Origin of the sequence: Granulicella rosea, from assembly GCF_900188085.1 — a bacterium.
Classification (GTDB): Bacteria; Acidobacteriota; Terriglobia; order Terriglobales; family Acidobacteriaceae; genus Edaphobacter; species Edaphobacter rosea.
On the sequence record NZ_FZOU01000008.1, the window covers coordinates 57,672 to 115,342 of the forward strand.

At 65.4% G+C, this 57,671-nt stretch carries 28 protein-coding genes (2 of these 28 cut by a window edge); 15 read left to right on the forward strand and 13 right to left on the reverse strand.

Translation table 11 applies throughout. The features are described 5' to 3' along the window. A protein-coding gene (locus tag CHB87_RS18435; protein WP_089409922.1) for a hypothetical protein crosses the window boundary here: on the forward strand, nucleotides 1-1,181 show its 3' portion. 181 nt of this gene lie to the left of the window's left edge; 1,181 of the gene's 1,362 nt are visible here — the last part of the coding sequence; its start codon lies off the left edge, out of view; the stop codon is at nucleotides 1,179-1,181. A gap of 22 nt (nucleotides 1,182-1,203) precedes the next feature. Here the strand turns inward: CHB87_RS18435 and CHB87_RS18440 are convergent, their stop codons facing one another. Further along, nucleotides 1,204-4,803 carry a glycosyl hydrolase 2 galactose-binding domain-containing protein gene (locus CHB87_RS18440; protein ID WP_089409923.1) on the reverse strand — a complete coding sequence of 1,200 codons (3,600 nt, stop codon included), beginning with the start codon at nucleotides 4,801-4,803 and terminating at the stop codon, nucleotides 1,204-1,206. Between the two features lie 248 nt (nucleotides 4,804-5,051). Between CHB87_RS18440 and CHB87_RS18445 the strand changes: the two genes are divergently transcribed. Beyond that, the gene (locus CHB87_RS18445; protein ID WP_089409924.1) at nucleotides 5,052-7,226 is read left to right on the forward strand and encodes a beta-glucosidase family protein; all 2,175 of its coding nucleotides are present in this window, start codon (nucleotides 5,052-5,054) and stop codon (nucleotides 7,224-7,226) included. A 259-nt stretch (nucleotides 7,227-7,485) separates the two neighbouring features. Here the strand turns inward: CHB87_RS18445 and CHB87_RS18450 are convergent, their stop codons facing one another. Next, nucleotides 7,486-9,180, reverse strand: coding sequence for a glycoside hydrolase family 28 protein (locus CHB87_RS18450; RefSeq protein WP_089409925.1), 1,695 nt, complete (start codon nucleotides 9,178-9,180; stop codon nucleotides 7,486-7,488). A 135-nt stretch (nucleotides 9,181-9,315) separates the two neighbouring features. Then, entirely contained in the window at nucleotides 9,316-11,004 is a 1,689-nt protein-coding gene (locus CHB87_RS18455) for a glycoside hydrolase family 28 protein (RefSeq protein ID WP_217897073.1), read from the reverse strand. A gap of 443 nt (nucleotides 11,005-11,447) precedes the next feature. Between CHB87_RS18455 and CHB87_RS18460 the strand changes: the two genes are divergently transcribed. The 3 genes from CHB87_RS18460 (at nucleotide 11,448) to CHB87_RS18470 (ending at nucleotide 18,522) form a co-directional block, all read left to right on the forward strand. Beyond that, nucleotides 11,448-15,404 (forward strand): carboxypeptidase-like regulatory domain-containing protein, encoded by a 3,957-nt coding sequence (locus CHB87_RS18460; protein WP_089409927.1) that lies wholly within the window; start codon nucleotides 11,448-11,450, stop codon nucleotides 15,402-15,404. Nucleotides 15,405-15,547: 143 nt separating this feature from the next. Then, nucleotides 15,548-17,110 carry a glycoside hydrolase family 27 protein gene (locus CHB87_RS18465; protein ID WP_089409928.1) on the forward strand — a complete coding sequence of 521 codons (1,563 nt, stop codon included), beginning with the start codon at nucleotides 15,548-15,550 and terminating at the stop codon, nucleotides 17,108-17,110. A gap of 158 nt (nucleotides 17,111-17,268) precedes the next feature. Then, entirely contained in the window at nucleotides 17,269-18,522 is a 1,254-nt protein-coding gene (locus CHB87_RS18470) for a ComEC/Rec2 family competence protein (RefSeq protein WP_142988425.1), read from the forward strand. A gap of 236 nt (nucleotides 18,523-18,758) precedes the next feature. Here CHB87_RS18470 and CHB87_RS18475 read toward each other — a convergent pair whose 3' ends face one another. Next, nucleotides 18,759-20,024, reverse strand: coding sequence for an MFS transporter (locus tag CHB87_RS18475; RefSeq protein ID WP_176441853.1), 1,266 nt, complete (start codon nucleotides 20,022-20,024; stop codon nucleotides 18,759-18,761). A gap of 86 nt (nucleotides 20,025-20,110) precedes the next feature. Here CHB87_RS18475 and CHB87_RS18480 point away from each other — a divergent pair, with 86 nt between their 5' ends. The 5 genes from CHB87_RS18480 to CHB87_RS18500 all read left to right on the forward strand — a co-directional run bounded on the left by CHB87_RS18480 (nucleotide 20,111) and on the right by CHB87_RS18500 (nucleotide 34,869). Then, nucleotides 20,111-20,947, forward strand: coding sequence for an AraC family transcriptional regulator (locus tag CHB87_RS18480; RefSeq protein ID WP_245818082.1), 837 nt, complete (start codon nucleotides 20,111-20,113; stop codon nucleotides 20,945-20,947). A gap of 170 nt (nucleotides 20,948-21,117) precedes the next feature. Beyond that, nucleotides 21,118-25,485, forward strand: a complete 4,368-nt coding sequence (locus CHB87_RS18485) for a choice-of-anchor D domain-containing protein (protein WP_176441854.1) — start codon at nucleotides 21,118-21,120, stop codon at nucleotides 25,483-25,485. A gap of 35 nt (nucleotides 25,486-25,520) precedes the next feature. Next, the gene (locus tag CHB87_RS18490; protein WP_089409933.1) at nucleotides 25,521-26,105 is read left to right on the forward strand and encodes a hypothetical protein; all 585 of its coding nucleotides are present in this window, start codon (nucleotides 25,521-25,523) and stop codon (nucleotides 26,103-26,105) included. Between the two features lie 341 nt (nucleotides 26,106-26,446). Beyond that, nucleotides 26,447-33,433 (forward strand): Ig-like domain repeat protein, encoded by a 6,987-nt coding sequence (locus CHB87_RS18495; RefSeq protein ID WP_142988426.1) that lies wholly within the window; start codon nucleotides 26,447-26,449, stop codon nucleotides 33,431-33,433. A 122-nt stretch (nucleotides 33,434-33,555) separates the two neighbouring features. Next, nucleotides 33,556-34,869, forward strand: a complete 1,314-nt coding sequence (locus tag CHB87_RS18500; protein ID WP_089409935.1) for an NHL repeat-containing protein — start codon at nucleotides 33,556-33,558, stop codon at nucleotides 34,867-34,869. A gap of 277 nt (nucleotides 34,870-35,146) precedes the next feature. Here the strand turns inward: CHB87_RS18500 and CHB87_RS18505 are convergent, their stop codons facing one another. The 3 genes from CHB87_RS18505 to CHB87_RS18515 form a co-directional block, all read right to left on the reverse strand. Continuing rightward, entirely contained in the window at nucleotides 35,147-35,626 is a 480-nt protein-coding gene (locus CHB87_RS18505; RefSeq protein WP_142988427.1) for a hypothetical protein, read from the reverse strand. A gap of 59 nt (nucleotides 35,627-35,685) precedes the next feature. Continuing rightward, on the reverse strand, nucleotides 35,686-40,608 hold the full coding sequence (locus CHB87_RS18510; RefSeq protein ID WP_089409937.1) for an Ig-like domain repeat protein: 4,923 nt from the start codon (nucleotides 40,606-40,608) through the stop codon (nucleotides 35,686-35,688). A gap of 116 nt (nucleotides 40,609-40,724) precedes the next feature. Beyond that, nucleotides 40,725-41,573 carry an EAL domain-containing protein gene (locus tag CHB87_RS18515; RefSeq protein ID WP_089409938.1) on the reverse strand — a complete coding sequence of 283 codons (849 nt, stop codon included), beginning with the start codon at nucleotides 41,571-41,573 and terminating at the stop codon, nucleotides 40,725-40,727. Between the two features lie 422 nt (nucleotides 41,574-41,995). Between CHB87_RS18515 and CHB87_RS18520 the strand changes: the two genes are divergently transcribed. The 4 genes from CHB87_RS18520 to CHB87_RS18535 all read left to right on the forward strand — a co-directional run bounded on the left by CHB87_RS18520 (nucleotide 41,996) and on the right by CHB87_RS18535 (nucleotide 47,660). After that, nucleotides 41,996-42,565: a sigma-70 family RNA polymerase sigma factor gene (locus CHB87_RS18520; RefSeq protein WP_089409939.1), complete on the forward strand. Its 570-nt coding sequence runs from the start codon at nucleotides 41,996-41,998 to the stop codon at nucleotides 42,563-42,565. A gap of 202 nt (nucleotides 42,566-42,767) precedes the next feature. Further along, nucleotides 42,768-45,875 carry a protein kinase domain-containing protein gene (locus CHB87_RS18525; RefSeq protein ID WP_089409940.1) on the forward strand — a complete coding sequence of 1,036 codons (3,108 nt, stop codon included), beginning with the start codon at nucleotides 42,768-42,770 and terminating at the stop codon, nucleotides 45,873-45,875. Between the two features lie 66 nt (nucleotides 45,876-45,941). Continuing rightward, nucleotides 45,942-46,382 carry a hypothetical protein gene (locus tag CHB87_RS18530; protein WP_089409941.1) on the forward strand — a complete coding sequence of 147 codons (441 nt, stop codon included), beginning with the start codon at nucleotides 45,942-45,944 and terminating at the stop codon, nucleotides 46,380-46,382. 225 nt (nucleotides 46,383-46,607) lie between these two features. Next, nucleotides 46,608-47,660: a helix-turn-helix transcriptional regulator gene (locus tag CHB87_RS18535; protein WP_089409942.1), complete on the forward strand. Its 1,053-nt coding sequence runs from the start codon at nucleotides 46,608-46,610 to the stop codon at nucleotides 47,658-47,660. A gap of 338 nt (nucleotides 47,661-47,998) precedes the next feature. On the opposite strand, the gene CHB87_RS18540 is transcribed toward CHB87_RS18535, so the two are convergent. Both CHB87_RS18540 and CHB87_RS18545 read right to left on the reverse strand, forming a co-directional pair. Continuing rightward, nucleotides 47,999-49,912 carry an alpha-L-arabinofuranosidase C-terminal domain-containing protein gene (locus tag CHB87_RS18540; protein WP_089409943.1) on the reverse strand — a complete coding sequence of 638 codons (1,914 nt, stop codon included), beginning with the start codon at nucleotides 49,910-49,912 and terminating at the stop codon, nucleotides 47,999-48,001. An 89-nt stretch (nucleotides 49,913-50,001) separates the two neighbouring features. Next, on the reverse strand, nucleotides 50,002-51,399 hold the full coding sequence (locus CHB87_RS18545; RefSeq protein WP_089409944.1) for a glycoside hydrolase family 28 protein: 1,398 nt from the start codon (nucleotides 51,397-51,399) through the stop codon (nucleotides 50,002-50,004). Between the two features lie 339 nt (nucleotides 51,400-51,738). On the opposite strand from CHB87_RS18545, the gene CHB87_RS18550 reads away from it, so the two are divergent. Further along, nucleotides 51,739-54,357, forward strand: a complete 2,619-nt coding sequence (locus tag CHB87_RS18550; RefSeq protein ID WP_089409945.1) for a glycosyl hydrolase 115 family protein — start codon at nucleotides 51,739-51,741, stop codon at nucleotides 54,355-54,357. A gap of 6 nt (nucleotides 54,358-54,363) precedes the next feature. Here CHB87_RS18550 and CHB87_RS18555 read toward each other — a convergent pair whose 3' ends face one another. From CHB87_RS18555 to CHB87_RS18570, 4 genes are all read right to left on the reverse strand, one after another. Then, a complete protein-coding gene (locus tag CHB87_RS18555; protein WP_217897074.1) occupies nucleotides 54,364-55,731 on the reverse strand; it encodes a glycoside hydrolase family 27 protein in 1,368 nt (455 codons plus the stop codon). Between the two features lie 80 nt (nucleotides 55,732-55,811). After that, the gene (locus CHB87_RS18560) at nucleotides 55,812-56,372 is read right to left on the reverse strand and encodes a DUF6036 family nucleotidyltransferase (protein ID WP_142988428.1); all 561 of its coding nucleotides are present in this window, start codon (nucleotides 56,370-56,372) and stop codon (nucleotides 55,812-55,814) included. Next, complete coding sequence (locus CHB87_RS18565) at nucleotides 56,353-57,039, reverse strand: helix-turn-helix domain-containing protein (protein ID WP_089409947.1); 687 nt, start codon at nucleotides 57,037-57,039, stop codon at nucleotides 56,353-56,355. The genes CHB87_RS18560 and CHB87_RS18565 overlap by 20 nt, the downstream gene beginning before the upstream one ends. Nucleotides 57,040-57,065: 26 nt before the next feature. Beyond that, on the reverse strand, nucleotides 57,066-57,671 hold the 3' portion of the coding sequence (locus tag CHB87_RS18570; protein ID WP_176441855.1) for a LacI family DNA-binding transcriptional regulator. Its footprint extends 414 nt past the window's final position; only the last 606 of its 1,020 coding nucleotides appear in the window; its start codon lies off the right edge, out of view; the stop codon is at nucleotides 57,066-57,068.

A 57,671-nucleotide genomic window follows, 5' to 3' on the forward strand; every position in this document is an offset into this window, starting at 1 on the left:
TTAAGGAGCGCGACATCGCCTGCGAGGTGCTCAAGCGGCCGCCCAACTTTGACGGCACACTGGACAACATCGTGCGAGTCCAGGTCGGCCACCTGCGGCGCAAACTCGACCAGTACTTCGCGACCGAGGGCAAGGACGAGCCGCTGCTGATCGTCATCCCGCGCGGCAGCTACATTCCGCGGTTCGAGCTCCGCGACCGCCCCGTCGACAAGGTCAAGGAAGAACCCGTCGAGCCGGAGGCCGTTGCGCCGCTCGCGCCGGCGCATGAAGAAGAGATCGCACACGCGCCGGCGAGGCTGCGTCCGTGGTGGATCGCCATCGCCGCGGGCATCGCCATCGTCGTTGGGTTGTCGGTCCTCGCGATGCGCACCCATGCGACGTCGGCCGTTGCGGCCGCCGGCATGCCGCTGGCCGCGCCGCGCAACAGCAACCTCATCACGCAGTACATCTTCCGCAGCAACAACTCCGTCTCGGTGGTCGCGGCCGATACCAACCTGCTGCTGATCGAAGCGATCCTTCACCGCGACGTCAGCATCAGCGAATACTCCGCGCCCAACTTCCCCAACAACGTCATGTCGGGCGCGGTCTCGCCGGAGGTGCAGGAGATGGTTCGCCTGATCGCCGTCAGACGCTACACCAGCTTTGGCGACACCTCCGTCATGCTGCTTTCGTCGAAGGTGGCCGCGAGCTTCGGCAAGGAGATCTCTCCACGCTACTCGCGCATGATCAACATGCAGGATCTGCAGCGCGGCAACTTCATCTTCATCGGCAAGAGTCCGTGGCTGAGCCTCTTCGACCCGAAGCTCAACTTCATCCAGCAGGAAGACCCCGCGACTCACACGCACGCCTTCCTCAACCGGAATCCGCTGCCGGGCGAGCCTGGCTCCTACGCCGTGATCGGCAACTGGTCCACCGAGAGCACCAGCTACGCGTCGATCGCGCTGCTGCCGAACCTCGCGCATACCGGCTACGTCCTCATTCTGGATGGGACCGGCATGGAGGCCACCGAGGCGGCGATGGAGTTCCTCAGCAGCCCGGAGTCGGGCGAAAAGCTCAAGCAGATGCTCAAGGGGCGCGAACTGGACGACAGCGCGCCACTCGAGGTCCTGCTCCGCGTCTACTCCGTCCAGGGCATCGCGCACGACTTCGAGATCGCCGCGGTGCGGAGCCAGACGAAGTAGAATCCGCGGCCTGTGTAACGCCCTAACGAAACCACTCGACCACCACCCTCGGCCTCTCGCCGCGCGTATCGGCATGCGCGACCTCGCAGCCCACCGTGCGGCTCTCGCCCGGCATCAGCGTCAGGTAGTTGTCGCTATAGATTGCCGGCAGAATCCGGTCGCCCGACCTCTCCCGCACCACCTTCACCCGCACCATGAGCGAGGGCCACTGGGAGGTATTGCGCAGCGTGGAGGTCAACCGCCAGGCATCGCCGTCGCGTTGCATGGTCGTGCTTTCCGTGACCCGCGACCGCCCCCAGGCCCGGATCGCGCGATAGTTCCCCGCCTCGCGACCGCGCAGATAGGTGTTCGTCGAGAGCTCCGAGCCGCCCTGCCGCAACGTCAGCCGAAGCACGTGAACCTCGGGCGAATCCTTCGGGTAGCGCAGCGCGATCGGCGTGGCGACGCTGTCTTCGGCGGAGTCGAGCGTCGCCTCCTGCATCCCCAGGCTGATTCCATGCGGGTCGAGGATCTCGGCCCGCGCGGCGAGGCCCCGGTGGGCGCCGGCGCTCGCATTCACCACCTCCACCTGCTCGGTCGCCGGATTCCATTGGATGTGCAGCGGTTCGGCGGCTTTCCTGCAGCCGAAGTACGCCGAGGTCGGCTCCAGATAGTAGTCGTAGGTCTGCCAGACGAACGACGGCCAGCAGGGATGGCTCATCCAAAGCAGCACGCCCATCCGATGCCGGCCCTGCGCCTCGAACATCGCGCGATAGGTGTCGTAGTTGACGAACTGCGCCAGCTCGACCCACTCCTTTGCGCCGCTCGCGCCGCCGTAGGCGCTTTCGATCAGGGCGAGAAAGGCCTGTCCGCCCTGCGCGCCGTGCAGGCAGAGGTCATGGATACCCCAGTCCAGCCCCTGAGGCCAGAGGGACGAGGCCGACATCATCGCCTGCACGCTGTCATAGGACGGGATGGCCGGCGCGCCGATCTCGCTGTGGAACTTCGTGTCTTCGCCGCGGAAGTAGCTCTCGGGCGAGAGCGCATGATAGGGCCCGCGTCCGCTGACGACGCCATCGGCCGAACTGGGGATGTAGTGGATATCCGGATGGAGCTCGGCCAGCAGGCTGCGAAGCCCGTGCTCGAGCGTCGGCGGCGGATAGCCCTCGTTGCGCCCGCAGTAGAGTCCCACGCAGGCATGGCGACGGATGCGCCGGACGACATCGCGTGCGTTGGCGAGGAAGAGCGCGTCGTCCGAGGGTTCGGGGCCGTCGCTGGTATTGGCGAGCCAGAAGTCCTGCCACACGAGCAGACCGTGGCGGTCGCAGGCCTCGTAGAAGGCATCGTCGCCGATCTGTCCGACCCAGTTGCGCACGATGTTGAAGTTCATCTCGCGGTGATAGCGCACCGCCGCGTCGTACTCGCGCGCGCGGTAGCGCAGCATCGACTCGCTGAAGCCCCAGTTGCCGCCCTTGGGAACGAGCCGCCGGCCGTTCACGTAGATCCGCAGCGCGCCGCCCTCTTCGCTGTAGGTGATCTGCCGCACGCCGGCCTGAAAGCGCAAAGCGGGCCCTGATTTTCGCCCAGACTGCTCGAAGCGCAGCTCCACTGTATACAGATGCGGCTCGCCGTAGCCGGCGGGCTGCCAGAGTTTGGGATGCTCCAGCTTCAGATCGAACTGGACGCGATGGGACGCTCCAGCTTCGAGAGAGACCGTTTGTTGAACCGGCAGATCGCCAAATCTTCCGCGCACCACGCCCTGATGCGCCGTATGGCCGTGGTTGAACACGTCGACGGAGATTGCAACCGATGCTTGCCCGCCGTCGGCCAGCACGGTCGAGACCAGCGGATCGTTCAGCGTCACATCGCCCGTGACCGCGACAGCGACCTCGCCCCAGATGCCGGTGTTTCTTCCCCGGATCGTCGGAATCCAGTCCCATCCGGCCGACGCGTGGTAGGTCGGGTTGTCGAGGCCGAGGGCGCCGCCGTTCTTGCCGACATCCTCGTAGGACTTGACCCGCGCGCTTCCCGGCGTGGCGTTCTTTTGGACCTTCACGGCCAGCGCGTTCGGGGCGCCGGGGAGAAATCTGCCGGTGATGTCGAAGCGTCCACGCTGAAAGCCGCCCTCGATCCGGCCCAGCCGCTCGCCATTGAGCCAGACCTCGGCACGCCAGTTGACGCCTGCGAACTCCAGCCAGAGGCGCTCGCCGGGCTGGGGCTGGGTTTGGGTTTGGGGCGCATGGAACTCCGTCGTGTACCAGAAGTCGGCGTAGAAGTACGAATCGGAGATGTAGAGCTGGTTGTGGCCGAAGTTCGGGTCGGGGATCGCGCCGGCGTTGAGGTACGAGGTCAGCACCGTGCCCGGTACGGTCGCGACGACGCCGGCGCTCGGGTCGCGGCCGACGCGAGAGAGCGCCTCGCCGCCGGGCATTCCGGCTTCGGCCCGCTGTAGCCGCCACCCGCCGCCCGAGAGCGCGAGCCTGCCGTCGCGGTCCATCGAAGAGGCGGCTTGCGGAGACGCGCGCAGACCGCCGCGACCAAAGACCTCGAACTCGCTGAGCACATAGCCTTCCGCGGTCGCCGGCTGCGTCAACAGAGCCCGGATGTAGCGGGCGAGCGCCGGATGCGTCAGCCGTATCTCGTCCGGCTGGGCAGTGGCGGGCAAGGCGGCCACGGGCAGCGCCTGCAGGTCGCGCCACATCTCCCCGTCGTCCGAGACCTGCAACCGGCCCTCGGCCGGGGGGGCGATCCAGTGCAGCACGACCCGGTCGAAGGTGCATGCGACGCCCAGGTCGATCGAGATCCACTCCGTCCCGAGTCCGGCGCTCTTCCAGGCGCTGGTGAACCGGTAGGGTCCGCCCAGCTCCACCTGCCTCTGGCCTTCGTACAGCTCCATCTGCGCCACCCGCCACTGCACCGGCGTCCCCGGAGCGCACTCCAGCTCCAGCCGGTAAAACCTTGCGCGCAACGGTTTGGGCAGAGCGAACTCCAGCCATAGCGGATGCGCGCCACGGGCAAAGTCCGGTCCGTATCTCGGCGGCACATGCGGCGCCGGAGCGCCGATGGCGCCGGCTGCCTGCCAGTCGTGTCCGTCGGCCGAGCTCCAGAGACGAAAGCTCAGCGCCGTGAGCTTGACCCCGTCGGGCACGGTCACGAAGGCACGCAAGCGATCCACCTGCGGCGCGTCCGCTCCGCCGCCGAGATGCAGTTCGATCGCGTGTTGCAGGCCCGGAAGAAGCAGCGACGTGGCGAGAAAGTGGTCGAAGAGGACCTCGCGCTCGTCCATTTCGAGGACGCGGCCATCGACCGAGACCGCCGTCCACTCGGGCGGCGCCGTCGCATGGAGGCCGTCGGTCACAAGCTGCGCCGTCAGGTTCAGGTCATAGCTGCTGGAGTGATAGGCCGGACGGTGTAGCGCCAGATTCCGGTACGCCGTGCCGGCGGGGATCAGCGACGGACCGGCGTACTCAGCCGCGGCGCCGGGGTAGACGCCAATGCCGCGCGTCCCGGTCGCGGCGTGCGAGACGGGCTCCGCAGGCGCGCCTGCCGCACCGGTCCAACCTTCGGCCATCGCCACCGGCGCCGCCAGCCCCGCACCCGCCGCCACGGCGGTCTTGATGAACTCTCGTCTGCTTGCCCGCATCGTTCGGCTTTCTCCGTATCCAAGTGCAGACTACAAGAGCGCCACGCGCGCGGGAAGGAAGCGGCGGGCTTATTACAGTAACCCGCGCTCGACGCCCGGCTGCCCGAAGACGCTGTGAACCTGCGCCGCACCCGTGCTTTACGGTAAGCGGAATAAAGACCGCGCGCCTTTCCTTCTTCTAGACGCCGCCGCTCTGCTACACCAGAGTGAGCCGCAGGAATTATCCTCGCTGGAAGGTTGACGCATTGATGAAACGGAACGCGAAGCACAAGCCCCTGTCTCCCGGCGCCATTCTGGCCTTTGGCCTGCTTGGATCGTCGTTGCTGCCGGCGCAGGAGAAGCCCCTGTCTTCTCAAGCATGGATGAACTCCAGCCTGACGCCCGAGGCCCGCACCGCGCTGCTGCTGCCCCAGATGACGCTCGACGAGAAGATCGCCGTCGTCCACGGGCTCGACGATGTGGATCACGGTACCGCCGTCGCGCCGGCGGGTCATGCGAAGATCGCGAGCGGCGCGGTGGGCTACGTGCCGGACATTCCGCGGCTGGGCATTCCGGCGCTGCAGATTGCGGATGCGGCGGTCGGCGTCACCAAGGGCGCGTGGTCGGCGCGCTACTCGACGCCACTGCCCTCGGCGCTGTGCGAAGCCTCGGCCTGGGACAACGACCTGAGCTTCGAAAAAGGCGCGCTGCTGGGTCGCGAGTTGAAGGACGCCGGCTTCAACATGTCGCTTGCCGGAGGAACCAACATCGCGCGCGACCCGCGCAACGGCCGCAACTTCGAGTATCTCGGCGAAGACCCCGTGCTCGCCGGCACGCTCGTCGGCCAGGCCGGACGCGGCGTGCAGTCGCAAGGGGTCATCGGCGACATCAAACACTTCGCCGTCAACGACCAGGAGACGGACCGGACAACGCTGAACGTCGTGATGGACCGCCGCACGCTGCGCGAGACGGACATGCTCGCCTTCGAGATCGGCATCAAGAGCTCGGGCGTCGACTCCGTCATGTGCGCCTACAACAAGTACAACGGCGACTATGCCTGCGAGAGCCCCGAGCTGTTGCGCGATGTGCTGAAGCGCGACCTCGGCTTCAAGGGCTTCGTCATCTCCGACTGGGGCGCGACGCACACCGCCGTGAAGGCCGCGAACGCGGGACTCGACATGCAGATGCCTGGCAACAAGTGGTTCGGCGAGCCGCTGAAGCAGGCCGTGCTGCATGGCGAGGTCTCGCAGGCGCGGTTGGACGACATGGTCAGCCGCATCCTGCGCGCGGAGTTCGCGGCGGGTCTCTTCGATCGCAAGCCCACGACGCAGGTCTCGGATATCGAGGCGGGCATGGCGACCGCGCAGAGGATCGCCGAGGAGGGCGCGGTGCTGCTGAAGAACGACCATGCGCAGCTTCCGCTCACGGCGAAGGCGCGCACGATCCTGCTGGTCGGCGGCCATGCGGATGTGGGCGTGCTGACCGGCGGCGGCTCGTCCCGCGTCGATGGTCCCGGAGGCAACGCCATCCCCGCGACCGGCGACCGCGCCATCACATACCTCCGCTCTTCGCCCTTGAAGGAGCTGCAGGCGAGGATGCCGGACACGACGATCCGCTTCGACTCCGGCGACGACCCGGCGAAGGCCGCCGAGCTGGCAAAGACCGTCGATGTCGCCATCGTCTTCGCCACGCAGTACTCGCGCGAGGACCGCGACCTGGTCGACCTCTCGCTGCCGGACCGGCAGGACGCGCTCATTGCAGCGGTTGCCACGGCGAATCCGCACACGGTCGTCGTGCTCGAGACCGGCGACCCGGTCACGATGCCGTGGCTTGGCAAAGTCCCTGCGGTGCTCGAGGCATGGTACCCTGGCATCCACGGCGCGCAGGCCATCGCCAACCTGCTGACCGGCGCGGTGTCGCCTTCGGGCAAGCTCGCGATCAGCTTCCCGGCTGCCGAGGCCGATCTGCCGCATGCAAAGCTCTTCGACACGCCCAAGGGCGCGCCCGAGGTTCACTACACCGAGGGCCTGAAGGTCGGCTACAAGTGGTACGACGCCGAAGGCAAGCATCCACTCTTCGCCTTCGGCCACGGTCTCTCGTACAGCAGCTTTGCCTACTCCGGTTTGAAGACGGCCATGTCCGACAAGCTGCATGTGAGCTTCACGCTGACGAACACCGGCAACGTCGCCGCGACCGAGATCGCCGAGGTCTACGCCACGCTGCCCGACGGCACAGGCGAACCGCCCAGGAGGCTGATCGGGTGGCGGCGCGTGAAGCTCGCGCCGAAGCAGAGCCAGGAGGTCGAGATCATGGTCGACCCGATGCTGCTCTCCGTCTTCGATGCGGCAAAGAATGGCTGGAGCCTGACGCCGGGCAGGTATGTCATTCATGCGGGCGGCTCCTCGCAGAGCCTTCCGCTCGAAGCCGAGCTCAAGGTGAAGTAGCGGAGCTTTGCGGACCGCAGACAAATGCCCGTCGATGCGAACAGCATCGGCGGGCATCTCCTTCTTTGGAGGTAAGAACAAGCAACAGCAAAGGCCAAGCAGATCCTCCGCTGCGCGAAGGGATGACAAGCACTAGAGCGCATTGCCTTTAGGTCTGGAGCACCCACCTAAGATGCTCGTCATCCTGAGCGTAGCGAAGGACCCCCGTATTGGCTCTTGCCGTTGTCTGTTCTTGCTTGGGACCATCGCGTAATCTGTTCTAGTGACGCGCCGTAAACGGTTGTCCGTCGACGTAGATGGCGCCCGCCGGCACTTCGGCGCTCACCTGCAACGGGGTCTTTGCGCGGTGCAGGTCGTTGGCGAAGAGAGCGATCTCCGCGCACTTCTCCCCTTGCACCTTCACGAACAAATGATTCCTGCCGGTCGGATAGTTCCCGCTGATACTCACATCGGTGACGTTCTTCAGCAGAATGGACTCCGCACCCTGCGAAGGCGGAGTGCCCGTGATGGTGCGCAGCGACAGGCCGTCTACATCCTCGCACTGGATCATGCGGCGCGGATCGTTCCTGGTGGAGACAAGATCGATCTCGCTCATGTGCAGATTCTTCGCGTGTCGCACATAGAAGCCGAAGGCCGGCATACGTCCGAAGAGCGGCGCTTCGGGATACCCCGTCTCGCGTTCCTGCGGCACGTTGTCCAGCCACTTCGCTTCGCCGGGCTCATCGGTCTGGATGCGAATGTTGCGCAGCGTGATGTCCTCCATGGGATAGCCGGGAATACCCATGATCGAACAGGAGATGTGCGCGCCAAAGGCCTGGACATCGGAGATCATGACCGACTTCAGCCACGCCTTCATCGGCTTCACCTCGTGTCCGACGTTGCGCTGGAGTCGAATCCAGATAGGGACGCGCGCGTTCCGCATGGTGATGTTCGAGATGGTGACGCCCTCGATGGAGCCGCCGTCAGGCATGAGGATGTTGATGCCCTCGATGATGCGGTAGTCGTCGCGCCGCTGCTCCGGGCTATAGATGACGGAGTTGGAGAAGGTAATGTTTTCGAAGTGGTGATACCCCTCCGAGCCGATCTTGAACGCGCTGCACGCGGACGAGATAATGCAGTTCGTCACGGTTACATTCCGGCAGGTCTTGTTGTCGCCGTAGGGGTTATCCGTTTTGATGCAAAGCGCGTCGTCGCCCGTATCGATGTCGCAGTCCGAGATCATTACGTCCTCGCACGAGGTTGGATCGATGCCGTCGGTGTTCTGAAAGTTTCCCGGATTCCGGACCTTCACCCCACGGATGACGACACGGTTGCAGCCCTGAGGACGCATGGTCCAGCCCACGGCATTCTGCAGCGTCAGGCCCTCGACGAGAACGTCGTGGCACATGACGATCATCACCATCGGCGAGATGCGCGTCGTGCGGTCCGTATTCGAGGCGGTGCGCCACCAGATGTCGTCTGGCTTTGGCGGCGGATTCTTCGTAGGCGCCATGAACGTCTGGCTGCGCCCGTCGACCGTGCCGCGGCCCGTCAGCGCAATGTTCGTCTGCTTGTAGCCGATGATCAGATGCCGCGCGACCGCCCAGGTGATGATCTTCTGCATCTCCTCGGGCGCGGTGTAATCAGCGGGATCAGGGCTGCCGAGGATCGTCGCGCCGGCTTCCAGATGCAGGTTGACGTTGTTCTTCAGCAGGATCGTCCCGGTAACATACACGCCCGGCGAGAGGTACACGATGCCGCCGCCGCGCTTCGAGCACTCGTCGATGGCCTTCTGAATCGCAGCCTTGTCCTTGGTCTTGCCATCGCCCTTCGCGCCGAAGGAACGCGGGTTCAGCACCTCACCGACAGCCTTCACGTCGTCGCCCGAAGCGACAGGAGACTGCCCGAAGGCGGATGCGGCGGCGAGAGCGCCCGATCCAGCGACGTACTTCAACATGTTGCGGCGGTCGATCATGCGGTGCTCCTTCTTGTGCTCCTGAAACCGCCCCCGCTTCCGTCATCCTGGGAGAAGCGAAGGATCTCTGTATTTCGTTTTCGTTTGTTCACTTCACTTCGTTCAGGATGACGAGCGGTATGGGAGGGTTCGAGTTCAGGCGGGATGGAACGATTGCCCATCCACCCTGACCGCGCCGGCGGGCACATTCGCATCCAGCGCCACGGGCGTCTTGGCGCGATGCAGGTCGTTGCCGAAGAAGGAGATCTCCGCGCTCTTCTCGCCCTGCACGCGGACGAAGACGTTGTTCTTCGCGGTGGGATAGTTGCCTGTGATGGCCGCATCCGTGACGTCGCGCATCAGGATCGTCTCCGCGCCCGTGGAGGGCGGCGTGCCGGTCACGTTGCGGAGCGAGAGCGCGTTCACGTCGTCGAAGTGGATCATCGGGCGGGGATCGCTCTTCGTCGAGACCAGGTCGATGTCGCTCAGGTTGAGTCCGTTGACGTGACGACAGTAGAGGCCGAAGGATGGGAAGCGGCCGAAGAGCGTGCCCTCGGCGTAGCCATGTTCGCGCTCCGGCACGATGTTGTTGGCCCATGCCGCCTGGCCTGCCTCATCGGTCTGGAGGCGGATGTTGCGCAGGGTGATGTCCTCGGCCGGATGGTCGGGGATGCCCGTGATCTGGGAGGTCACGATCTGGCCGAAGGCCTGGACGTTCGAGATCATCACCGAGCGCAGCCACGACTTCATCACCGCGTCCTTGTGGCCGATGATGTTCTGCAACCGGATGAAGATCGCGATGCGCGCGTCGCGGATGGTGATGTTCGAGACGGTGACGCCTTCGATCCAGCCGCCGTCCGGCATGAGGATGTTGATCGCCGAAATGGTCCGCTCGTCGTCGCGACGGCCCGGCTTGCTGTAGACGACCGAGTTCGAGAAGGTGATGTTCTGGAAGCCGAAGTAGCCCTCCGAGCCGATCTTGAAGCCGTTGCAGGCCGAGGCCAGAACGCAGTTCGTCACCGTGACGTTGCGGCAGATACGGTTCTCGCCCCAGACATTGTCGCTCTTGATGCAGAGCGCGTCGTCGCCCGTATCGACGTCGCAGTCCGAGATCATGACATTCTCGCAGGAGGTCGGGTCGATGCCGTCCGTATTCTGCGTATTCATCGCGTTGCGCACCTTCACGCCCCGGATGACGACGTGGTAGCAACCCTGCGGACGCAGCGTCCAGCCGACGGAGTTCTGCAGCGTCACTCCTTCGATCAACACGTTGGTACACATCGCGATCTCGACCATGGGCGAGATGCGTTGCACGCGCTCGGTCTCGGCGGAGCTGCTGGCATGCCACCGGTCCTCGGGCTTCACCGGCGGGTTCTTCGACTTCGCGAGATACATGTGGTTCGAACCGTCGACCGTGCCCCGCCCCGTGAGCGCGACGTTGGTCTCCTTGAACGCGAGGATCAGATGCCGGATCGTCACCCAGGTTACGGGCTTCTGCATCTCGGCGGGAGCCTTATAGTCTTCGATGTCCGGGCTGCCCAGCAGCGTGGCGCCGGCGGAGAGATGCAGGTTCACGTTGCTCTTGATCCAGATCGACCCGGTAAGGTACGTTCCCGGCGAGACGTACACCACTCCTCCGCCTCGCTTCGAGCAGGTGTCGATCGCCCTCTGAATCGCGGCCGTATCCTTTGTCTTACCGTCGCCCTTCGCGCCAAAGCTGCGGGGGTTCAGCGACTCGGCCTCGGGCTCCGCGTCTTCTTTATAAGCCGCCGCATAGGCCGCTATTCCCGGACCCGCCAGCGCACCCACCCCCACCACATGTTTCAATATCGAGCGACGATCCATCGGCTTACCTGCCCTCTCCACTTCGATCCCCATACTGACAACTCTCCGATTCTGTTGCCCGCATCGATCCGGCGCAAGCAATTTTCCTTGCTCATACCGTAAACTCACACATTCGAAAAGGTTTACGCAATGAGTAAAGACGCGTCCTCAACCTTGTGCAAGGACCGCCACCGAAAAAGGACGCAGCCCGCCGTCTCCCTTTCTCCGCTTTCGCCCGCCTGGGACGCTGATCCGGCGCCTTTTCAAGGCGAGACTGGAACCGAGCAGATCGGCTATTGTGGGTGCGGCACTCATTCTGACTCTTCAGACCTTTACAGTAAGCGACGGTAAATTGCCTTGCGAAGAACTTTTCTGCGCCCGAGAGTAGGACGGATTTTCGAACCACGTTTTCGCGGTTCCAAACCGAATCTGACAGCAGTACATTCTCTTCCGGGTGGCCTTCCATGAAGCTCCAGTCTCCGAAGTTCAAGTTTTCGACTCTCTCGATCTCGCTCCTGATCCTCCTCTTCGCGCTCTTCGCGTATCTGCCCGTGGCTTACGGGCAGAGCAGCACCGGTACGCTCGAAGGCACCGTCCTCGACCCGCACCACCTGCCGATCTACAACGCGGTGGTCACGGCGGTTCAGACCGATACGAAACGCACGCTCAAGACGCGCACGACCCGCGCCGGCGTCTACAGCTTTCCCGGTCTCGATGCGGGCAGCTACAGCATCACGATCCTGGCGCCCAGCTTCGAATCCCAGACCTCCACCGGCATCAACATCGACGCCGGATCGGACGTCACGCAGGACTTCACCCTTCATCCCGGCTCGAACGACGTCTCGATCACCGTCTACAGCAGCGCCGACCTGGTCGAGCGCGACAACTCCGCCGTCAGCAACAGCGTGTCGAAGGAGCTGATCGAGAGCATTCCGCTGCCCGACCATAGCTCGCTCGGGCTCGTCACTCTCATCCCCGGCGTCGTCGGCGATCCCGTGTATTCGAACGGCGTCATGTCCGAGCTGCCCGGCATCTACACCAACCCGGCCACGCCCGGCGCCTCGCTCTCGATGGGCGGCAGCCGCCCCGGCCTGGTCTCGCAACTGATCGACGGATTCGACATTACCCAGTCCGGCTACCCTCGCGCCGGCATCAGCTTTACCCCGTTCTCCATCAAGGGCATCAGCGCGCAGATGGCCGCCATGCAGGCAGAGTTTGGACGCACCGCCGGCGGCATCATCAACCAGGCCAGCCAGGCCGGCGGCGCCCAGTACCACGGCACCTTCGAGTATCGGCACTACGACCCCGGCTTCGGCCAGGCCTACCGCACCGGAAGCAACCAGCCCTCCGACCTTCACCAGACTCTCTACGGCGGCGTGATCAGCGGCCCGGTCGGCTTTCCCAAGTGGAAGAAGCTCAAGGACACCTATTTCCTCTTCACGTACGAGCCTCTGCGCGGCCGTTCGGTGATCTTCTCGCGCGCCCGCGTTCTGGCTCCGGACGAGCTCAACGGCCAGTTCTTCAATCCCACGACCGGCCCAAACGGCAACGGCCCCGGTGCCGGAAATGGGGACGGCTTCATCAGCTACGACAATTTGAATACGACCGCGCTCGTACAAGGCAACTACCAATCGGCGGTCAACGCCTCGATCAAGGCCGGGACCGGCGCGCAGGCCGGACAGACCGTACCGCTCAATCCCGCCTACTATCTGTGGAATCTCGACGCCAACGGCTTCCCCACCGGCAACCGGGTCGGGGTGACCCCCACGCCGATTCCGAACATCGACGTGAGCGCCCAGGTCGCGCACAATTCGCTGGCGCAGTTCCTGAAGGCTCACTATCCCACTCCCTCCAACTCCGGTAAGTACATCAACTTCGACAACGCGCTGGGCACCTATCGGACGGACGGCACGAACTCCTATGCCGCGCGCGGCGTCGTCAATCACGACGATCGCTACTCCATTCGCGTCGACCACACCTTCGGCAACAACGATCACATCTTCGCCCGCTACAGCACGGTTCCGGTCAGCGGCGTCCGTTACGGCTACCTTGGACCCTCCAACCCGCTCAACAACATCGTCACGGACACCATCACTTCACGCAACTGGGCGTTGAACTACATCCACCTCTTCGGAGGGCACATCGTGAACGAGACGCGCTTCAGCTATATCCGGGGCAATCGCTATCGTGTTCCCCCGCCGGTCGACCTTAACGCAGATAACGGACCCCAGTTCGGTCTCGCACCCGCAACCGCCGGCATCGGCTTCCCGGCACTCACCTTCTCCGATGGCAACGCGGTCGGCGGCGGCGGCAGCTTCCAGGACGGAGGACGTTCACTCGACGAGGCCTACGGCACCGGCAACACGACCACGATCATCCTCGGCCGTCACCAGATAAAATTCGGCGCGGAGTTCCGCGCTCTCCAACTCAACCGTACCGACGGATCGAACACCTACGGCGGCACCTATCTCTTTTCGAATCAGGATACGGCGGCCAGCACCACCGGCGCGACGACCACCGGCAACTCCATCGCATCGTTCGACCTGGGCCTCATCAATTCGTTCACGACGGCGGGCGTCCAGCCCTTCTACTACCGCTGGAAGTACATCGCCGGCTTCATCGAGGACTCCTGGAAGGCGCTTCCGACCCTCACCGTCAACTACGGCCTGCGCTACAACCTGGAGTATCCGCGCAAGGAGAAGAACAACCTGCAAGGCACCTTCCTGCCCGACGTCACCGGTCATCCCACCATGGCGAACGGTCAGTTCAGCAGCGCGACCGTGTCGGGCGGCGTCGCCTTCTCCGGCACCAACGGACTGGGCACGACCATCTTCCCGGTCAACTACAAGGGCTTCGAACCGCGCTTCGGCGTCGCTTTTTCGCCTAAGCCCTGGATTGTGCTGAAGAGCGGATTCGCCCTGATCCACGCGCCGCTGACCGGCGTCGGCAACAGCATCGATCCCGCCTTCACGCCTTCCGCCCAGGTGGTCCTGCAGGGCAGCACAGGCGGCGCCAACAACCCATGCAGTCCGTCGAGCTCGACCTGTTACCCCGCGCTCAGCTACATCACCAACCCGATCGCTCCGGTCACGCGCGTCGGCGCCATCACCAACCAGAATCCGCAGTTCAACTGGGCGACCAACGCGCTGCTGCCCTATGTCGACCAGAACAACAACGTCCCGTATGTCGAGATCTGGAACGCCGGCGTCCAGTTCCTGCTCAGCAAGGCGACCGTCGTGGAAGCGAACTACATCGGTCAGCGGGCCATTCACCTCTACGCGCCCGCAATGGGGGCTAACCTGCCGAGCCAGGCGTCGCTGCTGGCATTGCAGCAGCAGCACTTCTGCTTCTCCTGCCAGGTCACCGTCGATTACGGCCAGCAGGGTCCCGAGACCGCGCTGCAGCATCAGTCACCCTATCTGCAGTTCTACAACAACCCCATCTACCGGACCTACAACCGGACCGCCTCCTCGAACTACCACGGCCTTTACCTCACCGTGAAACGGCAGGCAACCAAGGATCTCACGTTGCTCGGAGGCTTCACCTGGTCTAAGTCGCTCGACACCAACTCCACGCCAACACCCGACGGCGTCGCAATCGATAACTTCGGTCTCACCTATCCGCAGAATGCATACGCGCCGGGGCAGGGCGACTACGGCGTATCGTCGTTCGACCAACCAGCACGCCTCACCGCGGGCTACAGCTATAACTTTCCCATCGGCAAGGGCCATAGCCTCCTCAACCGGGGGATTCTCAACATGATCTTCGGCGGCTTCAACACCTCGGGCTACTTCTCCGCGCAGTCCGGACTTGCCCCCGACGTAGGCGAGGGCAACAACGGCTTCTTCCTCTCCCAGCTTCCCCTGAACAGCTCCGTCCCAGTCAACAACTGCACCAGTCAACAGTTGGGAGCCTGCGGAGCCACTCAGCTCTACAATCACCTGCGGCCCAACATCATTCCCGGCGTTCCACTGATCAATCCCCACTGGAGCAACAACAAACTCGGCCTGAAGGCGGATGCGCAGTACGGCAACGGCTTCCTCAACATCAACGCCTTCCAGGCTCCCGGCTCGCGCGACAACCCGGCGTACGGCAACGCCCCCGCTCACCTCGCCAACGCGCGCAGCCCACGGTCGATCAACTTCGACGCCAGCCTGCGCAAGAACATCCAGATCAACCCCAGGGTCCGGATGCAGCTTTGGACGGACATCCTCAACGCCGCCAATCACCCCAACTACTTCACCGTGGGAGGGAACGTCTTCAGCGGCTCCCTGATCCCAAGCCAAATTGTCAGTGCAACCAACCCTGCGAACGCGAACTACCCCATCACCGGCCCGTTTCTGGACAACGCCAACTTCAGCGTTCCCTCCGCCTTCAGCGGCACACGCATCATCACGGTGGGCGGCTCCATCTCCTTCTAACCGCCGGAGACGCTCATCCTCTCGACCGCCGCCACGGACAGTCTCCTTGTCCGTGGCGGCGCGGAGAGAGCACCGTAGTAGCCCTTAGCTGTCGCTTGTTCTTCCACTGTAACCGGCTCACCCAGCCGTGAGGAACGTCTGCCATGCTCGACACCCGCCACTTTTTGCGGTTGCTACGAAGAGCTTCACTCCTCTGCGCCTCCACCTGCCTTCTCGGCTGCGCGCCGCTGCCGTCGTCGGTCTTTGCCTCCGCTCCGGGCAGCGAACTTGCGGGGGCTTGGGATATCGTCGACCATACGCTCGACGACGGCAGCAACTACCATATCTATCTGGAGCTGCATCCGGCCGAGGCAGGTCTTACCGGCCACGTCTCCTACCCCTGGGGATACCTCCCCATCGCGTCGTCACGGCTGGCGGGAAGCCACTTTCAGCTCTTCGGCGAGGCAGGACAGTTGCTCGTCGAAGGCGACCGGACCGGCGGCAAGCAGGGACCGGAGCTGCACCTGCATCTGGCGCTTGGCCGGCAGGCGGACCAGCCCCGCATCGCCACCTGGCTATCCACCGAGCCGTTGCCCCGTAAGCTGCCCTATCCCGAGCTGCATCCCGTGGCCGCCACCGGCGCCGCGCCCACGCCGCCGATGGGCTGGAACAGTTGGAACAACTTCGAAGAGAAGATCGACGATCCGACCATCCGGCGCATCGCCGACGCCATGGCGACCAACGGCATGCGGGACGCCGGCTACACCTACCTGAACATCGACGACACCTGGGAGGGACCGCGCGACGCACAGGGCAACATCACCGCCAATCGCAAGTTTCCGGACATGAAAGCGCTGGCCGACTATGTGCATGGGCGCGGCCTGAAGCTCGGCATCTACTCCTCCCCCGGACCGCTGACCTGCGCGGGCTACCCTGGCAGCCTGGGGCACGAGGAGCAGGATGCCCGCACCTACGCCGCCTGGGGCATCGACTACCTGAAGTACGACTGGTGCAGCGCCAGAAAGATCTACCAGCCCGCCGAGATGCATGCCGTCTACCAGAAGATGGGCGACGCGCTCGCGCACACCGGCCGCCCCATCCTCTTCAGCCTCTGCCAGTATGGCGAGGACAACGTCTGGACGTGGGGACCGCGCGTCGGCGCGACGCTGTGGCGGACCACCGAGGACATCCACGACTCCTGGACCAGCATGTCCTCGATCGGCTTCGCGCAAAGCAGGCTCGCGCCCTTCGCCGGGCCCGGACATTGGAACGACCCCGACATGCTCGAGGTCGGGAACGGACATATGTCCACCGGCGAGTACAGGACTCACTTCAGCCTCTGGGCCATGCTGGCGGCGCCGTTGCTCGCAGGCAACGATGTGACCCAGATGGACGGGGCCACGCGGGGCATTCTGTTGAACAAGGAGGTCATCGCGGTGGACCAGGACCCCGCCGGGCGGCAGGCTACTCTGCTTGCACGGTCGGGCGATCGGGAGACGTGGTCGAAGCAACTCGCCAACGGAGATGTCGCGGTCGGACTGTTCAACCGGGGACCGGCGCCGGCGCCGTTCGGAGTGCAACTCGCAGCGCTGGGCTTGACCGGCAGCGTCGCCGCGCGCGACCTTTGGCTGCATACCCCGATCACCATCGCCGGAGACGTATACACTGCGACGGTGCCCGCCCATGGCGTGGTGCTGCTGCGCCTCCATGCGGGCAAGGCCTCCTGAAGCGGGAGGTCGAACGTCGAACCTTCAGCCCGTGGACAGGATGATTCGCTGCTTCCGTGAGAAGCCCGGGTCGAAGAACGGAGAAGAGTAGAATGAGGTTTACCGCTCATTCCGTCTCGTTTCTAAGTCGACTTGCGAAAGACCCGGGAGCCCTCACGATGCAGCGAAGGATGTTTATCGGCAACACCCTCGGCGCCCTGGCCTGGAGCGCCATCGGCGCTTCGCCGCGGCTCATGCTGGCGAATGAACAACCTGCTTCCGGCCAGCTTGAGCCGTGGACACCGGGCATCCTCGAGATCCACCATATCGCTACGAATCGAGGCAACTCGACCTTCTTCATCTTGCCCGATGGCACCACCATGCTCGTGGATGCCGGCGCCCTGTATGGCGAAACTCCCTATCTCAGCCCTACACGCCCAACCGGCGAACACCGGCCGGGAGAGTGGATAGGCCGCTATGTGCAACGCAGACTGGGCGTCGCGGGATTGAAGGGCATCGACGTCTTCAACCTGACCCATCTGCATCCCGATCATCTCGGAGCGATTCCGCCACATCCGACCACAGCTTTCGAGGGGTATGTCCTGACGGGGATATCGGACGTCGCGGCCATCGTTCCTATCCGCCGTTTTGTGGACCGCGCATGGCCCGACTTCACGTACCCCGCGCCCGCCGACCTCGACTATCAAAAGAATTATCGAGACTTTCTAAAGGCAAAACAGAAAGCTGGTGCGAGGGTCGAACGATTCCGGGTGGGCGTTCGCGATCAGTTTCCCCTGGACCGCGATGCAGCGGCGTATCCCTCGTTCGAGATTCGCAATCTCGCCGCGAACGGCGAGGTTTGGACAGGGGTCGATGAAAAAACGGTTCATCGATTCCCCGATATCTCTTCTCTTAAACCTGTCGACTATCCCTCCGAGAACTGCTGTTCCTCGGCGATCCGCCTGCGCTATGGACGCTTCGGCTATTACACGGGCGGGGATCTTCCCTTCGACACCAATTATGGACGCGACCCCTGGCGAGACATCGAAACACCAGTCGCGAAGATCTGTGGCCCGGTCTCGGTAGCCGTCGCCAATCATCATGGATACTTCAATGCCGACGGCGCCGAGTTCGTTCGCGCGCTGCACCCGCAGGTCTTCGTCATACCCTCGTGGGACTCTGCGCACCCGACGGTCAACACACTTGCAACGATGTTCTCAAAGGCGATCTACCCAGAGAATCGAGATGTCTTCGCCACTCTCGTCAAGGAAGAGAACCGGATAGCGAACAAGAAGACGGACGACCTCCGCTCGCGCGACGGACATGTCGTCGTCCGTGTGGATGCCGGCGGATCCACCTTTCGCATTCATGTTCTTTCCAACCAGGACGAGAGCGACCGTGTCGTCGCGAGCTTCGGCCCGTATACAGCGTAAACAAACGCGTTGCTGCTCTCCGATATGCAACCCATGACGGCGGTGCGCCATCGATGGACGCGTAGCTTTCGCATCGATGGCTCCACCGTCGCGATCGCCCGACATACACGCATCGTGCAGGCAATCGCCTCATCCTTTACCCACGCTGGGCTTCGTATCCAGAGGCTTGATAAGCCAGCGTTCGACATCCGATCTCTCTCCTGCAACTGCATAAGCCTGCCCGCACATGGCCTGCATCAGGCAGTCTCTTCCTCGATGTTCAACAGGTTGATCGCCTCCGCCGGCGGGCTCGTCACAGTCTCTCCATCGTTGTGCGGGCTGCTCGTCTCGGGCAGCAGACCCGTGAGCAAACCAAGCGCGGGCAGGAACGAGCACACCTTGTAGACGAAGGCGATGCTGGTGTGATCGGCGAGTGAACCCAGCACGGCCGCGCCCAGTCCGCCCAGCCCGAAGGCAAGCCCGAAGAACAACCCCGAGACCATGCCGACTCGGCCGGGCATCAACTCCTGCGCGTACACAATGATCGCCGAGAACGCCGAAGCGATCACAAGCCCGATCACGATGCTAAGCGCGATCGTCAAGGGCAGAGCGACATACGGCAACAGAAGCGTCAGCGGCAGCACGCCCAGAATAGAAACCCAGATCACCTTCTTGCGGCCGATCCGATCGCCCACCGGCCCACCGACGACCGTGCCCACCGCGACCGCTGCAAGAAATAACGAGAGATAAAGCTGAGCATCCTTCTGCGTCGAATGGAAGTGCTGCATCAGGTAGAAGACGTAGTAGCTCGTGATGCTGGCAAGGTAAAAATACTTCGAGAGCGTAAGCAGGATGAGCACCGACAGGGCGACGCCAACCTGTCTCCGGCTAAGCGGCGACGTGGCCTTGACCGCATGCTTCTTTTGCAGGGTGGCGCCGTGATGCTTATACCAATGCCCAAGGCCCGTCAGCAGGATGATGGCGAAGAGCGCCGCAAGCGAAAACCATGCGAGCGTCTTTTGCCCACGCGGCAGGACGACGAAGGCAATCAAGAGCGGCCCGAGCGCCGAGCCGAAGTTGCCTCCCACCTGGAACACGGACTGCGCCAGGCCATGGGCGCCGCCCGAAGCCATGCGCGCAAGACGCGAAGACTCCGGGTGAAAAATGGAAGAGCCGACACCCAGCAGCGCTCCGCCCACAAGCAACATCCCGAAGTTCGGCGCGAACGCCAGCGCGAGCAGACCGCACATGGAGATCCCCATTCCGAAGGGCAGCGAATAGGGCTGCGGATGACGGTCGGTATAGACGCCCACAAGCGGCTGCAGCAGCGACGCCGTGATCTGAAAGACCAGGGTCAGAATCCCGATCTGCCCAAAGGTCAGATGGAAGTTCCCCTTGAAGATCGGATACGACGCAACGAAGAGGGACTGCAACATATCGTTCAACATATGGCTCAGGCTTGCTCCGCCCAGCACCGGATAGACGGTGGGCATCTTCAATGGATCGCGTCTTGCTTCGCTCATGTCTCTTCCTCGATTTCGTTTCAGCTCAGAAGATACAATCTCTTCCATGCGGCCCACCACCTGTGCCGGGACAACTTTCTATGCGAATGGGCCATCGCCTCAGCCTCGACATCGACAAATACTTCGCCGACCGGACACGTCCTGTGCTCGCGCTCGGCGGCACATATCCTCCGTTGCATCATGTGCGGCCGCACAGTCATCGGCGAAGCCAGCTCTTCTGTCCGTTGACCGGCATCGCGACGGCTTCGACTTCGCAAGGCGCATGGGCCGTGCCTGCGATGCGCGGCCTTTGGATTCCCGCAGGCGTGCGGCACGAGCTGCGCATGCAGGGCGTCGTCGAGATGCAGAGCCTTTACTTCGAGCCCAGCGTCACCGCGAACATGCCGTCGCGTTGCCGGGTCGTGGCGATCTCGCCGCTCATGCGCAACCTCATTCATGAGGCTGTGGCACTCCCTGTTCGTTACGCTCGCGAGGGTCGCTCCGGCGCGCTCATGCAACTGATTCAGTTCGAGATTGCGAGGCTCCCGGAGTTGCCGTTGTCTCTGCCATTTCCCACGGACAAGGCGCTCGCCCGGCTCTGCCGCAGGTTCCTGCTTCATCCCACCGCGGCCGATAACATCGACGACTGGGCCACTGCGTTGCACGCAAGCCGACGCACCTTTACCCGGTTGTTTCGCCGTGAGACCGGACTCAGCTTCGTCGCATGGCGGCAGCAGGCATGCATCCTGAAGGCTCTGCCTCTGCTCGCTTCGGGCGCATCGGTCACCCACACGGCGTTGGAACTCGGGTACGAGAATCCTGCGGCCTTCACGACTTTATTCAAGCGAGTTCTGGGAGCGCCCCCAAGGGAGTACATGCTCGACCGGCGCGTGCCCACGCATGCCTTAGCCAGTCTGCGCGATGAAAACAAAGGGGCAATGTAACCCACACGACCTGGGCGCCCGTCTCTTTTAGCAACGAGCAGCAAGGATGCGCAGTCGCGCCTCGCGGAGGGATACGCCTCCGCGAGCCTGACTTTACTTCGCCTTTTTTCGCCCGTTCTCCGGAAGGTCCAGATTCTGTCATGTGCCACTATCGACTGCCGCTTCAACCCTTGCGCCTTCTCTTCGTGCTCCTGCTGAGCGCCCTGGCCGCGCTCCATCCCGCGTCCGCCTTGGCGCAGACCAGCGTCTCAATCCACGACATCATGGTGGCCTCCGCGACGACCACGGACACCAAGTACTTCCTGCCCGACTCGCCTTACCTTTACACACACTACGGCGCGCCGGTCTCGGTCTCGGGCATCGTCGTCGGCGTCATGAGCTCGGGCGACTTCAAGGGCAGCGTCTACATATCGGAGCCTTCCACCTCCTGGGACTCGCTCGTCGCCACCGCCGAAGGCATGCCCGTATTCAACGTCGCCAGCATCAACTCCGCCTGCGCCGTCGTCGGCGCGACCATCACCGTCGTCGGCGACGTGGTGCTCTCGAACACCGTGGTCCCGGCCGACATCACCGCGGCGGACACGCCCGGCACCGGCCTGCTGCCGACCTCCTGCACCGTCACCTCCACCGGCGGCACGATGACGCAGTCCATCTCGCTGAACAACACCCTCTCCACCTTCGGCGGCGCGCTCGAGTACACCGGCATGACCACCACGGCCACCTTCTACGCTGTCGCGCCGACCTCCGGCGCACTCACCGAATCCACCGAGACCGAGACCTCCACTGGCCAGTTCTGGGCCACCATCAGCTCCAACACCGCGACGAACAACCATCTCTTCCGCAGCGCGGGCATCGCCGGCGACGAGTACAAACCGAGCACCGCGCCCGCAACCGTCGCCACATGGGCCGGCAACCCGCAACGCATCCTCATCGACACCACCACCTTTGGCGGCACGGCCGTCAATATCACCGTCGGCCAGACCATCACCTGCACCGTCGGCTCCGGCATCAAGGTCGGCGCAACCGCGGGCATCGGCCTCATCGACTACACGCTCGGCTACGCGCGCCTGCTCATCTTCCCCACCTCCGTCTGCACCGTCGGCGGCACGATCGCAAGCACCACCTCCGCCACGGCTGACTCCACCCACTTCCACGTTGGCACGCTGGACCTGAACCGCTTCTACAGCACCACCGGCGCGACCACGGGTTCGGTCGCCGTCACCGCGGCGGCCTACGCCGCGCGGCTCGCAAAGGCTGCGAACGCCATCGTCAGCTCGCTCGGCAATCCGGACATCCTCGCGCTGCAGGAGGTGCAGGATCTCCAGACCCTCACCGACCTCGCATCCGCCGTCAACACGCTCGGCGGCACGTCCTATGTGCCATCGCTGATTCAGGGAAACGACCCCAACAGCCTGAACCTCGGCTTCCTCGTCAAGTCCACCACGCTCGTCACCGACAGCGTCACACAGGTCGGCGCAACCGATACCTACACAACAACCTCCGGCGCCTCCGCCACGCTGTGGGAGCGGCCCCCGCTCGTGTTGAAGGCCGAGTTCGTACGCGTCGGCAAGAACTATCCCGTCACCGTCATCGACGTACACCTCACCCCGCGCGACAACATCGGCGATGCGACTCTGGGACCCGACGTTCGCGCTCACCGCGCCGCACAAGCCTCCGCGCTCAGCGCTCTGGTCCAGAGCTATCAGACCGCCGGTCAGAACGTCATCGTCTCCGGCAACCTCAACGCGTTCGAGTTCAGCGACGGCTATGTCGACGTCACCGGCGTCATCGACGGCTCGCCCGCCGCCGCCACGGCCGTCACTCTTTACCAGGCCACCAGCACCACCGCGGCGCTCACCGACTTCGTCACGCAGGTGGCCTCAACCTCGCGCTACAACTACATCGAACGCGGCAACGCGGAGTCGATCGAGCACATCCTCGCCAGCGCCACCATCCCTGACAGCTCCACCGCCAGCGCCTCGCTCGCCAGCTATGTCTCGGCCGTCACGCAGCCGCACTTCACCGCGGACTTCGCCGCCGTCGACGCCAACAGCTCCACCACGCCCGAAGGCCTCACGCCGCACGACGGCTTCGTCGTCGCCTTCGAGATCCCGCCCGTACCGACCACCGCATCGGTCTCGCCCACGGCCATCAACTTCGGCTCGCTCGACATCGGCGCATCTGTAACGCAGACGGTTACAGTCGCCAACACGACCACCTTTGCCTCGACCGTCAACGTGACGAAGATCGCCATCAGCGGCACGAACGCCGCCGACTTCAGCCAGACCAGCACTTGCACCTCGCTCGCCGAGGGCGCGACCTGCACCATCACCGTCACCTTCACGCCGACGGCCATCGGCGCACGCAGCGCGGTCCTCACCGTCACGAACGACTCCACCTCCGACCCCGTGCTGACCGTAACCCTCGCAGGCACAGGCCTCGATACGACCGCAACGCTCACGCCGGCCACCGCGACCTTCCCCGGCGAAAACCTCGGCGCTACCTCCGCCGCGGTCGTATTCACCTATACCAACACCAGCCAGGTTAGCGAGACCGTCAACTCGACGGCCATCACCGGCGACTTCTCCATCACCGGCAACACCTGCGCCTCGGCAACCATCGCAGCCTCCGGAACCTGCGCCATCTCGGTCGTCTTCACGCCGACGGCGACCGGCGCACGCACCGGCACGCTGACCGTGACCGACTCCTCGACCGGCAACCCCACCCTTGTCTCCACGCTCAACGGCACGGGCGTGCCCACCACCGCGACCCTCACCCCGGCGACAGCCACCTTCGCCTCCACCGACATCGGCGGCACCTCCGCCACGCAGACCTTCACGGTTACAAATACCAGCACGGTTGCAATCACGGTCAACAAGATCGCCCTGACCGGCGACTACGCCCAGACCGCAACCACCTGCGGAGGCTCACTCGCAGCCGCAGCCACCTGCACCATCACGGTCGACTTCGTGCCGACGGCAACAGGCTCCCGCACCGGCACGCTCACCGTCGCGAACTCCTCCACCGGAGACCCCGCGCTGGTCTCGACCCTCACCGCAACGGGCCTCGACACCACCGCGACCCTTACGCCCGCCACCGCCGACTTCGGCAGCATCTACGCTGGCGGCGGTACTTCCGCCGCGAAGACCTTCACCCTGACCAACACCAGCGCCATCTCCATCGCGATCAAGACCATCGCCATCACAGGCAACTTCAGCGAGACCACAACCTGCGGAACGACGCTTGCCGCCGGCGCAAGTTGCACCATCTCCGTCGTCTTCGCGCCACTCTCCGGCGGCGCCCTTACCGGCACATTGACGGTGACCAACTCAAGCACCGCGAATCCGACGCTCACCTCGACCTTGACCGGAACCGGACTGCCCACCACGGCCACCCTGACCCCGGCAAGCGCGACCTATACGAACACCATCGTCGGCGCCACCTCCGCCGCGCAGACCTTCGTCTGGAGCAACACCAGCGCCATCGCGCTGACCATCGGCAAGGTCTCGACCACGGGAGACTTCGCCGTCTCCTCGACCACCTGCACCGGCGCCATCGCGGCCAATGCAAGCTGCACGATCGCCGTCGTCTTCACGCCGACGGCGCTGGGCGCGCGTACCGGCACGGTCACCGTAACATCGACCAGCTCGGCCAACCCCACCCTTGCCTCCACCTTGAGCGGACGCGGCGTGGCCGACGTGGAAGCCTCTGCCTCCGCACTCGGCTTCGGTAACGTCGACCTCGGCTTCGCCTCCACGCCGCAGACCATCACGGTTACAAATTACACCGCCGCCGCCATCAGCCTCACCGGCATCGCCATCACCGGCGACTACGCCTACACCACCACCTGCGGCGCAACCCTGCCCGCCCTCGGCGTCTGCACCATCACCGTCATCTTCACGCCCACCGCCGTCGGCGCGCGCGCCGGCACGCTCACCGTAAACACCAACGATACGAAGTACCCCATCATCACCGTCGCGCTCACCGGCAATGGAGTCGACTTCACCATCACCGCCTCGCCCACCTCGGGCACGGTCATCGCGGGCGACGGCATCTCGTTGAACGTGATCCTCACCCCGCTCGGCGGCTTCGCCAACACGCTCACACTCAGCTGCACCACCAGCGCCGGCGGTTCGACCTGCACGCCCACACCCGCAACCCTTGCCCTCACCGCCGCCACGACCTTGCCGGTCAACATCACCACCACCTCGCAGTACACCGTCATCGGCTATTCGGGCGGCGTGGGCGCGGGCGATTCCAGGTGGCAGCCATGCCTCATCCTCATCTCCCTGCTCAGCGCGGGCGCCATCTTCCTGCGCGGCCGACGCAGGGGCATGGCGCCGCGCCTGCTGGCGGCCCTGCTGATGCTCGGCGTCCTCGGCCTCTCGAACCTCGGCTGCGGCACGCGCAATCCCGACAAGAACGCGAACCCTACCTATCCGGGCACGTATACCTACACCCTCTCCGCAACCGACGGCATGCTGACCCACACGGCCGCCTACAGCCTGACGGTCAAGATCAACTGCTGCGGCAACTGACAGCGCGCACCTGTCATAACAAGGAGAAGACTCCGGTGATCAAACAGCTTTGCCTCCTGCTGCTCCTGCTGGGCGTTGGCGAGAACGCCTTCGCCCAGGCGATCCACACCGCCGACCGCGCCGCCGACCTCCAGATCGGCGTCTCCGGCTCCGGCGCCCTGCCCGACTACCTGCCCGAGAAGTGGCGCGGCTACGGCGCCTACCTCGACTTCGACGTGAAGCATCACCTCGGCCTCGAGGTGAACATGCACCACCTCACCGGCCCGGACCCCATCCTCTACGAGCAAACGTACAACTTCGGCGTCCGCTACACCCGCCCCATGGGTCCGCAGCACCACCTTGTACCCTACGCCAAGGCCATGTACGGACGCGGCATCTTCAACTTCGCCGGCACGGACGCGACCACCGGCAAGAGCGTGCAGATCGCCAACCTCGGTTTCAACACCTTCACTGTCGGCGCCGGCCTCGACCTGCGCACCTCCGTGCCCGGTCTCAACATCCGGGTGCTGGACTACGAGTGGGAGCGCTGGCCCGGCTTTCCGCCCTGCGGCCTCAGTCCCCAGATCCTCTCCTTCGGCGTGGCGTACCACTTCCACGGCAAGCTGGGCGAGCGCAAGTAGATCGCAGACGCACCGTATAGAAGTCCGGGGGGAGGCCAGTCACGGCCTTCCTCCGGACTTTTTTTGCGCTCCCTGCTGGCTGTTTTCTCTTCAAACGCCCGACCAAGACGAACTCCCAGCCCTGCGCCTGCCAGGCATACGTCACCGCTAAAGCCTCGAACTTTCACCCATAAGGTCGTACCTCTATACTCTCGATCGAGTCGCAAGCGTCATTGGTCAAACCCAAAGTGGGCAACCACTCAAAAAATTTATTCCGCAATCCGCATTGACGATCGAATGTCGCATGGGCTACCGTTCTCCCGCTAAAGAAAACAAAACAGCGGCCTCACCGGAGAATTCCCTTGCTCGCACACCGTCTTCGCACGTCCAGTCTCGCCGTAGCCATCCTCGCGATTCTCTCTGTCATTGGTCGCGCCTATGCTCAGGACACAAGGACAGTGGTCGAACCTGTATTCCCTCCCGTCTGCACCGTGCTCTCCGCCTCCCTCGCGCAATCCGGCACCGATCTTCCCTCATCGGCCGAGAACAGCTTCGACACCGCGCGCATTCAGGCCGCGATGAACGCCTGCCCCGCGGGCAAGGCGGTCGAGCTCGCGCCCTCCGGTCTCAACAACGCCTTCCTCACCCAGCCGCTCAATCTCGTCTCCGGCGTCACCCTCATCGTCGACGCCGGCGTCACCCTCTTCGCGTCGCGCAATCCACGCGACTACGACGTCTCCCCCGGCGCCTGCGGCATCCTCGACTCGGTCGGAGCCGGTTGCAACGCCATCATCACCGGCAACAACGTCGTCAACGCCGGCATCATGGGCTATGGAACCATCGACGGCCGCGGCGAAGACACCATGATCGGCACCAGCACCACCTGGTACGGACTCGCCAACACCGCCGACGCGGACGGCCTCGACCAGAACAACCCCCGCATGCTGCAGCTCAACAGCTCGAACAACTTCACGCTCTACAAGATCACCCTGAAGAACCCGCCCAAGTTCCACGTCTCCTACTCGCAGGGCGTCGGTTTCACCGCCTGGGGCGTCAAGATCATCACCCCAACGCTTGCGCGCAACACCGACGGCATCGACCCCGCCTCCGCGCAAAACATTACGATCACAAAAAGTTACATATCCGATGGCGACGACATGATCGCCGTCAAAAGCTCCGGCAACCAGCAAGCCAAGAACATCACCATCTCGAACTCCTACCTCGGCGCCGGTCACGGCATCTCCATCGGCAGCGAGGTCAACTCCGGCGTATCGAACATCTACGTCAACAACGTCTCCATCAACCAGGACGCGACCAACACCAGCCAGAACGGCATCCGCATCAAGTCCGACTCCAGCCGCGGCGGCCTCGTCACCAACGTCCTCTACGACGGCGTCTGCATGCAGAACTCCACGCATCCGCTCATCTTCAACCCCTACTACTCCAGCTCCACCGGCTCGCTCATCCCCAACTTCACCAACATCACGCTGCGTAATTTTCATTCGCTCGGCACTGGCTCCATGACGTTCGAAGGCTACAGCTCCACCTACCCGCTCGGCCTCACGCTCGACAACGTGCAGATCGACGGCGTCAAGGCCTCGAACCTCTCGGCCTCCTACGCGAACATCACCCTCGGCCCCGGCGCCGTCAACTTCTCGCCCTCCGGCACAGGCGTCAACATCACCAACAACATCACCGGCACATCCACCGTGCGCGACTGCACCAACGCCTTCCCCTCGGCCGCGGGCGAGCTCTTCGCCACGCCCCAGACCACCATCACCGGCTCCACCGTGCCGATCACCTTCCAGGTCATCCCCATCGTCTCGCCCGCCGCGAACCCCACCGGCCAGCTCTACATCATGGAAGGCTCGAACATCGTTCAGTCCGTGACGCTCAACGGCATCACGACCTCCACCCAACTGCTCAACGTCGCCGCCGGAACCCACACCTACACCGCCGCCTACCAGGGCGACAGCACCTATCCGGCGATGACCTTCGGCAGCTACATCGCGACCGTCGGCAACCCGACCCTCACCTCCGCGACCTCGCTCACTGCGTCGGCCAGCAACATCGCCTACCAGGCCAATGTCACCTTCACCGCCAAGGTCACGGCAACCGCTGGAACTATCACCGGAAACGTTACCTTCACCGACGGCGCGTCGCAGCTTGCCACCGTCGCCGTCGACAACACCGGCACGGCGATCTTCAGCACCAACGCACTCGCCAGCGGACCGCACAGCATCGTGGCCAACTACGCGGGCGACAGCAACCACCAGGGCTCGGTCTCGACCGCCGTGCCGGTCACCGTCTCGGCCAGCACCGCCGTACCCGTCACCGTCGGCCTCACCGTCACCCAGCCCACCGGCGCCATCACCTACGGACAGGCCGTCACCGTCACCGCCTCGCTCGTCCCGCAGACGACCACCACCACGCCCGGCGGCACGCTCACCTTCACCATCGACGGCGTCGTCCAGCCCGCGGTCGCGCTCTCCGGCACGACCTCCAGCGTCACCATCACCGGCCCCACCACCGGCGGCCATAGCGTCTCGGCCGTCTACAGCGGAGACTCCGTCTACGCCATGTCCACCTCGTCGACGCTCAACTTCACCGTCGTGCCGGAGCCCACCACCACCACGCTCGTCGCCTCCACCGGCTCCGCCGCGCGCTACCAGCCTGTCACCTTCACGGCCAACGTCAGCTCGCCTTCGGCAGCGGCGCTGGTCGGCGGAAGCGTGGCCTTCACCCTCGGCGGCACGCTGCTGGGCTCGTCCTCGCTCGATTCGAACAACAACGCCGCCTTCACCACCTCCACGCTGCCCGCCGGAAGCGACAACGTCGTCGCCACATACGCCGGTTCGACCAACGAAGCCGCGTCCACCTCCACGGCCGCGACGGTGCTCGTCTCGACCACCGTCGGCAGCGCGCCCGCCGCGCCGCAGCTTCTGCCGTACTTCATGTCGACCGTCGCCGGAACCGTCGGCACGGCCTCCTACGGCGGAGACGGTGCGCAGGCCACCGCCGCCTCGCTCAACCTTCCCAAGGGCGTCTCGGTCGATGCCTCCGGCAACCTCTACATCGCCGACTCGACCAACCTCGTCGTACGCAAAGTGACCGCCGCCACCGGCGTCATCACCACCGTCGCCGGCGGCGGCTCGGCCACCTGCTCCGGCGCGACCGACAGCTACGGCGATGGCTGCGCCGCGACCTCCGCACCGCTCTACGGCCCTCGCGGCACAGCCACCGACACGGCCGGCAACTTCTACATCGCCGACTACACCAAGAGCGAGGTCCGCAAGGTCACCCTCGCCACTGGCATCATCTCGCTCTACGCCGGCACCGGCTCCGGCGGCTACTCCGGCGACTCCGGCCCCGCCAACCAGGGCGCCGTCCACAACCCGGAAAACCTCGCCTTCGACGCCGCCGGCAACCTGTACATCGCCGACACCAAGAACAACGTCGTACGCAAGGTCGACACCAACGGCATCATCACCACCCTCGTCGGCGCAGGCACGGCAGGCTACACCGGCGACGGCGGCCCCGCCACCGAGTCCTCGCTCAACGGACCCAACGGCGTCGCCTTCGACAACGTCACCGGCAGCCTCTACATCGCCGACAGCGCCAACTTCGTCGTGCGCAAGGTGAACGCCCAGGGCATCATCTCCACCTACGCCGGAACCGGCACGGCCGGCCTCAATCAGACCTCCGGCATCGCCTCGCAGACCCAGTTGAAGAACCCCACCGGCGTCGGCACGGACGCCATCGGCAATGTCTACATCACCGACTCCGGCAACAACCTCGTCTGGCGGGTCGACGTCCTCACGCAGACGATGCAGCCCGTCGCCGGCGCCTCCACGCTCTGCGCCGGAGCGACCGACGCCATCGGCGACGGCTGCCCCGCGCTCCAGGCCAAGGTCAGCGGCACCTCCGCCGTCGTGGCCGACGCCGCCGGCAACCTCTACCTCGCCGACACCAACAACGACGTCATCCGCAAGGTCGCCAACAACACCAGCTTCGCCCAGACCGCCGTCGGCTCGTCCGTCACCCAGACCCTGCAGGCCCACTTCGGACCCGGCGATTCGCCCGCGTCCACCTCGCCGTTTGCCATCTCCGGCGGCACAGGCAACTACGCCCTCGCGGGCACGCCCACCTGCGTCGCCAACGCAGACTCCACCCAGGACTGCACCCTCGCCATCACCTTCACCCCAACCGCCTCCGGCCTGCGCACCGCAACCCTGACCGTCAAAGCCACGCTCGGCCAGACCGCGACCTTCGCCCTCAGCGGCAACGCCATCGTGCTTGGCGCGGCGGCTAGCATCTCCGTCGCGGTCACCACGCCATCGAACCAGATCCTCATCTACGGCCAGCCCACCACCTTCACCGCGACCGTCACGCCCGGCAGCGGCAGCACGACCCCCACCGGCACGGTCACCTTCATCCTCGACGGCGTCTACCAGGCGCCCGTCACGATGAGCGGCGGCACAGCCTCCATCTCGCCCGTCGGCCTCGCCGTCGGCAGCCACTCCATCGCCGCGCAGTACAGCGGAGACTCCACCTTCGGCTCGGCCAACACCTCCGCCGCCTCGAACGTCACCGTCGGCAAGGCAACCACCGCCACCGGCCTGCAGGTCACCACGCAGACCGCCGTGCAGGGAACGAGCATCACCCTCACCGCGACCACCGCAGCCACGCCCACCGGCGCCATCGCGCCTTCGGGCACGGTCAACTTCCTCAACGGCATCGTCCTGCTCGGCAGCTCCACGCTGAATTCGAACGGCGTCGCCACCTTCACCACCTCGGCCCTCCCCGTCGGCAACGACAGCATCACCGCAGCCTTCCCCGCGACGGCCAGCTTCGCCACCTCCACCTCCGTGCCGACTGTCATCACCATCACCGCCGCGCCCCTGCCGCAGCTCATCCCATACATCATCTCGACCGTCGCCGGCACGCCCGGCACGCACTCCTACCTCGGTGACGGCGCCGCCGCCACCGCCGCCACGCTCAACACGCCGCAGGGCCTCTTCGTTGACGCCAGCAGCAACATCTACATCGGCGACTCCTCCAACAACGTCATCCGCAAGGTCAACGCCGCCACCGGCGTCATCACCACCGTCGCCGGCGGCGCAACCACCGTCTGCACCGGCGGCGACGCCTATGGCGACGGCTGCCCCGCCACCCAGGCCATCCTCACCAGCCCGCGCGGCATCGCGGTCGACGCCTCCGGAGACATCTTCATCGCCGACCAGGGCAAGAGCTACGTCCGCCGCGTCGACGGCACGACCGGCCTCATCAGCATCTACGCCGGAACCGGCTCCACCGGCTTCACCGGCGACGGCGGCCAGTCCACCCTGGCCCGCCTCAAGAGCCCGCAGGCCGTCGACATCGACCGCGCCACCGGCAACCTCTACGTCTCCGACTCCAGCAACTACCGCGTCCGCCAGATCACCCCGGCCGGCATCATCAACACGTCCGCGGGCTACATCACCACCGGCACATTCGCCGGCGACGGCTTCGGCGCAACCGCCACCACCGCGGCCCTCAACCTGCCCGGCGGCGCGGCGGTCGATCCCTCCGGCAACCTCCTGATCGCCGACCGAGCCAACAACCGCATCCGCAAGGTCAACGCCTCGGCCATCCTCTCCACCATCGCGGGCAACGGCAACACGACGCTCGCCCTCGCCGGCGGATCGGCCGTCGGCGTCGCCATCAACGCGCCCTACGGCGTCACCTCCGACGCGCTCGGCAACCTCTACATCGCCGACAGCAACAACGTCGTCTGGCGTCTCGACGCCGCCACGCAGTACATGTATGTCGTCGCCGGCGGCGGCACGCCCTGCTCCGGCAGCTACGGCGACGGCTGCCCCGGCGTCCAGGCCAAGCTCAGCAAACCCTATCAACTCTCCTTCGACTCACAGGGCAACCTCTACATCGCCGACTCCGGCGACTACGCCATCCGCAAGCTGTCGCTCAACACCACCTTCCCCTCCACCCAGGCCGGCGCGACCACCACGCAGACCCTGCAGGTCCACTTCGCCCCCGGCGAAACGCCCGCGACCAGCAACCCCTACAGCTTCTCGAACACCAACTTCACGGCCGGTACGGCGACCTGCACCAGCAACACCGACACCACCACCAACTGCCTGCTGCCGGTCACCTTCCAACCTCTCACCACCGGCACGCTGACCGCAAACCTCACCGTCACCAGCAACGCCGGCCACGCCCAGACCTTCGCGGTCACCGGCGTCGGCATCCCCGGCGGCGTCGCGACCACCACCACGCTTACGGCCGTCAGCCCGGCCAACGGCACCATCAGCTACGGCCAGACCGCGACCATCTCCGCTACCGTCGCGCCCGTCTCCGGATCGACCGTGCCCACCGGCAAGATCACCTTCACCCTCGACGGCGTCGCCCAGACCCCAGCCGTCACGTTGTCCTCGGCTGTCGCCAACCTCACGCTCACCGGTCTCTCCGTCGGCTCGCACTTCCTCTCCGCCAGCTACAACGGCGACCTCGCGAACAACGCCAGCAGCTCGACCGTGCAGCTCGAGATCGACGTCAACCCGGCCTCCACGCTCACCACGCTTTCGCTCTCGACCGGCTTCGCCCTGCCCGGCGCAAGCGTCACCCTCACCGCGCAGGTCACGCCAACCACCAGCGGCACTCCCACCGGCTCGGTCGCCTTCGCGAACGGCGCAACCACCCTCGGCTACGGCACCGTCTCCGGCACAGGCGCGGCGAGCTACTCCACCACCGCTCTGCCCGCCGGAGTCGACTCCATCACCGCCACCTACGTCGGCGACTCGCACTACACCGCCTCCACCTCGTCCGCCGCGACCATCACCATCAGCACGCAGAACGTCTGGGTCTTCAACGGCAACGGCACCCTCTCCGCGCTGACCAACGCAGGCGCGGCCATCTCGACCGCGTCCGGCTACACCGGCGGCGGCTCCGGCATCACGATCGACGGCTCCGGCAACGTCTGGTCCGGCGCGGCAGGCGGCACGACGGTCACGGAGTTCTCGAAGACCGGCGCCCTCACCGGAACCTACTCGGGCGGCGGCATCGCCTCGCCGAAGGCCCTGGCCGTCACCGGCGCCGGCTCCATCTGGATCGCCAACGCAGCCGGCACGCTCTCGGTCCTCAGCTCCACCGGCACGGCGCTCTCACCCTCCACCGGTTACAACGGCGGCGGCCTGAGCACGCCCACCGCCCTCGTCATCGACGCCAGCGGCAACGTCTGGGTCGCCAACTCTGGCGACTCCTCGCTCACCGAGTTCCTCGGCGCAGCCGAACCAGTCGTCACTCCCACCGCCGCCGCCGTCAAGTCCGGCACCCTGGGAGTCCAGCCATGATGCTTACGAACGAGCCAGCACTGAACTCGTCATCTCGACCGGAGCGAAGCGCAGTGGAGAGAACCCCGCATTTCGCCCGAATCCGCAACCGTTTCAACCGTGCAACTCCAAGGACGTCTTCCATGACACTCCGCCGCCCCATCCAGCTCGCGACCCTCGCCACCGCCCTGATCCTCACCGGCTGCGCTACCTTCCAGGCGCCCACCGAGTCCACCGCCGTCATCGCCGGAGCCTCCTTCAGCGGCGCCATGCACGGCGGACAGCAACCCATCTCCGGCGCGACCATCCAGCTCTACGCCGTCGGCGCCGGCGGCTACGGCGCCGCGGCCACCCCGCTGCTCACCACCCCCGTCACCACCGACGCCAACGGCGCCTTCAACATCTCCGGCGACTATAGCTGCTCCGGCGTCAACCAGGTCTATCTCACCGGCTCCGGCGGCAACCCCGGCCTCTCCGCCGGAACCACCAACTCCGCCATCGTCATGATGGCCGCGCTCGGCTCCTGCTCGAACCTCGTCGCCAACGCCGCGACCACCTTCATCAACATGAACGAGGTCACCACCGTCGCCGGCGCCTGGTCGCTTGCCCGCTTCATGACCGGACCCGCCAACGCCGGAACCTCCGCCGGCAACGCCACCGGCCTCGCCAACGCCTTCGCCGCCGCGAACAAGGTCGTCAACCTCGCCACCGGACAAGCCCCCGGCACAGCCCTGCCCGCCGGCGCGACCCTGCCCATCGCCGAGATCGACACCCTCGCGAACATCCTCGCCAGTTGCGTGAACACCAACGGAACCTCCGGCGCCTGCTCGCAGCTCTTCGCCGCAGCCACGCCCTCCGGCGGCGCCGCGCCGACGGACACTCTCACCGCCGCGCTCAACATCGCGCACAACCCCGGCGCCAACGTCGCCACGCTCTTCAATCTCAGCACGGCGAACCCACCCTTCGGCCCGACGCTCACGAGCGCGCCCACCAACTGGCTCATCGGCATCCACTACACCGGCGGCGGCCTCTCCGCGCCCACGGCCATGGCGGTCGACGCCACCGGCAACATCTGGCTCACGAACGCCAACAACTCCGTTAGCGAGTTTGCCCCCACCGGCGCCGCGCTCTCGTCCAGCACCGGCTACACCGCCGGCCCGCTCTCCGGCCCGTCCGCCATCGCCATCGACACTACCGGCAATGCCTGGGTCGCCAACGCCACCGGCAACAGCCTCACCCGCATCGCGCCGCTTGGCGCCTCCGCGACGAACTTCACCGGCGGCGGCCTCAACCAGCCCGCCGGCATCGCCATCGACGCCAGCGGCAACCTCTGGGTCCCGAACAAGGGCGGCAACAGCGTCTCCGCCTTCAACAACGCAGGCGCGCCCATCACCACAACGCCCTACACCGGCGCAGGCATCAGCCAGCCCGCGGGCGTCGCCATCAACGTCCAGTAGGCGCAGGAAAGGGGTCTCTTCCCTCACGCAAACGCCCGTCATCTCGACGGAGCGCAGCGCAGTGGAGAGACCCCCATTGGTCTTTGCTGTTGCCGGCTCTAGCCCGCAATGCTGGTCATCCTGAACGTAGTGAAGGACCTGCTTCTGTCTTTGTTGTTGCCTGTTCTTGCTCCAGTCCGAGGCGAAAACAAGCAACAGCAAGAACAAAAGCAGGTCCTTCGGCTACGCTCAGGATGACAGGCGATTTGGTTGAGCAGACAGCGGCCTCAGCCAACCTCTAAAACACCCGGATCGCCACGCCGCTGCTCACGCCATAGGGCTTCAACTGCCCATACGTAAACCCCGGCCAAAGCTGATATTCCACATCGATCACCCGGATAAACACCGGCGTCTTACCGAGCTTCCAGTCCAACCCGCCGCCCGGCGCCAACGCCACATACGACCCCTTGGCATAGCCATAGGGAAAGTCGAACTCCCCACGCCCCACCAGGAACTTCACATACGGCCTCACGCGGTGCGGCAGGAACGAGTACTTCGGTCCCACCATGTACGTCCGCTCGTGGATGCCGAGATCGCTGTGCAGACGCAGGTCGCGCGCCTCCGCCTCCACGCCGATCCGGCGGTACACATGCGCGTCCAGAAACACCGCGCCGCCGCCCAGCAACCGCTTGCCATAGTCCGACTCGTAAGCCGAAGCCGTGACTCCAACCGTGATGTAGGATCCAGGTCCTACCGCTGCGGGAAGCGCTTGACCCATACCGGCCCGGGTCAGCGCTCCCGCCATCAGGAGCAATAGGTAGATCGCGTCTCTTAGCTTCACTGCGTCACCGTCAACTGCACCGCGGTGCTCTGGCTCGAACCGGTCGTAAGCCCCGTTCCGACGATCGAGAAGACATAGCTGCCGGCCGGCGTATCCTTCGTGTTCAGCCCCGCGCAGCCCGTCAGCGAAGCCACGCTACCCAGCAACAGCAGCAGCGTCAGCAGCCCCAGCGGACGCCTGAAGCGCTTGCCTCGGCCCAGCACCAGCATCAGGCCGCCCAGCGGCAGGATGCAGGCCAGCGCCAGCGTGCTCTTCGAAGCAGGCGTCTCCACCTGCGCCACGCCGCCCGAACCCAGCGGATTGCCCGTGTCGACCGTCACCGTGAAGCTCGTCGACATTCCGCCCTTCACCGCGATCGTGTCCTGCGAGAAGGTGCAGGTCGCCGACGCCGGCAGACCCGCGCAGCCGAAGGCCAGCGTATCGTTCAGCGTCGTCGCCGTCACCAGTTGCACGGTCAGCGTGCCGTGCTGGCCGCTTGCCATGGTCATCGTGTTGGGCGTCGCCTTCATGGTGAAGGCCACCGTCGGCGCCACCACCACATTGTCGACCGCCGAGGTCGAGCCCGCGAAGAGCGTATCGCCCGAGTACACCGCCGTCACGCCGTAGCTGCCCTGATCCGGCGAGACCGAGAGCGTCGCGATGCCCTGCGCGTTCAGCGTCGCCGTGCCGAAGACCGTGCCGCCCGCCACGAAGGTCACCGTACCGCCCGGCAGCCGCGATCCGTTGCCCGTCACCACGCTCAGCAGGATCAGCTGCTGGCCCGCCGTAAGCTGCGTGTTCGAAACCGTCAGCGTGTTCGTCGTCGGACGCAGCACCACCGTCTGGGTCAGCGTCGCGGGAGTCGCCGCCGTATTCTGCGCATCGCCCGCGTAAGTCGCGACCAGGGCATGCGTGCCCAGCGCCGGACTCGTCAGCGTAAAGCTCGCCACGCCGTTCGTGCCAATCACCGCCGTGCCGATCGTCGCGCCGCCATCGGTCAACACCACGTTGCCGGTCGGAGGCGTCGCCGTGCCGTTGCTTACCGTCGCCGTGATCGTCACGCTATCGGTCAGCAGCGAGGGGTTCGCGCTGGAGGCAAGCGACAGGCTCGTCTGCTGCACGATCTGCTGGCTCACCGCCGCCGAGACGCTGCCATTGTCGTTCGTATCGCCGCTGTACTGCGCGGTCATGTTGTGTACGCCGGGCGCCAGCGTCGACACCGTCAGCGTCGCCTGCGCCGTCGCGCCGCTTGCATCCGGCGTAGCCGCCACCGTCGCCAGCACCTTCGAACCGTCGAGGAAGCTCACGCTACCGGTCGGCGCGCCGCCGTTGCCCGCAATCGTCGCGTGGAAGGTCACCGCCACGCCGGTGAACGCCGGGTTCAGGCTGCTCGTCAACACCGTCGTGGTCGTCGCGATGCTCACGATGTTTACCACCGTGTTCGATGTGCTTGCCGCATCCGTCGCATCGCCCGCGAAGGTCGCCACCATCGTATGCGTGCCCGCCTTCAGCGAGGCGGACGTGAAGACCGCGCGGCCCGTCGCATCCGGCGTTACCGTCGCCAGCAACGCGGCGCCGTCCATGATCGAGACCGAGCCCGTCGTCGCCTGGCCATTTGCTCCGGTGACGGTGACGGTCCAGGTCACCGGGCTGCCCGCGAAGCTCTGCGTCGTGCTTGCCGTCAGCGTGGTCGTCGTGCCCTGCACGATGCTCTGCGTCAGCGGCGAGGAGTTGGTCGCGCTGTGGTTCGCATCGCCCTGGTACTTCGCCGTCAGCGTATGCGATCCGATCGCCAGCGTGCTCGTCGCATAGGTCGCCGTGCCCGTGCCATCGACCGCGATGGTTGCCAGCACCGTCGCGCCGTCCGTGAAGATCACATTGCCCGTCGGCACGCTGCCCGTGCCGCTGACGACCGCCGTCAGCACCAGCGAACTGCCGTAGTTCGACGGATTCTTGCTGCTCGCAAGCGTCGTCGTCGTCGAGGCCGACTGCACCACCTGGGTCAGCGCCGGCGAGGTCGAGCCATTGTCGCTCGCATCGCCCCCATAGACCGCCGTGATGCTGTGCGAGCCGAGCGCCAGCGTCGCCGTGTTCAGCGTCGCGATGCCGTCGATGCTGGTCGTGCCCGTACCCAGCAGCGTCGCGCCGTCATAGAACGACACCGTGCCCGTGGGCGTGCCGCCGTTACCCTTCACCGTCGCCGTAAAGGTGATCGCTCCACCCTGGCCGATCGGCGAGGCCGACGTGTTCACCGACACCGTCGTCGTCGCCAGGTTGACGATCTGCTTCACCGCGGCCGAGGTGATCGCGGTATCCTTCGCATCGCCGCCATACACCGCCGTCAGCGTGTGCGTACCGACCGTCCAGTTCGTGCCCTGCACGACCAGCGTGGCGGAGCCGCCCGCATTCAGCGTACCCGTGCCCAGCGTCGTCGCGCCGTCGTAGAACGTAACCGTTCCGGTGGCAATTCCACCGGTCGTCGTAATGGCCGCCGTCAGGGTCAACGGCGCGCCCGCCGCCGAGGGATTCGCATTCGTGCTCAGTGCGATCCCCGAGCTGGCGATCGTGACGTTCTCCGACAGCGAGCCGGAGGTGCTCGTCGCATAGTTGCTGTTGCCACTGTAGACCGCCGACAGCGCATGCGATCCCACACCCAGACTTGTAACGCTGGCGGTTGCATTTCCATTGTTCACCGTGCCCGAACCCACCAGCGTCGCGCCGTCGTAGAACGACACCGAGCCCGAGATCGTGCCCGTACCCGCACCCGCCACGGCCACCGTCACCGTCGAGGTCAGCGTCAGCGCGGCGCCCGCCACGGCCGGGTTGGCCGAGGAGCTGATCGTCGTCTTCGTCGCCGCCACCGGATCCTTCACCACCTGCGTCAGCACGGCCGAGACGCCCGACGTGTTGCTCGTATCTCCCCCGTAAGAAGCCGTGATCGAGTGCGTGCCCGCGGCCAGCGTCGCGATGTTGAAGTTCGCCGAGCCGGAGACCAGCGTCGCCGTACCCAGCGTCGCCGTACCGTCCAGCAACGTCACCGTGCCCGTAGGCGTCGTGCCCGCGCTGCTGGCGATGACGCTGAAGATCACCGACGCGCCCACGTTGCTCGGGTTGGCGCTCGAGGTCAGCGTCACCGTCGTCGGATCGATGGTCAGCACCTGGCCCTGCAGCGTCAACACGCCGGGCGAGTTCAGCGCGTTCGAACTTACGTTCATCGTGCCGAAGACCGGGTTGCCGATCGCCGTCGGCGCAAAGCTTGCCCCGAGGATGCACTGACCCAGCACCGCCAGCGGAGTGCTGCTGCTGCAGGTCGTGCTCCCGGCGTCGACCGCCGAGTTTGTCACGCTCGTAAAGCCTGTCACCGTCAAGGGCGCATTGCCATCGTTCTCGATCGTCTGCGACTCCGGCGTGGAGACGCGGCTTACGCGCATCGCCGGATACAGCAGCGACGCGGCGTTCGCGCTCACCTTGCGGATGCGGTTGTGGAACACGTCTGCGATATACAGACTGCCCGAGCCATCGAGCGCCAGGTCGTACGGGCCGTAGAGACCGTCCGAGGTCGCCGGCAGGCCATCGCCCATGATGGACTGGCTGCTTTCACCGGCTATCGTCGTGATCACGCCGGTCGCGACGTTCACCTTGCGCACACGGTTATTGCCGGAGTCGCCGACATACATGTTCCCCGCCACGTCCAGCGCCACGCTCGCCGGCAGGCTCAACTCCGCCTGCGACGCCAATCCGCCGTCGCCCAGAAAGCCCGGCGTGCTGGTGCCCACGATAGTGCTGATCACGCCCGAGGCGCTCACCTTGCGAATCACATTGTTGTTCTGGTCGGCGATGTAAAGCTCGCCGGTCGCGACCGCCGTCACACCGCGTGGTCCGTACAGCGTGGCCGAGGCCGCCTGTCCGCCGTCGCCCGTGTAGCTGGCGACGCCGCCCTTGCCCGCCACCGTCGAGATCGTGCCCGTCGCCACGCTCACCAGCCGGATGACGTCGTTGCCCGTGTCCGCGATGTAGAGGTTGCCGGAGGCGTCGAAGCTCAGCCCGTTCGGCTGATTCAGCGTGGCCTGCGTCGCCGCGCCGCCATCGCCCGTGTACCCCGGCGTGCCCAGCGTGCCCGCCACCGTCGTAATCACCCCGGTGAAGGCGTCGATGCGCCGCACGACGTTGTTGCCATTGTCGGAGAAGTAGATATTCCCTGCCGGGTCGAGCGCGACGCTGGTCGGCGTATTCACCGTCGCCGCCGTCGCCGGGCCGCCGTCGCCGGTCGAGCCGATCGTTCCCGTGCCGGCGATCGTCGTGATGATACTCGTTCCCGCGGCCACCTTGCGGATGCGGTTGTTGTTCGTGTCCGACAGAAACACGTTGCCGGCCGCATCCACCGTGACGCCGAAGGGCAGGAAGAGCGAGGTCTGGTTGGCCGGAACGTTATCCCCGCCATAGACCCACAGAAAGTCGCCCGCCACCGTATTGACCGTGCCCGGAATGAAGACCCCCAGCGCGCCCGTCGCCGTGCCCGCGACAAACTGCCGCCCCAGCACATTGCCCTGGCTGCTCAGCAGCACCACGGCGCCGCGACGCTCGCCCGGCGCCGTCGGCGTAAAGCTCACATTCACCGTGCAGCTCTGGCCCGCGGTATAGGTCGCGCTGGCCGAGCAGCTCCCACCGGTCGCCGCGGCAAAGTCCAGACCCCTAACGCCGCCCGTCAGCACCTGGATGCTGCCGACCGCGCCCGCCGACGACAACGTCACCGTCACCGGCAGCGTTCCACCGCTCGTGCTCACCGGCGTCGAACCCGCAAAGCGGGTCGCCTGCGCCTGCACGGCCGGGCCGCAGACCAGCGCCGTGACCGTCAGGCAAAGCCAGAGCGCGAAGGAAGAAAACTTGCTGGAAAGGGAAGAAAGACGGTTTGCGGAGGTCGATTTTAAGACAGTCGTCACGGTGCATCTCCAGGGTCGACGCCGCGTGGGCGCCGCTTACGTGGGAAGGTTGGTGGTTCAAATCTTCAATGGATCTATCGGCAGATCGCTGGGTGGCGCAAAACGGGAAACCCCGCTCAGGCCTGCATGGCGACGCTCGGCGACCGCGGCGCCTTTTGCCCTGCCCGGTCGAGCGCCCGGTCCAGTTGCAGAATCTTGGGCGAAGCCTGCCGCCGCTCCTGTCCCCACTCCAGTTGCCATGGGATCAGCCGCGGCACAGGCGCGCTGAATAGATACCCCTGCATCAGCGTGATGCCCAGCTCGCGCAACGTGTCGCATTCATCCTGCGTCTCCACGCCCTCGGCGATGACGGTCATGTTCAGCGACTTCGACAGGTCGAAGAACGCCCCCACGATCTTCTGCCGGGTCGAGTCGGTCGCGATCCCGCGAATCAGTCCGCGATCCATCTTAAGGATCTCCGGCCGGCAGTCGACCAGCATGTTCAACCCCGCGTAACCCGCGCCGAAGTCGTCCATCGCCGTCACAAACCCCGCCGCCTGGTTCGCACCCACCAGCGTCCGCAGATCCTTCAGCGACAGCTTATGGTCCTCCGTCAGCTCGACGATGATCCGCGATGCCGGAATCCCATGGTGCCGCGCCGCATTCTGCAGAAACTCCGCGTCCATCGCGCCCGCCGTCACATCCGGCTGGATGTTGATGCTCAGCACCGCGCCCAGGTCCAGCAGATGCTGCTTCGCCGCCAGCCGCATCGCGCGAAACGCGGTCCGGCGATGGAACCCATGCAGCATCTCCTTCGACATTCCGGCCACCAGATCCGGATACGCTCGCCCGTCGAGTCCACGCGTCAGCGCCTCGTAGATGGGAACCCGGCGGTTCGCCACATCCACGATCGGTTGAAAGAATACGGTGAACTTCGGAAAACCTTCGTACGCCACAGCAGGAGAGGTCGATCGTAAGGGGCCCATGTTGTCCTTCTGAACTACAAGTTAGATAGGAGTTGCGGATGCGTTACTGTTAGTTACTTTAGTTCATTCACACACCTTGTTCTACGTCGCGCGATGCAACTTCCGAGTCACCCGGCATCCCACACCGGACTCTAGCCGAATACCACCTTCCGCAGCGAGCGGTGGAAAAACCGTAAAATTCGGCTAAAAACCGACTTCTTCTGCCCTCGACCGCCCCTGGAGCTGTCCGGCCGTTCCTGCCCACCTAAGTCACCAGAACGCAGGTTACCCATACCCACGGCCCGGGCGCCCACCTCCAGCAACCGCGCAATCGCCGTCTTAAGCGCTTTCGCCGGCAGCGCAACCAACCCGCGCGAAGCGCTTGGCATCCGCCCCTCGGCCACGTATAAAAGTGGTACGCACACAGTTCCGAGAAGGACTCCGTGACTTACCTGCCAGGCGATGTGACGCAGTTGTTACACGACTTGAACAAAGGCGACAGGGTGGCGCAGGATCGCCTCATCCCGGTCGTCTATAAGGAGTTGCGCCAGATTGCAGGCAGGTATCTGCGCAAGGAGTCGCCGGACCACAGCCTGCAGCCCACCGCCCTCGTCAACGAGGTCTACCTCCGTCTGGTCAAGGTGCGCGACGTGGACTGGCACAGCCGTTCGCATTTCTTCGCCGTCTCCGCCACGCTCATGCGGCGCATTCTGGTCGACCATGCCCGCGCCAACTATGCCGCCAAGCGCGGCGCCGGCATCAGCGCCATGCTGCTGGACGATAACCTCGCCCCCATGCCCGTCCGTCCGCCCGAGATCGTCGCCCTCGATGCGGCGCTTACCGCCTTTGAGAAGCTCGACCCCGAGAAGGCCCGGATCGTCGAGATGCGTTTCTTCGGAGGCTTCACCGAACTCGAGATCGCCGAGCACCTCAACATCTCCGAGCGCACCGTCAAGCGCCACTGGCGCATCGCCAAGGCATGGCTCTACGATGAGTTGAACGCCCATGCCTGAGACCTTCCGCCCCAGAAGCTGTCGATCGAAGTGGATTGCCTTCAGGGATCCGCCAGCCGCCTGCGAGGCTTGTCATCCTGGGCGAAGCGAAGGGCCTGCTTTTTGCCGTTGCCTGTTCTTGCCTGGAACTACAGCGTAATCGCTCGTATAGTCGCCGTCCGTCGAAAGCAACACTGAACCGCTTGCCTCTGCCCCGGGTCCCATGGATAGTCAGCGCTGGGCCAACATCGATACGATCTTCCACGCCGTCCTCGAAGCTCCCGCCGAGGACCGGGGCGTCGTGCTCGACACCATGACCCGCCACGACCGCACCCTCCGCCCCGAGGTCGAACGGCTTCTCCGCGCCGACAGCGAGGCGGACGGCTATCTCGACGCCATCGACATCCCCCTGCACATCCTCGACGTCGCCGGCGCCGCGCTCCGTCCCGGCGACCTGCTCGGCAACCGCTTCCGCATCGTCGAGGAGATCGCCGAAGGCGGCATGGGACACGTCTTCCGCGCCTTCGACAACGAGCTCGGCATCGAGATCGCCCTCAAGGTCATCCGCCCCGAGATCGCCTCCAGCCCCGAGGCCATCGCGCGCTTCCGCCAGGAGGTGCTGCTCGCCCGCAGCATCAGCGACCCGCACATCTGCCGCACCTTCGACATCGACCGCGCCAAGATCGATACCGGCCACGGCGCGGGAGAGATCGTCTTCCTCACCATGGAGTTCCTGCACGGCGAGACCCTCGCCGCACGCATCAAACGCACCGGGCGACTGCCGCTCGACGTCGCCGCCAACTTCGCCGGCCAGATCGGCGAAGCTCTCCGCGCCGCCCACAAGCTCAACATCGTCCACCGCGACATGAAGCCTTCGAACATCATGATCGTCTCCAGCGAGACGGACCCCAGCGCGCCGCCCCGCGTCGTCGTGATGGACTTCGGCCTCGCCCGCCTGGCGCCCGTCGCCAGGCCCGACGGCAAGTCGATGCTCACCGGCACGAACCGTCCGCTCGGCACCATTGGCTACATGGCGCCCGAGCAGCTCGAAGGCGCGCCCGTCTCCCCCGCCACCGACCTCTACGCACTCGGCCTCATCCTCTTCGAAATGGTCACCGCCGAGCGCATCTTCCCCGCGCGCGACCTGCTCAGCGACGTCGCCCATCGCATCAAGGGTCCGGCGCCTTCGCCCCGCGCCCACACCGCCGGCCTGCCCGAGAGCTGGTGCCGCGCCATCGAGGCCTGCCTTCAGACCTCACCCGCAGACCGGCCGCAGGAGGTCGACCAGGTGCTCGCCCTGATCGCCGGCCGGCCATCTACTTATAAGCCCCAAACCGGCGGCGCCGGACGCTGGAGACAGCCCGCGCTCATCGCCACGATTTGCATCCTCGCCGTGTCCCTTTTCGTCGCTGGATTCCGCCTTTATAAGACAAGAGCCAATACAGGCGTTGCCCCCGGAGCCCTCGTCTACCTGCCGCAGGTACGCAACGAGACGGGCGATCGCACGCTCGACAGCCTTACGGAACTGCTTCGCGCCGGCCTCACCCAGTCGGCTCAGATCAACCTCCTCGACCAGGGGCGCGCCGGAGACATCATGCAGCAGATGAAGAAAAGCCCGGCCGACGCACCCGACCAGCCCACGGCGCGCGAGATCGCCATGCGCGCCGGCGCCGCGCGCATCGTCTTCGCCACCATCCGGGGCGCGAACGGCGGCTACAACCTCGACGTCGACCTGCAGGAGCCGGACACCACCCCGCAGCACTACCGCCATCGCTGGACCCGGACCTTTGCCTGGCGCGCCGCCGCCCCCGGCAGCTCCGCCACGATGGCGCCCGAGCTGCTCTCCACCGTGCGCGACGCCAACGACTGGATCCGCCAGCAGTCCGGCGAATCCGGCGAGACCATCGCCAACCTGAACACTCCGCCCGAGGACGTCACCACCGGCAACTGGCAGGCGCTGGCCGAGTTCGCCGACGCCCAGCGCCTGAAGTCCCAGCACAAGCAGGCCGAGGCGATCTACGCGCTCCAGAAGGCCATCCAGATCGATCCCGGCTTCGCCCTCGCCTACGCCACGCTGGGCGACAACCTCGTCGCGATGAGCCGCCCCATCGAGGGCTACCAGGCCTACCAGAGCGCCCTGAACGCAGGCGCCGGCCAGCGCCTCTCGCGCAAGGAACGCGACTTCATCCAGGGCAGCTTCGCCTCCGATACCCGCGACTACACCACCGCGCTCGAGGCCTTCCGCGACTACAGCGCCTTCTACCAGAACGACTCCGTCGCGTGGTACTCGCAGGCCTTTCCGCTGCTCATGCTGGACCGGCCCGAAGAGGCAATCCAGGCAGCCCTGCGCGCCAGCTCGCTCCATGACCACAAGCTGAGCGGAGCCAACGAGCTGGCCCAGAACTACATCCTGCTGGGCGACTTCGACGCCGAGCGTCAGTGGACAAACAGCCTGCGCAAGGACGGCCGCATCGACGCGGCCAACTTCGTCGACGCCGTCGGCGCCTTCGTCGAACGCCGCTACGACGAGAGCATGCGCCTGTTCCAGACCCTGAAGACCGTGCCTTCGCTTACCTACCGGCACATCGCCTACTCCGGTCCGGCGCGCCTCTTCGCCGAACGCGGCGACGACCCCGCCGCCCTGCGCGTCCTCGCCGAACAGGAGACCGCGCTCGCCGCCGTCGAAAGCAAGACCGAAAAGGCCAGCCGCTCCATCGACCGGGGCTACATCCTCTGCCGGATGCGCCGTTTCGACGCCTGCCTCGACGAGCTCCGGCAGGCCGTCGCGACCGATCCCAGCCCCGAGGTCATTCTCTGGGCCAGCGCCATCTACGGCGGAGCCATTCCGCGCATGCCGGCCCCGCTCGCCAGACGCGCGCTCGACAATCTGACCGCAATGGAAAACGCGCTGCCGAAGCAGGATATCGGCGTCATCTACACGCTCGCGCGCCTGCGGGTTCGCGGCGAAATCGAGCTCGCGAACGGACGGACGCAGGAGGCCCTCGCCGCCTTCCGCAAGGCCGACGCGCTCGACGCGCCCTTGCGCGCACGCGAGTATCTCGCCCGCGCCTACCGGATCGCGGCCGCGCACGAGACCGGCGACGCGGCCACGCAACTCCAGGAAGAGGCGTTGAAGGCATACGGCCGCGCGGCTCTTCGCCCCCGCGCCGTCTGGCGCCGTTTCGCCGAGTATCCCCCAGGTTTTGCGGCAGATGAGATGCAGGACTTTGTCGATCTGGCAAAGGCCATGCATCGCGATGACGCGAATCGACAGAACGTGGAAGCCGTTCTCGCCGGGCTACGCGGTTCGGCCCCTTTGTCGAAGCAGTAACCATGGAGCGGCGCCCCCGCTCTCCCAGCTCTCACTGCACCTCTCAACCCGCACCAGGAGATTCCAATGTCTGCCTTTTCCTACAGCAGCACCCCCAGCGCCGCCCAGGGTTCCTACGCGATGACGACCGGCAACTCGGCGCCGGCCTTCCTCGTCTGGCTCTTCCTCGTCACCCAGCCCGCCTTCATCGATGCACTCGAGGGAGTCACCGATCCGGACGGACCCTTCAAGCTCGTCTTCCAGGATCCCAAGGGCAGCGCGATCAGCCTCGAGGATCTCGCCACCCTCGTCAACCTCACACCCGAATCGGTGCGCCACATCCTGCGCGTCGGCTATCTGAAAGCGCCCGACCGCGCCGCCGCCAAGACCGCCTTCACCTACGCCTCCGCCCAGTTCGAGTCGGTGGTCGAATCGGTCACCCCCATGTACGACCCGACCGAGTGTGGCCGCGTCGGCGGCCTCACCCTGCTGGCGAAGTCCGGCGCTGCCGTCAACCCGGCATCCTGATCCATCCGGGCGGGAGCAAGCACATGCTTCTCCCGCCCGATCCTCCGCGCCGCGAAGCTGCGGGAGCGTTTTCCTCTGCGGCATAGCCACCGGCGTGCCTGCCCTGTTGTACAACTTGGCGCCGGACGCTGAGCTTAGCAAAATAAATTCCGGCCGCGTGTCCCTTTTTGGCACTGCCTCTCGCTTCAACAGTTAGAGGCAATCCACGCAAGGGAGACGCGCCCCATGAAAATCAGCTCCGATCTCATCTTCCAGCTCATCGATCATCTCTACGCCGCGCCCACATCCGCCAACGCCTGGGAAGCCTTCCTCGCCCAGCTCAACCAGCTCTGCGGCAGCGACCAGGTCTATCTCCGGCTGCCCGCCGACGCCCAGATCCACCCGGTCGCCCAGCAGCCCTCGGCCGACCAGCACCTGCTCCAGACCGTCTTCACCAACGGCCCCGTCTCGCCCGGCCGCTACCTCGCCGCCGGACCGCGCGGCCCACTGCTACCCCACGCCACCGGCCTCGCGCTCGCCCGTGCACAGGCTCGCGGACCCTTTCCCGAAGAGGCCATCCAGCTCCTCGCCGCCATCCGCCCGCATCTTGCCCGCGCGGTCGAGCAGCAGTTGGACCGCCAGCGCGCCGCGCAACAGGACGTCCTGAGCCGTCGCCCGGCCGTCTCGCCCCTCGGCTGGTTTCCCGCGCTCTTCGACATCCCCGTCATCGCGCTCGACCGCTGCTGCGCCGTCGCCGAGGTCAGCCCCGCGGCGCGCCTCGTGCTCGAGCAGGGCGGCCTCCGCGTCGCCGGCGCCACACTCACCACCGACGACGCCGAAGAAGAGATTCTGCTGCGGCAGCTCCTCGCGCAGGCCGGACCGCTTACCCGCAGCCAGGTTGCGGCGGACCCGCAGTTCGGCGGCACGGCGCTCTTCTCCCGCGCCAACTCTTTGCCGCCTCTGCGCGTCGTCCTCATGCGGCTCGGCGCGCCAGCCACGGCCGACGGCCCCACCGCGCTGCTCTTCCTGCAGTCGCCCGCCCAGCGCCCGTTCCCACGCTCGGCCCAGCTTCGCAGCCTCTACTGCCTCAACCCCACCGAGCTCCGCCTGGTCGACCAGCTCGCCAGCGGACGCAAGGTCAAAGAGGCCGCCAGCGCCCTGCGACTCACCGAAAACACCACCCGCTTTCACCTCAAGGAGGTCTTCCGCAAGATGGAGGTCAACAGCCAGACCGAGCTGCTACGGACCGTCCTCTCGATCCCCGGCTACATCGACAGCACGCGCTCCATCGCCGTCTGAGAAAACAGTTACCCACCAAACCCGAGGAAAGTTCCTCCCGAATGGGAGCTAGGCGGCGCTGCCGGCTCCACGTAACGTACATCCATCCCGATTCGGTTTTCACAAGGTCGAGATCACCGGCGTGCAGCAAGCACAGAGCCCCACTTGGGCACGCCGACTGTTTCGCTTTGCGCCAACGCGTCGTACCGATCGCCAGCGCCAACTGCTGGGGGGCAAGCCAGCGCGAGTGCGGTCGTCCGCAGGGCCACGCTCCAGTCTCCACGTCGAGACTGGAGCAATTTTTTTCCGCGAAAAAAGCCCCCACCGCCCAGAGGCGATGAGGGCCACGAGACAACCTCTTACTTCGTCGAAAGCTCCAGCACCTGGATCGAGTAACCCGGCATCGTGTGCGTGAAGCTCGCTCCGGCGATCTTTTCCGACGTCTTCACCGGCAAGATGCGCGTCGGATCGGTCAGCGTGTTCGTCTCCGCCAGGTTGCTCCCCACCAGCGACACCAGCTCCGCCGTCTTACCCACCGAACCCGCGCCATCCAGCTTCACATCCACCGTCTGCCGCGCGGACGAGGCGTTCACCAGCTTCAAAAACACCTTGCCCGAAGCCGCATCGCGCGTCACCGAGTAGAAGAACCGCGACGTGCCGCCCGTGCTCGTCGAGGTTGGAACCTCCGTGCCGAGATACTGGCCGAACATCGTCTGCGCATAAAAGCTCGGCGCGCCGTAGCTGGTCATCGCGTCGTAGCCGATCAGGTTCGACTCCCACTGCATGCCGCCCGGATTCACGTTGACGAACAGCGGCGCATACGACGCCATCACGATCAGGTCGCTGTTCCGCTCCATGCCGGTCATCCACGCCGCATCGCCCAGCGCGGCGCCGAAGTTGGTCGTCGGACCGCCCTCGCGCGTCGCCCACTCACCCACGAAGATCTTCGGCCCGTTGCGATCGACCGTATCGTAGTGCTTGACATCGTCGAAGAACTCGTCCGCACGCTTGTAGTAGTGATCGTCCAGCACGTCCGGCTTGAACTTCTTCAGCGGAGCGGTCGCGATCAGTTGGAACTGCGTCGGATACTTCGCCTTGATCGCCTTGTAAAACTGCTGATACCGCGCCTCGTAGCTGCCCGACTTATCGAACCAGTCCTCGTTGCCGATCTCGATATACTTCACCGGAAACGGCGCCGGATGACCCAGCTTCGCGCGCACCGCGCCCCACTTCGTCGACGCGTCGCCGGTCACGAACTCGATCTCATCGAGCGCATCGTCGACAAACGGCGCAAGCTGCGGTCCCGGATGAATGTGGTCGCCCCGCAGCGAGTAGCCCGCGTAGACTGCCAGCACCGTGTCGATCTTGAGATCTTCGGTCCACTCCAGAAATTCGAGCAGGCCCATGCCATCCGAAGACTGATAGCCCCAGGGGCTCGGATGCGTCGGCCGGTCGACCTCCGGACCGATCGTCGTCTTCCAGTCGAAGCGCTCATCGATCAGGTTGCCTTCCAGATAGTTGCCGCCGGGCAGCCGCAGGAACTTCGGCTTCATCTCGGCCATCTTTTCCATGATGTCCGGCCGGTTGCCGTTCTCGCGATTCTTGTAGGTCGGCGGAAACAGCGAGACCATGTCGATCCACAGCTTGCCCGCATGCCCGACCGTCAGCAGCAGATGCGCCTGCGCGGTCGGCTCGATCCCGCCCGTCGTCAGGGTAAAGTCGTGCTTCGCCCAGCTTTTCGTCAGGCCCGCCACGGTCGCCGAAGCCAGCGTCTTGCCCGTGCGGTCGTCGATCAGCGAGGCGGTCAGCGGGCCCAGATCGGCATCGGTCTTGGCATAGAGCGAACCCTTGTACGTCGTCTTCGGACGCACCGGCATGCCCCAGTAACCCTCGTTCCGGACGCCCGCCGGATTCTCCGCGTCGGCCTTGCCAATCTCGATCAGCAGGCTGTGCTGCAACGCCTCCGACGGGCCGGTCAGCGCGTCGATCTTCATCGTCGCCTGCGCATTGCCCATGTGCTCGATGTTCCAGTGCGCCACGCCGCCGAAGCCATGATCCTGAAACGTCCGGTTGCGCACCATCTCCGCATACAGCCCGCCGTCGTAGGAGTAGTTGATCTCCTCGGTCATCAACCCGTAGAGCGTGGGGCTGACGGCATGGGCCGGCTTGTCCAGTTGAATGCTGACGGTTGCGTTCTGCGCCTGAACCAGCGTCGCCGCCAGCGCAAGCGACGCCACGGCGGAGTAGATCGAAGACTTGGAAGTACGGGACATGCAGGCTCCTTTGAGATAACGTTTACCATACGTCATCGAGCCTTCGCATGGCTAGTCTGTTCAAGGAAAAATTTCTATGCCTCAGGCCCCTACGCCACCACCACAGCCTTCTGCGCATCCGGAAACGCAGCCTCGCCGTTGAAGTTCTCCATCTTCAGCGCCTGCACGTCGCTTGCCTCGAGAGCGCTCGACCAGTACTTCTCCGGATGATCGCCCCACTTCACCACGCAGTCCTTCACCAGCACCTTGTTGCCGTGGCGGATCGAGAACGCCGGCGTATCGTGCGTCTCCAGTCCGTCGCCGGCCACAGGGCGGTTGTCGAACTTGCCGCCCTCGTAGTCGGTCCACTTGTCGATCGTGATCTCGACCTTTTCGAGGACCACGTCCTCGACCGGCTGCTCCTTCTGCCCGTCGATCCGCGCGCTATTCTCCGCGCGCGCCCGGATATTGCGCAGGCGGACGTCCTTCAGCGTGCCCACCTTACCGTCCGCCGTCTCCGGCCACGCCGTAATCGAGATCGCCTCGCCCCATCCCCGCCACCGGTCCGCATGGTGCTCGGCCGCGACGATGTCGATATCGCGAAACTCGATATCCTCAATGTTTCCCGCATGCCGGTGCGCGATCGTAGGCCCGCGCCCCACCGCGACCAGCCTGCAGTGCTCGAACAGAACCTTCGAGATATCGCCGAAGCTCTCCGTCCCGACCTTCAACCCGCTCTCCCGCGAGACCACCACGCAGTTGTGGACCGCGATGCCCCGGCTCACGCCGAAGTCCTCCTTCTGCTCACTCGCCTTCACCACGATCGAGTCGCCACCGCCCACCAGGTCGCAGCCCTGAATCAACACCTCGCGGCTCCGGTCGGCCACGATCCCGTCGCAGTCCGGCACGTTCATGTAGTTGCGAATCTGCAGCTTATCCACCAGCACCCGCTCGCAGCCCAGCATGTAAAGCCCCGACTGCGGCGCGCGCCCGAAGTTCACATTCGAGATCTCCAGGTCCTTCGTGCGCAGCAGCGAGAACATGCGCGGACGAAACGCCTTCGGCGCCCAGCGCTCGTCGTTCGGATCGTAGTCCGTCATGAAGAGCCGCGCCTGCCCGTCGAGCGAGCCGCCGCTGGAGGTAATCTTCAACCCCTGCGCGCCGTCCGCGTTCAGCATCCCCGGCAGCTTGTAGTCCGCCGGATCGGTGTTCGCCACCAGCGTCGCCCCGTTGCCAAAGTGAAACTCGATGCCCGACTTCAACAGCAGCGAGCCGCAGAGAAACCGCTTTCCGTCCGGCAGGATGACGCGTCCGCCGCCCTGCGCCGCCGCCGTGTCGATGGCCTTCTGCACCGCCGCGGTGTCGACCGTGGCGCCGTCGCCCACCGCGCCGTACTTCATCACGTTGTACTCCGCCCCGCCCTGCATCCCGGGAAAGGCGTACCGCGGGCTCGCCAGCGCCGCCAGACTCACACCACCTGCGTAGAGAAACCTTCTCCGCGTCGTCATGGTCTTATCTTCCTCGTTCCGATCTCCATCCACAAGCGGAGGAAAAGTGGCAGAAATCACTCAACGCCGAAGCGCCCCGCTCTCTGCGGAGACAACGCTAACTTAGCTATACTGGCGGAGCGTTCGGACGCGGTCGTCTTTGCCTCTCCTGTTTGTCATCCTCGAAGAGGATCTGCTCTTGTCTTTGCCTCTTGGTATGCCAGAGCTTCAGAGTCGCCGCTTCCGCGAAGACCTTACCTCAGCGGCTGAAGCCGCGTTGAAAATGCAGCACTTCTGGTACGGCTGAAGCCGTACCCTCAAGCAAAACGGACTTTCTCCAGCCCCATCCAAGGTCGCCGCATGAAGCAACTTCGCCTCGCCAGCCCGCTGATCTTCGCCATCGCAAGCACCCTCGCTTGCGCCGCCCAGGCCGTTCGCTTCGATCACCCCGAGCCCGCCGATCTGCCGCTGGCGCACGCCGTCATCCTTGTCGAATCCAGCGCGCCCGAGACTGTCCGCACTGCCGCGAACGCCTTCGCCGGGGACATCGAGGCTGTCACCGGCAGCCGTCCGCGGGTCGTCGCGACCCTGCCCTCGCCCGCGCCCGAAACCCTCGTCGTCGTCGGCGTCGCAGGCCAGTCTCCCACGCTCGACCGCCTGCAAAGCGCCGGCAAGCTGGACAAGACCGCCATCGCCAACAAGTGGGAGGCGGCCGTCACCACTATCGTCGAATCCCCCATGCCCGGCGTCAAACACGCGCTGGTCATCGCCGGCAGCGACCGTCGCGGCGCGGCCTTCGCGCTCTTCACCCTTTCGCGTCAGATGGGCGTCTCGCCCTGGAGCTGGTGGGCCGACGTGCCCGTCCCGCACCACGCCGAGGTCTACATCCATACCGGAACTACCGTACAGAACTCGCCCTCGGTTCCCTATCGCGGCATCTTTCTGAACGACGAAGACTGGGGTCTGCGCCCGTGGGCGGCGAAGAAGATGGACCCCGAGTTGAAGAACGTCGGGCCGCACGCGTACGAACGCATCTTCGAGCTGCTGCTGCGTCTGCATGCGAACTCGCTCTGGCCCGCGATGCATCCCGGCACGCTCGCCTTCAACGCCGTGCCCGAAAACGCGAAGCTGGCCGACAAGTGGGGCATCGTCATGGGCTCCTCGCACTCCGAGGCGCTGCTGCGCAATAACGTCGGCGAGTGGGACGAGAAGCGCGACGGCCCGTGGAACTACCAGACCAACCACTCCGCCATCGACAAGTACTGGGATAAGCGGCTGGCCGAAAATGGCAGGTTCGAAAACTTCTACACCGTCGGCATGCGCGGCGTCCACGACTCGGGCCTCGAGGCCACCGGCTCGGCCGAGGTAAAGGCCCGGCTGGTCGAGGACGTGATGAAGGAGCAGCGCAGGATTCTCGCCGCGCACGTCACACCCGACGTCACCAAAGTTCCGCAGGTCATCTGGCTCTACAAGGAGTCGCTGGAGCTTTACCGCGCCGGCATGAAGGTGCCGGACGACGTCACGCTCGGCTGGACGGACGACAACTACGGCTACATCCGCCAGCTTCCGACGGTCGCCGAGCAGCAGCGAAGCGGTGGTTCCGGTATCTATTACCACGTCTCCTACTGGGGCTTTCCGCACGATCATCTGTGGCTGTCGAGCACTCCGCCTGCGCTGATCCGCGAGGAGATGACCAAGGCGTACGACCACAACGCCCGCCGTTACTGGGTGCTGAACGTCGGCGACCTGAAGCCCGCCGAGGCCGATATCGACTACTTCATGCAGCTCGCATGGGACGAACCGAGGATGGCCGCGGTCGACCAGTCGACCTTCCTGCGCACGTGGCTGGCCGAGCAGTTCCCCACCGCCGACGCCAGCCGGATCGCCAATCTGATGCAGCGTTACTACCAGCTCAACTTCGTCCGCAAGCCGGAGTTCATGGGCTTCAACGGCTATAACGACGGCATCAACCGCACGGACTTCAACCCGCTGGCCTGGGGCGACCAAAACCACGAGCGCCTCGCCGCGTGGCAGACGCTCGCGTCCGACACCGCCGCCGTCGCGAAGACTATTCCAGCCAGCGCGCAGGATGCGTTCTTCGAACTCGTCGGCTACCCCGTCGCCGCCTCCGAGGCGCAGAACGAGAAGTTCCTCGCCGCCGACCGCAGCTTCCTCTTCGCGGCCGAACATAGCGACATAGCCCGCGAGGAAGAAGCGTTCGAAGCAAGAGCCGCCTACAACCGCATCCAGACCCTGACCGCGCAGTACAACAGCCTGCAGGGCGGCAAGTGGGACGGCATCATGTCCGCCGCGCCGCGCCAGCGCCACGTCTTCGAGATGCCCCAGACCGCGAGCGCGGCCGACGCAACGAAGCCTCTGCCCGCCATGTGGGCGCCCGATCTTCCTTCTGCGAAGACAGCTACGCCCGGATCGGGATTCGTGGAGAAGAACGGGCTCGTCTCCATCGAGGCGGCTCATTTCTCAAAGAAACAGGATGGCAGCCTCGGCCGCTGGAACATCCTCGCCGATCTCGGCATCTCGGGCGATTCGGTCGTGTACGGCGCGCCCGGAAAGCTCGCCAACAGCATGGCTGCACCGCCTGCGCTTGCGACGGAGCCGTGGCTCGAATATGAGTTCACGACGGGTACGCAGGCTCCCGCGACCCTCGCGCTCTTCCTGCTGCCCACCTTCCCGGTCGACGCCCAGCATCACCTGGGCTACGGCGTCTCGATCGACGGCGGCGCGCCGAAGCTGATCGACGCCTCGGGCTCCGGCGAGTGGAAGGAGAACAGCGCCCCGGTCTGGGCCGCCAACGTCCTGCGCAACGCCGCCATCGGCTTGACGCCGCTCGGCCCGCTGGCGCCCGGCAAGCACACCCTGCGGCTCTACTACCGCGATCCCGGCGTGGTCTTTGAGCACCTGGTCATCGCCTTCCCCAACGCCGTGCCCGCCTACCCTGTTCCGCCGGAGACGCGGTAGACAGGATTACGGCTTCAGTTCGAACAGCACACAGCCGTGTGCGGGAATCATTACGGCCACCCCTTCGGCAGCGGGGCTTTCGACGCCGGACCACAGCTCGCGCGCCGCATAGCGCTTCGCCGGCAGGTTGTAGAAGCCGTAGGAGCGTACGACCTTCCGCTCGCTATCATTCAGATTGAAGACCGCGAGATAGCGCACGCCGCCGGCGCCCTCGGAGCTCCAGACGACGATATCCCCTTCCCGCGAGACCTGCCGCTGGCCGTGGCCGAGCTGGTCGACCGCGAGCACATCGCGGTTGGTCAGCAGCTTCGTCGTCCAGTCGTCGAGATTCGTCAGATTGGCGCCAAGCACCAGCGGCGAACGCATCATCGCCCAAAGCGTCATCATCGTCCGCTGCTCGTCGTGGGTCAGGCGGGAGTCGCGCGCCTTGCCGTCGCCGGGCTCCGGCCCCAGGTAACCGAAGGGCAGCATGTCGGCGTCCGGCCACGTGCCGGGTTTGGCATACGGCGCCCAGGCGGCCGCGAGTTCGAACTGGCTGTAGAGGTTGCGCGGAAAATGCGATGGGCTCTTCCAGTAGTCCCACATGTCGTCGGAGATGCGCCACATCTGCGCCATCGGGATCAGCTCCTTCGCCACGCCGGGTGACGTTGGTCCGGGCGAAAGACTGAGCACGATCGGGCGGCCCGTCTTCGCGATCGCCCGATGCAGCATCCGAATCTCCGCCGGCTTGTACGGGTGATCCGAGATGCAGTCCACCTTCAGATAGTCGACGCCCCAGGCGGCATACTGCGCCAACAGCGAGTCGTACCAGGCCTGCCCAGCCGGGGTATCCTTGACGCCCCAGTTGGTCGGATCCCACGGGCAGGGGTCGGTCTGGTCCGCCGCATCGACGGACTGGAACCGGCTGCCGGCGATCGGCAGATTGCGCGCGACCGACTCACGCGGAATGCCGCGCACAATATGAATGCCGAACTTCAAACCCTGCGCGTGAACGTCGCGGCCAAGCTGCGCGAAGCCCATGTTCCGGCCGCCTTCAAGCGCGGACGGAAAGCGCGCGGGCACCGGGATGTACCGGCCATTGGCGTCGATCTCGTAGGCCAGCTTCTCCGGCGACGGGCGATCCAGTGGATTCTTCAGAAACCAGCCCTCGTCGATGACCGCATAGCTCCAGCCAAAGGGCCGCAACGTCTTCGCGAGCACGGCGACGTTGTCGCGAAACTGCGCCTCGGTGATGGTCAGGCCGTAGGCATCCCAGCTATTCCAACCCATGGGCGGGGTCGCGGCAAGCACGGGCTTCGGCGTCTGCGCCGGCGCGCGGAAGACAGAGAGCAGACAGATCAGACCAAGGGCGAAGATGCGAAGAGTCGACTTCATGGGGCTCCGTGCCGTGGAATACGTTTACTTCGGTGACCATCATATACAACGGGATTGGTTCGACCAGCGGCCAGACCGGTTCAGCCCTCCGCCCTGTCCTCCAGAATCGCCTCGATCCAGAGCTTGAGCGTAAGGTCTTCCCGCGCCGGCACGCCTAGCTGCCAGCGGAGTTCCTTGTCGTAACGCTGCTGCAGGATGCCGAGGTCGAACGGAACCGTGCGCGCAAGGTAGCGTACATCGTCGCGGTCTTTCATCCCATTGCGCTCCAGCTTCGACAACGCCAGATCGTACGGGTCCACCGCCATAAGACGCAGATGCCGGTAGGCGCCGGGAAACATCTCCACCAGACGGTCCTCATAGTCCTCGGGGATGGAGGCGACGGCCACGCGGTCGAGGTAGATCCGATGAACCCGCGAGAGAGCGCTGCCCCGATAGCCAAGCGTGAGGATGGTCGAAGCGGCTGAGGGTGGCGCCAGTTCGATGACGTCGACATCCGAGGTGGCCCGGTCGAGCCCGTAAAACTGGGTGATGACGAAGCCGCCAATGCAGTCCATCCGTGTCACGGTATCGACCGCCGCGTCGAGACCACGGAGAAAGGAGTCCCAGGGCTCGGGAGGACGATTAGTGGAAGGCGTGGTCAAGATGATTCACCGAAAGATTCGTGAGGAGATTCCAGTGCTCCGCCGCCTCCGGGCGATTCGTGGCCAGCCAACGCCGTTCTGCCTTCGTGATGCGTTCGGAACAGAGGGTATCTTCCTGCGCCAGCCGCGACCGCTCCAGCTCCTGCACGCGCGAGGCGAGACTCGCCGCAAGCGCGCGATCACCCTTTCGCTCCGCGACCTGGCTGGCGACATGCACCACATACGCCAGCCGATTCTGCCGATCGTGCAGCTTGGCGTTCCGTGTCAGCCAGACCCAGTCCATCTGCGGAAAGGCGACCGGCAGCCAGGGCAGCGCCTCGGCCACGCGAGCGTCGAGATCCTCGGAGTCCAGCGCCTGCAGCAGCAGGTCGGCTGGGTTCATCCGTTCGCCGCCGCGCAGGTACGAGAAGCCGGCGTAGGCGAGCGCTCCAAGCGCCTCTTTGAACTGCTTCTCGTCGAGCGCGCGAAACCGGTACGGGCCGAGCGGCAGGGCAGTCGGCGAGATCTGAAAGACCTCCACCACCTTGGCCGTAAGCTCAGCCGAGACGGGGCGAGAGCCGCGTTCGACCATCGAGAGATAGGCCTGCGTGACGCCGAGCCGATGGGCGGCCTGCTGCTGGGTCCAGCGGACGGTAAGGCGAGCGTGCTTGAGTTCCGCGCCGGTCATGCCTTCAATATAACACTGCTGTTATGTCAGCCGTTCCCGCAACCGCAGGACCGGCGCAGGATCAACTCCGTGGGCAGCACGTGGCTCTGCGGACCCGGCTCCGGCCCGGCTTTTTCCAGCAGCAGGCGAACAGCCATGCGCGCCAGCTCCTCCACGGGCTGGCGAATGGCCGTGAGTCCATCGGCGACCAGATCCGCGGTGCGGAAGTCGTCGAAGCCGACGATGGCGACGTCGTGCGGGATGCGCAGGCCGCGGCTGCGAACGGCGCGAACGACAGCCTCGGCGGCCGAGGAGTTCAGCGCAAAGAAGCAGCGCGGCAGCGGGTCGAAGCGGCTGAGGATCGCTTCGACCGTCAGCTCATCCTCGCGTTCGACCAGCATGGCGCTGGCGGCCATCTTTGCCTTGCGCGCCGCGGTCGAGGCGCCTTCGACGCGGTCCTGGATCGTCTTCAGCTTCGGCCCCGCGCCGACGATGCCCAGCGACCGATAGCCGTGACCGGCGAGGTGCTCGACGGCCGCGGCCGAGGCCTCGCGGTTGTTCACCGAGATGGACGCGGTATGCCGCTGCGAGGTTGGGATGTCGAGCGCGACCAGCGGCGTGTCGTCAAGATCGACGCCCGCGGCGGACCAGGC

Excerpts from the sequence above, each read along its gene's own strand:
- CHB87_RS18440 (WP_089409923.1), bottom strand. The coding sequence starts at position 4,803 with ATGCGGGCAAGCAGACGAGAGTTCATCAAGACCGCCGTGGCGGCGGGT.
- CHB87_RS18445 (WP_089409924.1), top strand. The coding sequence starts at position 5,052 with ATGAAACGGAACGCGAAGCACAAGCCCCTGTCTCCCGGCGCCATTCTG.
- CHB87_RS18450 (WP_089409925.1), bottom strand. The coding sequence starts at position 9,180 with ATGATCGACCGCCGCAACATGTTGAAGTACGTCGCTGGATCGGGCGCT.
- CHB87_RS18455 (WP_217897073.1), bottom strand. The coding sequence starts at position 11,004 with ATGGATCGTCGCTCGATATTGAAACATGTGGTGGGGGTGGGTGCGCTG.
- CHB87_RS18460 (WP_089409927.1), top strand. The coding sequence starts at position 11,448 with ATGAAGCTCCAGTCTCCGAAGTTCAAGTTTTCGACTCTCTCGATCTCG.
- CHB87_RS18465 (WP_089409928.1), top strand. The coding sequence starts at position 15,548 with ATGCTCGACACCCGCCACTTTTTGCGGTTGCTACGAAGAGCTTCACTC.
- CHB87_RS18470 (WP_142988425.1), top strand. The coding sequence starts at position 17,269 with ATGCAGCGAAGGATGTTTATCGGCAACACCCTCGGCGCCCTGGCCTGG.
- CHB87_RS18475 (WP_176441853.1), bottom strand. The coding sequence starts at position 20,024 with ATGAGCGAAGCAAGACGCGATCCATTGAAGATGCCCACCGTCTATCCG.
- CHB87_RS18480 (WP_245818082.1), top strand. The coding sequence starts at position 20,111 with ATGGGCCATCGCCTCAGCCTCGACATCGACAAATACTTCGCCGACCGG.
- CHB87_RS18500 (WP_089409935.1), top strand. The coding sequence starts at position 33,556 with ATGACACTCCGCCGCCCCATCCAGCTCGCGACCCTCGCCACCGCCCTG.
- CHB87_RS18505 (WP_142988427.1), bottom strand. The coding sequence starts at position 35,626 with ATGGGTCAAGCGCTTCCCGCAGCGGTAGGACCTGGATCCTACATCACG.
- CHB87_RS18515 (WP_089409938.1), bottom strand. The coding sequence starts at position 41,573 with ATGGGCCCCTTACGATCGACCTCTCCTGCTGTGGCGTACGAAGGTTTT.
- CHB87_RS18525 (WP_089409940.1), top strand. The coding sequence starts at position 42,768 with ATGGATAGTCAGCGCTGGGCCAACATCGATACGATCTTCCACGCCGTC.
- CHB87_RS18530 (WP_089409941.1), top strand. The coding sequence starts at position 45,942 with ATGTCTGCCTTTTCCTACAGCAGCACCCCCAGCGCCGCCCAGGGTTCC.
- CHB87_RS18535 (WP_089409942.1), top strand. The coding sequence starts at position 46,608 with ATGAAAATCAGCTCCGATCTCATCTTCCAGCTCATCGATCATCTCTAC.
- CHB87_RS18540 (WP_089409943.1), bottom strand. The coding sequence starts at position 49,912 with ATGTCCCGTACTTCCAAGTCTTCGATCTACTCCGCCGTGGCGTCGCTT.
- CHB87_RS18545 (WP_089409944.1), bottom strand. The coding sequence starts at position 51,399 with ATGACGACGCGGAGAAGGTTTCTCTACGCAGGTGGTGTGAGTCTGGCG.
- CHB87_RS18550 (WP_089409945.1), top strand. The coding sequence starts at position 51,739 with ATGAAGCAACTTCGCCTCGCCAGCCCGCTGATCTTCGCCATCGCAAGC.
- CHB87_RS18555 (WP_217897074.1), bottom strand. The coding sequence starts at position 55,731 with ATGAAGTCGACTCTTCGCATCTTCGCCCTTGGTCTGATCTGTCTGCTC.
- CHB87_RS18565 (WP_089409947.1), bottom strand. The coding sequence starts at position 57,039 with ATGACCGGCGCGGAACTCAAGCACGCTCGCCTTACCGTCCGCTGGACC.